Raw genomic sequence first — 46,493 nt, forward strand, 5'->3', positions numbered from 1 at the left:
CCGGACGTTTAGTTTGCCGTCGCCATGATCGGTCGGCATAACGAATCTGGAACATGTTCTCCCAGCGGATCGCCTGCTGTCGGTGGTCTTACGACTGGCAACGCGGTGTTCCCACAGCGGTGGCAAACGACACACTAGTACCGCGAACACTCCCTGACATACCCGACTGGATCGAGCCGGACCGCCAGGGCGCCGGACCCTTTCGACCACTCGAAGACTCCGACAACCCGCCCATACCTGCCTCCGGAGCAGACGACATCTCCGACGCCGAAGACGGTCATCGAAAGCAATTGGACGTCCCGCTCTCTGCATCCGACTGCACGATGGGGCAGCTTCCCGTTCCCCATCGGCTCGCCGTGCGGGCGTACTGCGGGAGCGATCGTCGTACGACGCTAGGTGGGAACAGTTCACCTCGGAATGAGGAGGCCCAATGCCCACCTATCTGTCGCCTGGCGTGTATGTCGAGGAGGTGGAGGCCGGGTCGCGACCGATCGAGGGTGTCGGTACGGCGGTGGCGGCCTTCGTCGGGTTCGCCGAGCGTGGGCCGTTCAACGAGCCGACGTTCATCACCAATTGGAGCCAGTTCAGTCAGCAGTTCGGTGATTTCATCGATGGGAGCTATCTGGCGCATGCGGTGTACGGGTTTTTCGGCAATGGCGGCGGCGCCTGCTATGTGATCCGAGTCGGCGTGGATGGCAACGGGAATAGCAAGGGGGACAAGGAAATTCCCGCCGGTACGCGTCAGGCGGTGCTGGGCGGGTATCGGGTTGCGGCGCTGGATCCGGGCAATGTGAAGCCCGATATCACCGTCGAGGTTGCCGCGGCGGGTGACGGTGCGCCGGAGGATCAGTTCACGATCATCGTCAAGCGGGGCCCGAAGTTAGAGGAAACGATCGGTCCGGTCACCACCAAACGCGGTAAGGACAATGTGGTGACGGCCGTGCGGGCACAGTCGAAGCTCATCTCTATCGAGGAGCTGAGTTCCGGTGGCGCACTGGCCCGTCCGGACTTCGGCAGCGTGACCCTGGCGGTGCCGCCGGCACCGAAGCCGACTCCGGACCGCGTCTGTGCCGAGGATTATGTGGGTGATGTTGCCGATCGCACCGGCTTCTCGGGGCTGGAGGCGATCGACGAGGTGACGATGGTCGCGGTGCCCGACCTCATGAGCGCCTACGAGCGGGGCGCGATCGATCTCGAATCGGTACAGGCCGTGCAGCTCGCGATGATCGCGCACTGCGAATTGATGGGTGATCGGGTGGCGATCCTGGATCCGCCGCCTGCGCTCGGTCCGCAACAGGTCAAGGAGTGGCGGATCGAAAAGGCCGGGTACGACTCGAAATACGCGGCTCTGTACTACCCGTGGATCAAGGTATTCGACCCTGCCGCGGGCACCGGACGCTTCGTCCCGCCCAGCGGTCATATCGCCGGGATCTGGGCCCGCAACGACGAGTCTCGCGGTGTGCACAAGGCTCCGGCCAACGAGGTCGTCCGCGGTGCGCTCACTCTCGGGGTGCAACTGACCAAGCCCGAACACGATCTGCTGAATCCATTGGGCATCAACTGTATTCGCACTTTCCCGGGACGCGGGATCCGCGTATGGGGTGCACGCACGCTGTCCTCGGATCCGGCCTGGCGGTACCTGAATGTCCGGCGGCTGTTCAACTACATGGAGGAATCCATCCTGAACGGCACCCAGTGGGTGGTGTTCGAACCCAATGACGACGCGCTGTGGGCGCGGATCCGGCGCACGATCAGTGCCTTCCTGGTGAACGAATGGCGTAAGGGCGCCCTGTTCGGCCTCACCCCCGACGAGGCGTTCTACGTCAAATGCGACCGCGAAACCAATCCGGCCGAGGCCATCGATGTCGGCCAGGTCGTCTGCGAAATCGGTGTCGCCCCGGTCAAACCCGCCGAATTCGTGGTCTTCCGCCTCGCCCAGATCTCCGGCGGCACCAGCCTCGTCAACGAATGACCACCCAGAGAAAGTAGGACATCATGGCGCTCCCAGACCTCGACACGTCGGTCGGCCACTCCTTCGGTTTGGAGATCGACGGTGTTGTGATCAAACAGATTTCGGAGGTGTCGGGTCTCAAACTCGAACAGGACGTCATCGAACTCAAGCAGAACACCGCCGACGGCAAGTACGTCATCAAGAAGCTGCCCGGACGGTACAAGGCAGGCGAAGTCACCTTGACGCGCGGCCTCACCGGTGACAACAGCTTCGAAAAGTGGGTCAAGGATTCGCGATTCGGCAAGATGGGTGCCGCGCGCAAGGGCGGGGCCATCATCGTCTACGACTACGAGGGTCAAGCGATGAAGCGCTACAAGCTGACCAATGCCTGGCCGAAGTCGCTGGAAATCGGTTCCTTGAAGGCGGGCGATACCAGCGTGCTCACCGAGAAATTGGTCATCACCTACGAGAATCTCGAGGTCGAGTAATGCGCCGCGTGCACAGTGGGGTCGACCGACTCGGCGCGGTAGCGGTGGATACGCGGGTCGAGTCGGCGCCCGAGCCGGTAATGCGGACGGAGTTTCCGTTCGTGCTGCCGCGCGGCTACCTCGACCCGTCGGGGACTGTGCACCGCAGCGGCACCATGCGATTGGCCACCGCGCGTGACGAATTGGTGCCCCTGCGCGACGATCGGGTCCGGGAGAATCCGGCGTATCTTTCGGTCGTGCTGATCGCGCGGGTGATCACCCGACTGGGCACCCTCACCGATATCCACGCGGGCATCGTCGAGGATCTGTTCGCATCCGACCTGGCCTTTCTGCAGGATCTGTACCAGCGGATCAATGCCGAGGGCCACAGCAGGGCTGGGGTCACCTGCCCGGAGTGCGCACACGAATTCACCATCGACCTCGCGGGCAGCCGCGTGGGGGAATAGCGACGTACGGGGTCGATTCGTTGCTCCAGGAGATCTCGTACGTCGCCTACCACTTCCATTGGCCGCTCGCCGAAATCCTCGACCTGGAGCATCCGGATCGGCGGCGCTTCGCCGATGAGATCGACCGCATCAATACCAGAGCCCGAGGGAGGTGATCAGCGATGGGGTGGTTGGACCAGCTGTTGCCGTGGCGGCGTACCGATTCGGTGCCTGAGTCGGAACATGCTGTGCGGGTTCGTGATTGGCCTGCGATGCCGCCCGTGCAACGGGTTGTTGCGGCGCCATCGCTGATCAGTGGCCCGGCGCGGTTCGCGGATGAGCTGGTCTCGCATCGGGATCCGTCCTTTCGGGGTCCGGTCGTGCATGCGGTCGATGCCGAGGCGCCGTCCGGGTTCGTGGCGGGCCTCGATAGCAATCCGGTTGCCGTGCAACGTCACTCGGCCAGGTCAGGTGTCGCGACTGAGCACCGGCCGGCGGTGATGCAGCGCGAGTTCGCGGCACCGGCGGGGTCCACTGATCCGGTGGGCTCGGCGGGTCCGGCGGACTCGGCACGTCCGGTGGGTTCCGCCGGTCCGGCGGGGTCTGCAGGTCCGGTGGTCCTCGCCCGCCTCGGACAGCCTGGCAACGAGTTCGTATCGGCCGGGCGCGTGTTCGAACCGGAGATTCGTCCGGTTCCGATCGTGCCGACCCCGGCATCGTCGACACCGGAATCAGTAGCGTCACTTTCGCAGGACTCCGCACCGGCAATCGATCTTTCAGTCGCACAATATGATTCGGATCAGTGCGGGCCATTGCCACCGAATGGGAGCGGTGACGCGCCGGAGAGCCGAGCCGACGACCCCGCCGCGACAAAGGACACGCCGCCCGACCCCGTTCCGCCGCATCCCGATTCAACGATGCCGGTGCAGCGCTCGATCTCGTCCCTGCGGCCACGGCGGTTCGGGCTCGGCGCTCCCCTGCCGGAGACCAACGAACCGACGCATTCGACGCCGCCTTTCGTTCAACGATCCCTTGCCGAAGGCGATTCGGGCCGCGCGTACCCCCCGTCTGCGGAGCTGCCCGGCATTCAGCGGAGCTACGTCGAGGGCACACACGACGTGATCCATCGCGCGGTCGAACGATCGGCCGACGCACGAACGGAACCGGTCCTGCCGCCGACGCCTCAGGCGATGAGCACGCCTTTGCCCCTTCAGCGTGCGGAATCGTATGACGATTACTCCGAAGTCGGTTGGGCTCCAGATTCTTCTGGGGAATCAGTGTCGACATCTGAGCACGCGATGCCGACCCTCGAGCGGTCGGTGCCGACCTCCGGGCCGCCGATACCCACCGTCGAGCAGCCCGTGCCGACCTCCGAGTCACCAATACCCACCCCTGAGCAGCCAACGCCGATCTCTGAAGAATTGGTGCCGATCTCCGGCCGAACAGCGCCGACCATCGGAGCAATCGACACAGCGATCTCCGTCGATGGTCCGCTGCCTGCGATATCTCCCGACACCCCGCGCCCCGGAATCGCATCCGAATCCACCCATTGGCCCGCGGCCGCCACAGGCCATGGGGCCATACCCGAATCCGCCAACCGGCCCGGGTTTCCGCGCGAACTCGGCATCGTGCCGGACTCGGTGGCAAACCCGGCCGCACCATCAGAATCGGCTGCGGCCCAATCATTTACGGCCACAGCGCCGCCGTCCTTCGCCGCACCATCACTAGCGACGCGCACCCTGCAACGCCGAACTGGACAGCCGGTTACGCACACCCCGTCAGGTCCGCATTCACTTCGCGCCGAAACATCGGTGCAGCGCACGGCAACCGATCCGGTCGTGCCCGAATACTGCAGCGGCTCTGCGGAGTTCGAGACGAACTCGCCGACCCCAGCGCACCTGCCTCCGATGATCCATTCCGCATCGGAGCCCCCACCCACCGAACCCTCGAGTACGGCACCGGGCGTTGTCACCCGCGTTGTTGGAACAGTCGGCCTGTTCACACCGCCCACGATCGTGCAGCGCTCAGCGGGATGGCAGCCGGCGGGATGGACGAATACCGCCCTCCGGGCACCGGCCACGGCACAGCGCCTGCCCGCGACGAACGGACCCATATCGGAACCGAGCACCGTCATGTCCCGCCCGCGCCCCGGTTCACCGGAACCGTCACGCACCGCGATCCCGGCCAGCCTTCAACGCATCATCGATATCGGCAGTTCGACCGGTTTCTCCCACGCCGCGACCACAACGGCGTCCGCGGCAGATCCCCTCAGTGCACGTACTGCCGACCACGTCCCGGATGCGCCGGTGTGGTCCCCGATGCAACTGCAGCGCGTTGCGGTCCGAGCGGCGCCACCCGCCGCAGACATCGCCGCCGCATTCGCGCAAAACGCCACTCCCGAACCACCGAAAACCACAGAACATGCCGAACCCACTGTGGCCCGCCTCCCCGACACGGCGACCACCACTGATCCGTCCGGCAACGCGTCGACCGACGCCGCGCCCATATCCGCCGACGCGACTGCCGCCCACGGAACTCCCACCGGAACCTCCCCCACCGACATCGACGCACTCGTCGCTCGCCTGTACGACCCGATCGTCCGCAAACTCAAGGCCGAACTGCGCCTCGATCGCGAGCGCGCGGGCACGGCCCTCGACCTCACCCTCTGATCACCCGAGGAGACCATCATGCCAACCGATCTCGACCCCGCGGTCAGCGTCTGCTTCGTCGTGACGATCGACAATATGAGCCTCGGCGCATTCAACAGTTGCGAGGGCCTCGGCTGCGAAGTGGTGATGGAGCAGCGCGAGGAGGGCGGCAATAACGGCTACGTCTGGCAGCTGCCCACTCGAATCAAGTTCTCCACCATCAAACTCAGCCGTCCGGTCACCCCGGATACGGCCAAGGTGGCCGCGTGGTTCGGCAGCGTCGCAACGGGTGTGCGGGCGAAAACCGGCCAGATTCGGGCCATGACCGCCGACGGCACCGTGGTCGCGCAGTGGGGTCTGCTCGGCGTGATTCCGGTGCGCTGGACCGGGCCCTCGCTCAACGCCGAATCACCGAAGGTTGCTGTGGAGACCATCGAGATCACCCACCACGGTTTCGTCGAGCCGGGGAAGGCCTGAGATGCCCGCGCCGATCGCCTTCGCCGCCAGCAGTGCGGGCTCTGCCCAATCCGGTAGCGGCCGACCGAAATTGGAGCATGCGTTCCTCGAGGTGCGCGATCCGCCGGTTGAGAAGGGTTCGCTACAACCCGGCCCGCGCCGCGGGCAGATCGACTTCCAGTTCAACCCCAAGGAGCTGTCGGTTACCAAGTCCGCCAAGTGGAATCGCGATGCGCAGAAAGGCAGTAAGAAGAGTTGCGTGCCCGAGTTCAAGGGCGCCGACCCCGCAAAGCTCACCCTCGAAATGTTCCTCGACGCGGGCCCACAGCAGGACACCAAGGTGGTCGACACCGTCGAGCGGCTGTTCGCCTGCTGCGTGCCCACCGACGAAAGCCATGACAAGAAGAAGTCGAGCCCGCCATGGGTGATCTTCCACTGGGGCGGGCTGACCGGATTCACGGCATATGTGAGTTCGGTGGCGGTGAAGTACACCCTGTTCACCGCGGGCGGTCTGCCGATCCGCGGCACCGCGACGGTCACGATCGAAGAGATCGCCGCCGATCAGCCCAAACAGAATCCGACCTCGGGCAGCCTGACGGCACGCACGATGCACACCGTCATCTCGGGCGACACCCTCGCCTCGATCGCCTGGCGCGAATACGGCGATCCAACCCGCTGGCGCGCCGTCGCAACGGCCAACAATATCGATGATCCGATGCGGTTGCGGCCCGGTACGGAACTGCTCATCCCGGCCGCCGAAGAGCTGGGGTAACCATGCCCGCCCAGGACTTCACCAATCAGCTGCTCGTCCGCATCGCGGGCACACCACTGCCCGCCGATATCGCGGCACTGCTCACCCACGGCATGGTCGACGACAACCGCAGCGCGCCAGACCTTTTCGTACTGCGCTTCCGCGACCCGCAGAACATTGTCCTGGACAAGGCGAATATCAAAATCGGCGCGCCGGTCGAACTCGGCGTCGCGTCCAATGAGGCGAACACCCCGGTGCCGCTGCTGTCGGCCGAGGTCACCGCGATCGAGAAGGAGTTCGACGGCACCGGTACCTTCACCACCGTGCGCGGGCTCGACAAATCGCACCGGTTGCAACGCGGACGGCGGGTGACCGGCTTCGAACACATGTCGGCCGCGGATGTCGCGCGCCGGATCGCGAGCGACGCGGGTGTCGATATCGGCAAGATCGCCGCGGATGGTCCTGTGCTGGAACAGATTTCGCAGGGCAATGTCAGCGACTGGGAGCTGTTGCGCCAGCTCGCGGCCGATAGCGGCGTCGAGGTGGCGGTCACCGACGGCAAACTCGACTTCGGCAAACCCACCACGGCGGGCACCGCGCCGCGCGCCGAGGCCAAGGCGACCGAGGATCCGCTCGTCCTGGAGCTGGGGCGAAATGTGTTGCGGCTGCGCGCCATTGTCACCTCGGCCGACCAGGTACCCGGTGTGCAGGTCCGCGGCTGGGATGTGATGCGCAAGAAGGCCGTCGTCGCCGATGCCCCCGCGAAGACCGTGACAGCCGAGAACGGCGTGCGACCCGACGACCTCGCGAGCCTGTTCAAGGCACCGAAACTCGTTGGCGCGCAGGCACCGTACGGCACCCAGAGTGAGGTCGACGTCGCCTGTAAGGCCCTGGCCGAACAGGTCGCGAGCGGATTCGCGGAATTGGAGGCGGTGCTGCGGGGCAACCCGAAGGTGCGCGCGGGCACGGCCGTTGCACTGGCCAATGCCGGTAAACCGTTCGAGGGCAAGTACACCGTGACGGCGTCGCGGCACACTTTCGATCCGGAGACCGGATATACGACCAGCGTCATCGTCAGCGGACGGCGTGATCGCACACTCGCCGGACTGGTCAGCGGTGCGGCACAGACTCATTCGGCTCGCGCAGGTTTCGCGGGTGTGGTGATCGGACAGGTCAGCGATAACAACGATCCGGCGAATATGGCCAGAGTCCGCATCACCTTCCCGTGGCTGGCCGACGGCTTCGTCAGCGTATGGGCCCGGACCGTGCAGCAGGGAGCGGGCCACGAACGCGGCGCACTATTCCTGCCCGAGGTCGGCGACGAAGTACTCGTCGCGTTCGAACACGGCGACTTCAGACGGCCGTACGTCATCGGCGGCCTGTACAACGGCGTCGACACACCCCCGACCGGGGCGGGCGATCTGTTGGACCGCACCAGCGGCGCGGTGAATCGGCGCTCGATCGTCTCCCGCACCGGCCACCGCGTCGAATTCCGGGAACAGGCGGCGGGCGCTCAGGGCGTCCATGTGGCGACCGGCGACCAGAAACTCACCCTCGACCTGGACCAGCAGCAGACCACGATCACCGTCCACAGCGACGGAACGGTCACCATCTCGGCCCGCAACGGCGTGACGGTCGACGCGGGCACCGGGACCCTGAAGCTCACAGGCAATGACATCTCGCTCGGGGCGAAGTCCGGGATCACCCTCGACGGTGGCGCCGGACCGGTAAAAGTCTCCAGCACCGCGGGTATCGAGGTACGAGGCACAACCGTATCCGTAAACGGCAGCGCCAGTGCGGAATTGACGGCCGGAGCGACCGCGACCGTGCGTGCGGCCATGGTCCGGATCAACTGACGGAAAGGAAGTGGTCGATATGCCACCCGCCGCTCGCGTTGCGGATCCGACCGCGCACCCCGGCGTGATCGGCCCCCCCGGCGTGCCGACGGTGCTGATCGGCGGCATGCCCGCAGCCACCGTCGGCACGCCGCATATCTGCTCGTTTCCGCCGCCGGCCGTCCATCCGCCGTCGGCGATCGCAGGTCCCGGCTGTCCGACGGTGCTGATCGGCGGGATGCCCGCCGCCCGCGTCGGCGATCTGTCGGCCTGTGGCGCACCGATCGTCATGGGCTGCCCGACCGTCCTGATCGGAGGATGACCATGGCCGAACAGTTCATCGGCGCGGGCTGGGCGTTCTTTCCCATGCGAACCGACTACACCGGCGCCATCGCGCTGGTGGGCGCGGACCAGGAAATCAAGGAGAGCATCCGGCTGATCCTGGGCACCGCACCGGGTGAGCGTCCGATGCGACCCGAATTCGGTTGTGCCATCCATGAATTCGCATTCGCACCGGCGGATGCCGCGACCGCCGGACAGATCATCTATGAGGTGCGCGCCGCGCTGGAGCGGTGGGAGCCGCGCATCGACGTCGACACCGTGCAGGTACGTTTCGATGATGTGGACAGCGGAACGCTGTATATCGATGTCCGGTACAGCATTCGGGGCCGCAACGACCCGCGCAATCTGGTGTTCCCGTTCTACGTCATCCCGCAGCACGCGGAGCAGTCGGGTGGTTTGTCATGACGCTGCCCGCACCCAACCTCGACGACCGCAGCTTCCAGGGCCTCGTCGATGACGCGAAACGCTATGTCCAGCAGCATTGTCCGGAATGGAGCGATCACAACGTCTCCGATCCCGGCGTAACCCTGTTGGAGACCTACGCCATGGTGGTCGACCAGCTGCTCTATCGGCTCAACCGGGTGCCGGACCGGCTCTACCTGAAATTCCTCGATCTCCTTGGTATTCGACTGTTTCCACCGGCGGCGGCCACCGTTCCGGTCACCTTCTGGCTCTCCGCGCCGCGCGAGGAGGTCGTGCTGGTGCCCGTCGGCACACAGACCGCCACTGATCGCGATGACACCAGCCGACCCGACCAATGGCGCACCGAGACAATCGAACCCGTCGTCTTCGCGACCACCACCGACCTGCCGATCGTGCCGTGTACATTGACCGCGATCGCGACCGGAGCCGCAGGCGGGCCCGTGATCGACCGCACCGACGAGCTGACCACCGGAGCGCAATTCGCCTGCTTCTCCCCCACTCCCGCACCCGATGACACGATGTACGTCGGGCTGTCGAATCCGGTGCCCTCGTGCGCCGTTGTACTGCGATTCGACTGCCGCGTCGAAGGTGTCGGCGTCGATCCGCGGCAGCCACCACTGGTGTGGGAGGCATGGGACGGACGCCGCTGGGCCGGCTGTGAACTCGAACGCGATGACACCGGCGGACTCAACCGTCCCGGCGATATCGTGCTGCACGTGCCGCCCACGCACCGGGCATCGCCGATCCAACGGCGTACGGCGGGCTGGCTGCGCTGCCGTGTGGTGCCGGTGCGCCCCGGCCAACCGCCGTATACCGCCGCCCCCCGGGTGTTCGCCGCCTCAGCCTTCACCATCGGTGGAACTGTCGACGCCCGCTATGCCGAGATCGTGCGCGACGAGATCGTCGGCATGTCCGAAGGTGTTCCGGCACAGGAGTTTCCGCTCGACCAGCGGCCCGTCATCGCCGAGCCGGACGAGAACATCGTCGTCGAAGTCGCCGCGGGCGATGGCTGGCAGCAGTGGACGCGGGTCGAGCACTTCGGCGACAGCCGACCCGATGACCGGCACTTCACCCTCGACGCCGCCGCGGGTGTCATCGTCTTCGGACCCGCCGTCCGTCAGCCGGACGGCTCGGTCACCCACTACGGTGCGGTGCCGCCGAAGGGTGCGCCGATCCGGGTACCGCTCTACCGAACCGGTGGCGGGCGTCGCGGCAATGTGGCGCGCGGCACCGTCCGTTCGCTGCGCAGCTCGCTGCCCTACGTTTCGCGCATCGAGAACCGGCGGCCCGGTACCGGCGGTGTGGACGGCGAGACGGTCGAGAATGCGAAACTGCGCGCGCCGATGATGCTGCGCACTCGCGAACGTGCCGTCACCACAAGAGATTACGAGTTGCTCGCGGCGGCCTCCTCGCCGCGCGTCGCCCGCGCCCACTGCCTTGCGGGCACGGGCCAGGACGCGGCGGTGGTCCGGGTGCTGATCGTTCCCGAGGTCGACAGCGACGAGACGGCGACCGTCCCGTTCGAACGGCTCCAGCCATCCGACGACTTGCTGCAGCGTGTCGTTGCGTATTTGGACGAGCGGCGGATGATCGGGGCCCGCCTGATCGTCGAACCACCGCGCTATCGCGGGGTGACCGTCGTCGGTGCGGTGCGCGCACGCGCGACCAGCGATCCGGCTCGGGTGCGCGCCAGTGCGATCCGAGCGCTCAACAGCTATCTGCACCCGGTGACCGATGGTCCGAGCGGTCAGGGTTGGCCACTCGGCAGGTCGGTGCAAGCAGGGGAACTGTATGCGGTACTGCAGGGTGTCGACGGCGTCGAGCAGATCGACGACCTGCGGTTGTACCCGGCCGATCCGATCAATGGAACGCGCGGTGAAGCCACCCAGCGAATCACCTTGCCGTCCAACGGTTTGGTGTATTCGTTCGAGCATCAGATCAAGGTCACGTCATGAGGGGTACGGTCGCGGGACTGCCGTCGGCGCATCCGCTCGGCGAGTTCCTGCCGGGCATCTACCTGGACGACCCGTTCGTCCAGCGCTGGACGAACGGGATGGACGAGATCCTCGCCCCGGTCTTCCTCACCCTCGACGCCCTGCACACCTACGTCGATCCCGCGCTCGCCCCCGCCGACTTCCTGACCTGGCTCGCGGGCTGGGTCGATGCCGACACCGACGAGCAGTGGCCGACGGATCGGCTGCGTGCCGTCGTCGCGGCCGCAGTCGGCGTGCACGCGCGGCGCGGCGGTGTCGCGGCATTGAAGGAGCACATCCGCAGGGTGGTCGGCTGCGAGGTGGAGGTGGTGGAAAGCGGCGGCGCACGGTGGTCCCGCACACCCGACACCGTCGCACCCGGCGATACGGTGCCACGCCTGGTCGTGCTGGTACCCGCCGACCACTGGAACACGCCTACCCGGCAGCGGATCGCACGCGCGGTCGAGGCGATGTGCCCGGCGCACGTGCCGTTCGAGCTGGCCCGGCAAGCACGGTAACCGGATTCGCGGATTGAACACCCAGCTCGGCGAGCATCTTCGCGTAGTCGCGCCGGGCTCGCTCCGCGGCGGCCAGATCGCCCGCACGCTGGTAGGCCGATATCAGCAGCCGCCAGGCGCGATCCAGGTACGGATCGATATCCAGGCTGTGCCGCAATGCGTCGATCGCGGCGGCGGCACGACCGCGGCACAACTCGAGTTCGGCGAGGGTGACACCGACGAGTGACGCCTGAGTTCGGAGCCGGTCGCGTTCGGCAACCACCCATTCGACGGCACCATCGGAGGGCAGCAGTTCGCCGCGATATTCGGCCAGCGCCGTCGTCAGCGCGCTGTGCGCCCGGTCCTCGTCGCCGAGCTGCAGCGCGGACCGGCCCGTCTCCAGCGCGGTCTCGAACGCGACCACGTCGGTGGTGCTACGGCCTCGCAGCACAAGGGAATACGTCTCGCCACGGCGCATCAGCAGCGTCGATTTGCCGCGGCCGGTATCGGGTTCGAGGAAGCGCCGTACCGCCGATACGCTCACCTGCAGGCTCTGCCGGGCCTGCGCCTCGGGCAGATCGGGCCACAGCGCTGCCACCAGGTCGTCACGATGCACCCACCGCCCGGCCCGCATCGACAGGTAGCGCAGGGTCGCGGCGGCACGTGGCCGCAGGGTCCGCGGATCCAATTCGATACCGTCGACCTCGACGATGAAGCCGCCGAGGCAGCGCAACCGTAGCACCGCGGCCTCCGGGCTCTGCTGCGCCGCAACGGTATTCGTGGCCGGCTCGGTGCCGCGGCCGACAAGTGCCTGCGGAAATGGCAACCCGATCTCCATGGCGAGCGCGTGCGCGGCGGCGAATGGGGCGGCGGCGACAGTGCCGGTCCGGACGGCATTGGCAAGCAGGGCGATGGCGCGCGCACCGGGTACGCCGGTCGTCCGCGCGAAGGCCTCGGCACGGATCACCCTGGTTTCGGCATCGGCGGCATTTTCGGCCACGGCCGCCAATGCCTCGAACGCCGATGCCCACGCCTTCGGTGTATCCGCGCGCAGCCGGACGCACCGCTCGATGACCGCCCGCCACAATGACATCGACGGTTCGCCCGCCAGCAGCGCCCGATACGCCGCGATCGCCGCCGCCAACGCGGCTCCCCAGTGATCGCCCGCGGCATCGCATTCCGCCGCGACTTCCGAATCCCCGAGCTGTGACAACGCCCGGCACTGCCGCAGCAATGCGGTCGCGCCCGCGCGTTCGGCCTCCCCCGCGAGCAACTCGACTCGCATACCTACGTGCTCACCACAGAGCATCGCCGCGATCGTGCCGACGAACTGTGTCCACAGTTCGAGCATCGGAACCGCCGCATCGTGGGCCGACAGCTGGGCTCGCTGATTGGCCCGCCGCACATGACCGGCCAGCATCAAGGCACAAGTGTGCGCGAAAGCCGTTCCGGCACAACCGGTGTCATCGTCGACATAGTCCAGCGGGCGACGCATCGACGCGGCGCGGATCCGATCGAGCCAATGCAGCTCGACCTGCGGCGCGGCATCGAGCCAGATATCGACGAGCCGCCGTTCCCGCGCGACCGCATCGCGCAGATCGGGCTCGGAGAACAGCCGCTCGGCGTGCCGGTACCGCTGCGATCCCCGCCGCAGATTTCCGGCCGCTACCTCCCGACGGGCCGTCGCCAACGACAGCCAAGGATCCTGTTCGACCACCGATGCGGGCAGGCCCGCGCACCACACCGGACTCCGGGTATCGCCGACCACCCGCGCCCCGTGCGTATTCAGCAGTCTCGCCACCTCGGTCCAATGTTCCGCGCGCGCGAACAACCGCGCCGCCTCCGGGTACGCGTGCTCGTCCTCGAGTTGGGTCGCGGCCGTACGGCACCACCGGGCCGCCTCGGTCGCGCCGAGCTCTTCGCGCAGCGCCGAGGCCAGATGCTGGCGCAGCACCTCGTGGTAGCGGAAACTGTGGCCGTCGTCGTCCGAACTGGTCAGCGCCTGACGCCGCTCCAACTCGGCCAGCAGCGCCGCCGAATCGGTGCGATCGAGCAGCCGATCACAGCGTTCGGCGGTCACCGTCTCGAAAACATGTGTGCGGCGCAGGAATTCACATAATTCGGCGGGCAGCTCACCGAGTACGGTGCGCGCGAGATAGCCCTGTAGATACCGCGCCCTGCCGCTCAGTGCCCGGATAGCCGCCCGCCGCGCCCCCGCACCGAGGGTTTGGGTGCCGAGGTGGAACAGGTGCAGCCCCGCCGCCCAGCCATCGGTGAACCGGGCCAGGGCCGCGGCCTCGTCGGGTGGCAGCCGATGGCCGTAGACGCCCGCGAACAGCTCTTCGACCTCCCAACAACGGAAGCGCAGATCGTCACCGGAGAGTACGGTCACCCGGCCGATTTCCGCGCGCATCAGATTGATGGTGGGGCGCACCCGGGAGCCGAGTATTACGCGCGCAGGCACCGGACCCGACAGTGCGAACCGTTCGAAGGCCGATTCGGCGGGCCCGCCGACCACGAAGTGGAAATCATCCACGATCAACGTGCGCGGTCCGTTCTCCGAGGCCGCTCGCAGCCGCCGCACGAAGCGCTCGGCGTCGATATCGTCCGGATCGGCCCGATACCAGGCCACGCCATCGCCGCTGGCCGCGGCATGCTGCTGCAGCAGGTGCGTCTTCCCCGAACCCGCAGCCGCGATGACAACCGCGACATCGGCATCCGCCATCCGGCGTAGCAACCTGGGCCGCTGTAGTCCCAGCCGCCCGCCGGAGGGTGCCGAGGCACCAGACCCGAGCACGTAAACACCTCCTCCCGACCATCCCCGAGTGTTACTTCCGAGTTTGCGCCGACTCGTGCACGCGGACACGGGTAATGGACTACGCAAATTTCCCAGGTGAATCGCGCGAAACCTACCTACTCCCCGGTCAGCACCATTGTCGGGCTTTCCACCGTCCTCGACATCGACCGAACTGCTCAGCTCCGTACTCAATGTTGGTCAGACGATCACCGTGCGCCCGTGCCGGCCCGATTCGGCTCCATGCTCAGAGGAGATCGTCTCGGACCGGTCATGATGGCGATGCGGGTGCCGGATTCCGGCAAAAATGACGAGAGAATGGGCGCGGCACGCGAAAGTTACTCGCGCACGGCATATTTCGTATCATCGACCGGTGGCCGGAGATACACTCGATGATGGCCGACCGCAGTTGATCGGGGGTTGCCATGGCCAGTCCCAAACCGCCGGAGGATCCGGATCCCAATAGCAAGATCGACATTCCGACGGCGAAAAAGCCGAAACGGCGCACTATAACTGTCACCGTCACCGGCAAATCCAGTACGAGTGGCAACCAGCAGAACGCCAGGCAAAAGCCGACCATGACGACTCGACCCCAAACAGTGGTTGCGCCACTACAGTTCAGTCCGGCCGACCTCGAACACAAAGAGTGGTTGCAGAAGATCCGCTTGCAAGTGGACAAGCCTCCGCTCGCACACCAGTGGTCCCCACACAAGCAGTGGTCGATATCCGCGGCCGAAAAGAAATTCCACCATTTCACCGCACTGGACTTCGAAACCGACCACCAATACATCTGGCGGTTCAGCAGCCTGCCGTCATCGGAACTGGTGTCGATCCAGGCCGGTACCGCGATAGCGACGATCATCGAGCTGATCGGGGAGCACAGCGGTGGAAACAAGAAGGACGACCCGCGGGTGCGCACGTCGTCGTTCTGCCGCAATATCGGTGCGCTCATCGGTGTCGCCGCATCTACCGGTGGCGATAAGAAGGTACTCAATATCGTCAACCGGACCCCCTACCTCTGCCGAATCGACATCTCGACCCTGTCCGGCAAGGGGGTGTCGGCCGTGCCCGCGCTGTCGCGGGCGATCAGCCTTTTCGAGACCGAATACGTTTTGGTGCCCACCCCGGGCAAGACGCATTTCCTCGCGAATACCGGTCAGAATGTTATCGGTGGCGCGGGTTGTCTCGATGCCGCCATCTTCAGCAACCCGTTCTTCGGATGTATCGGCGACAGCGGGACTTTCACCGGATGCGTAATCAACCAGAATGTCACCATCGGCGCAAAGGAGGAGCTACCGGTGACCACCCCGGCAGCGTTCACCAGCGCCGGGGCGGAACTGGGGCCGGTCACCCCGGAACTCATCGGTGCCATAGATATGGACGAGGGCGACGTCGTCCGGATCCTGTGTTATGCGGCGGCGGTGTCCGAGGCCGCCGACAAGCACACGGATGTGATCAAGGACAAGGATCCCACGTCAGTAGATGCGATCGCGGACAAAGTTGCCGAGTACGCATCCGCCGTCGAAAAGCTGTACCGGGAATACCTGCCATCCCGGTATTGACACCGATCGGCGCATTGCTCACCCAGCGGACCGGGCGAATCGGAGCGTAACGAGCTGGAAAGGCCGCAGCCGCAGGCGAACTCCCGCACCCTCCGGGGTTGCGGACGTATCTCCCTGCAACGGTCGTTCCAGCAGATCGCAGATCTGAAATCCGGTGATACCGAACCCTGCGGTCACCAGCGCCGAGGCTCGGCCGCCATGTGCCTCGTAGACGCGAAGTACGACGTCGCCGCTGCCGTCGTCCGCGAGTTTGACGGCGCTGGTCACCACGGCGTCATTGTCGATAATGAACAGTGGCGCAACGGGTTCGGCGACACCCGAGCGCGTGTTGCCGAGGTTGATGCGGTAGCCCGCACGCACCGCGTCCCCGATCGAAGCGCCGGGGACCAGGGCGTGCCGGAAGTGGTGGATACCGTGGTCGGTCTCCGGATCGGGAAATCGGGGTGCCCGCAACAGCGAAAACCGCAGTGTCGTCGTCGTTCCGCCATCGGCCCGAACGGTGCGGGTGACGTCGTGGCCGTAGGTGGAGTCGTTGACGAGCGCTACACCCCATCCGGGCTCGGCGAAGTGGACGAACCGGTGATTGCAGGCCTCGAACTTCGCGTACTCCCAACTGGTATTGGTGTGGGTAGGCCGGAACATGTGCCCGAACTGGGTCTCGGACGCATATCGGTCGGCGTGGATGTCCAGGGGGAAGGCGAGTTTGAGCAACTTCTCGGTCTCGTACCAGTCGACGGTGGTGTCGATATCGAGACAGCGCGCGCCCGCCGGCAGTGTCAGGGTCTGTTCCACCCTTGAAGCCCCGAACGAGCGGCCGACGCGCACCACGGCTGCTTCCTTCGAATCATCCTCTGCCGCAACGAGGTCCGCTTCGACGAGATCGGTAACTCGGTTTCGGTAGAAGAGATCGACATCCCATGCGTCCCAGGAGTTCGGGAAATCCGGGTGCAGCTGTAGGAGATTCGCGGCCGAACCCGGCGGCAGGGTCTCACGCTGATGCGCGTGGTCGAACAGCGATACGACGAGCCCGCGCGCATCCACTTCGACCCGCACCAGACCGTTGTCGAGAACGAACCCGCCACCCGCACGCTCGGTCGCCGAGCACGGACTACCCGAATCCACCGCAGCCGCCGCACCGGCCGGAACGGATCGCCAAGTGTGCGGCGTCGGGTTGAATACATTCGGTCCCACCCGCGCACCGCCGAGCACCCATTGCGCCCGCTCGATAATCGCCGTCAACTCCTCGGCCACCGCCGCATAGGTCTGCTCCGCCTCACGGTGCACCCATGCGATCGACGAGCCGGGCAGAATGTCGTGAAACTGGTTCAGCAGCACCATCTTCCAGATTCGGTCCAACGCCGCGTACGGATATTCGAAGTTCTTCCGCACCGCCGCGGTTGCGGCCCACAACTCGGCCTCCCGCAGCAAGTGCTCGCTGCGCCGGTTGCCCTGTTTGGTCTTCGCCTGACTGGTCAACGTGCCACGGTGCAACTCCAGATACAACTCCCCCACCCACACCGGCGGGTTGTCGTACTCGGCCTCGGCCTTGGCGAAGAAGCCGGATGGGGAGTCCCACACCACTTTGGGTGAACCCTCGAGATCGGCCATCCGAGCGGCCTTCGCGATCATCTCCCGCGTCGTGCCGCCACCACCGTCACCCCAGCCGGTCGGCGCGAGCGATATCGACGCATGGCCCTTTTCCTTGAAATTCCGTGCGGCATGGGCGATCTCACGGCCGTGCATCGTGCAGTTATAGGTATCGACCGGCGGAAAATGGGTGAAGATCCGGGTTCCGTCGATCCCCTCCCACAAGAAGGTATGGTGTGGGAACTGGTTGGTCTGACTCCACGAAATCTTTTGTGTCAGTAGCCATTTCGATCCGGCCGCCTTGACGATCTGCGGCAGTCCGGCGGCGAACCCGAAGGTGTCGGGCAGCCACACCTCTTCGTTCTCGACACCGAATTCCGCCAGAAAGAACCGCTTACCGTGCACGAACTGCCGCGCCATCGCTTCCGAACCCGGCATATTCGTATCCGCCTCGACCCACATACCGCCGGTCGGCACGAACCGTCCCTCCGATACCGCCCGCTTCACCCGCTCGTAGACCTCGGGACGGTGCTGCTTGATGAAGTCGAACTGCGCGGCTTGCGACATCGCATAGATGAACTCGGGCTTGTCGGCCAACAACGCGGTCATATTCGCGGTCGTACGCGCGACCTTGCGCACCGTCTCGCGCAGCGGCCACAGCCACGCCGTATCGATATGCGCGTGCCCCACCGCGGAAATCGTGTGCGCGGACGGTACCGCGGGCTCGGCCAGCACATCGACCAGGCATTCGCGCGCCGCCGTCGCGGTAGCGTTCACATCCTGTAGATCGACGGCATCGAGTGCACGCTCGATCGCACGCACGATGTCGTAGCGGCGGGCAGGTTCCTCGGGCATCTCGTGCATCAGCTCGCCGAGAACCTCCAGATCCTGCACCAGCTGCCAGACCTCGTCGTCGAAAACCGCGAGATCCATTCGGCCCAGCCGGTATTGCGGCTCGTCACCAGCAGTGAGCTTGTCACCGAGAGCGTTCGGCGCGAAGAAGGGGATGATCGGGTTCGAAGCCGCCTCGACGTGCAACAGCACCTGCTCGCCACCGACCGCCTGGGACGCCACCCGCACCCACTGGTTACGCGGGTGCAGCCCCTTCACCGGCGATCCGTCCGACCGATAGACCAGACCTTCGCACTGGAAGCCCGTCATATTCCGGTCGAAACCGAGATCGATGATCGCCTCGACGGTTTCGCCCGCCCACCCGGCAGGCACCGTGCCCTCGACCGTGAACCAGCTGGTCCCCCATGGCGCGCCCCACCTGGCACCGGATTCGATGGGCGTCCGGGGCGCAGCCAATCCCTCGGCAACCGGCACCGGTTCATCCGGCGCGACCCAGATCGATGCCCGCAGCGGCACCGACTCCGGATAGATCGCCGGAACGATCCGCTCTGTGAGGACCCGCCCGAGGCGGTTCTCGATCAACCGACGGTCATCGTGCACCACGCTGGCTCCCATCGGACCGGAGGAATGATCACCAACCGCCCCATTGTCCGACAGCACAGTGAATTCCGGGTGATACCAGCCCCTTTCATCATTCCATCATTTGATGTACCGTTATTTAACGGCTCAATAGATGCGGTTAATTTGATCGGCAGACCGGGCTTCGGTGACGCCGACGAACATGCAGCTGTGCGCGCTCGGGAGGCGAAATGCTCAGTCTGGAAGGTCGACTGGCCCAGCTCATCAAGGAAGCAAGAAACCTGGGCACAGGGACGACCGTTGAGACGGTAGGTGACTTGCAATCCGCCCTCGGCTCCTTGGACCAGGAACTCGAGAGCGCGGCCGATTCTGTCCAGCGATGTCGTGAACTCGGCAGACTGCGCCGAGAAGCGGGTCTGCTCTTGGCCGACGCTCGCGCCCGAGCTGTTCTTGCGCGCGATTTCGGGTGAAGTCCTAGCACGGCCGACCCGATCGGTCCGCGACTCGTAGCACTGTGTGTCGATCACGCCCCGAGATGGGGAAGACTCGACCCCATGGCCACCATCCGCACCGAAATCGGCATCGACGCTTCCCCACAACACATTTGGGATGTGGTACGTGATGTCGGGGCCGTGCACACACGCCTGCTCCCCGGCCGAGTCGCCGACACACGCATCCAGGGCGTCGACCGCTTCCTCACATTTCCCGACGGCCACATAATCCGGGAACTGATCATCTCCATCGACGACGAAACCCGCCGAATGGCCTACTCCGTCGTGAATGGCGCCAGGCCATCCTTGGACTACCACCACGCATCCTTCGAGGTCCGAGACGAAGGTGAGCGCGGCCGCCTGATCTGGATAACCGACATCCTCCCCGACACCCTCGCCCCCGAAATCCGAATCCGCACCGAGTACGGCATCAAGGAAATGAAACAGGCGATCGAAGCATCGGCACCGAACCGACTGCCTTGACGCCGGGAGAGTCGTCGACCGGAGGCTGGACCGCACCGCCGGCCACCCGAATTCGTATGACACGAGCGGATTTCGAGCGCTGGTTGGACACACCGGCACCCGACCCGAGCGCGAGCGCCAATCCGGAGGCGATGTACGACAGTGCATCGCTCCGGACTCAACGGTGCAGCGAGGTTTCGCGTTGCATATGCGACAGCTTCTGGGGATTGCGCACGGAGTAGATGCCGCTGATGAGGCCATTGTCGATGCGCACCGCAGTGACGGTGTCGAGTTCGCCGTTGAGCCGGATGATCAACGCTGGGTAGCCGTTGACCTGTGTGGGATGCAGTGTCGCCGCGTCACCGATTGTGTGCCAGTAGGCGGCGAACAGCCGAGCCACTCGCTCGGCCCCGACGATGGGGCGCGGGAGGGCCTGTTTGATTCCGCCGCCGTCGTTGAGGGCGACGACATCGGGCGCGAGGATTTCGAGCAGGCCCTGTAGATCGCCGGTTTCCACCGCGCGTTGAAAGGCGGCGAGCGCGTCGCGGGTCTGGGCCGAGGAGATGACTCCGCGGGGTCGGCGCGCGGCGACGTGTGCTCGTGCGCGGTGGGCGATCTGGCGGACCGCGGCAGGGGTTTTGTCGACGGCTTCGGCGATTTCGTCGTAGGCCAGGTCGAATACCTCGCGCAGTACGAACACCGCACGCTCGGTCGGGGCGAGTGTCTCGAGCACGAGCAGCATTGCCATCGAGACACTGTCGGCCAGTTCGACATCGTCGGCCACGTCGGGGGCGGTGAGCAACGGCTCGGGCAGCCAGGGACCCACATAGGACTCCTTGCGCCGGTCGAGGGTGCGCAGCCGGTCGAGTGCCTTGCGGGTGGTGATCCGGACCAGGTAGGCGCGCTGGTCCTGCACCGTGGTCAGGTCGACATCGGCCCACCGCAGCCAGGTTTCCTGCAGGACGTCTTCGGCGTCGGCGGCCGAACCGAGCATTTCGTAGGCGACAGTGAACAGCAGCTTGCGGTGGGCGAGGAACGCTTCGGTGGCGGGGTCCAGGCGGTCGGCTTCGCCCGCGTCACTCATTGCTCTCGACTGTGCCATACACACGAGACGCCGGTCCGGCCCACTCTGTGACACCCAACATCGGTGACGCACGTCACGTAGGCGCGAGAGTCACAGGACCGCGGTCACGAGCGTCTTGTGTTCGTCCAGTTACCAAGACAGGAGGCTGACATGCAGGTCGTCGTAGTGGGCAGCAGCTATTCGGGCACGCTCGTGGCGAACCGAGTGGCCAGGAAGGTCAAGGATGCCGAGATCACGGTGATCAACCCGCGCCCAGACTTCGTGGAGCGGGTCCGGCTGCACCAGCAGATCGCGGGAACGTACTCGGCGGCAACACCTCTCGCGGAGGTACTGCGGGAAGGGATCACGGCACGGGTAGGCACCGTCGACAAGATCGGCGACGGCACCGTCGCCCTCGACGACGGCGAGCGGATCGACTTCGATTACGCCTTCCTTGCCATGGGCAGCACGGTGTCGCCCATCCCCGGAACCGTGCCGGTGGGCACATGGGAAGGCGCGCAGCAAGCTCGCGCGGCGCTGGCGGCACTCACCTCGGGTGACCATGTCACCGTTATCGGGGGTGGTCCGACCGGCATCGAGACCGCCGCCGAAATCGCCGAGGCCAGACCCGATCTGCGAGTGCGGCTGATCGGTTCCTCGGTGGGCAGCGGCCTTTCGGGTGGGGCCTATCGGCGGGTACGCGCCGGGCTGGAGCGACTGACCGTTGAGATCATCGATGCGGTAGCCCAGTTCACCCGCACCGACGACACGGTCCGGCGCGCCTACTTCGCCGGACGCACCGCGGTCGCACTCAAGGAATTGACCACCCATAGCGCGTTCTCATCCGCTCGCGCGGGCGTTTCCAGTTTCTGATCAGCAGGAGAATCGAATATGAAGATCGGCATCATCGTCGGCAGCACCCGTCCCGGCCGCATCGGCGACCGCGTGGCCCGATGGGTCCAGCAACAGGCAGCCGAACACGCAAGCGACACCGCGGATTTCGAGCTCGTGGACCTACAGGACTACCAGCTGCCACTACTCGACGAGCCCGTCCCGGCGGGCCAGGCGCCGGCTCAACAGCCGCACACCCGGCGATGGGCCGAGTGCATCGGCTCCTGCGATGCCCTCATCTTCGTGACGCCCGAGTACAACACCGCCCCGCCCGCCTCCCTGACCAACGCCATCAATTTTCTGCACAAGGAATGGGGCGGCAAGCCGGTCGCCTACGTCGGCTACGGCATCTATGGCGCGGTCATGGCGGTGCAGAAGCTGCGCGCGCAGGCGGGGGTGCTGCGGATGGCCGATATCGGGCCGCAGGTGGCGCTGACGCTGCGCGAGGACTTCGTGAATTTCGCCGACTTCCAGCCGCGTGAGTTGCACGTTGCGGCGGTACACGGGCTGGTCGATGAGTTGCTCGCCTGGGCGCAGGCACTCGCCCCGCTGCGCACGGCTTTGGTGTCGTAAGGGCGAATCATCATGCGTATCACAGTCTTCGGAGCAAACGGTCCCACCGGCCGCCTGCTCACCGGCCAGGCACTCGCCGCCGGATATGAGGTCGCCGCGGTCACCCGGCAGCCGGATTCGTTTCCGCTGCACCATGATCGGCTCGAGATAGTTGGTGCAGATGTGCTCGATCCGGGTGCCGTCGACGCCGCCGTGGCGGGGCGCAATGCGGTGCTGTCGACGCTCGGGGTGCCCGCCGGTAAGGATCCGATCAGCACCTATTCGCGCGGTGTGGCCAATATTGTCGCCGCGATGGAACGGCATCGGGTGCGTCGGATCGCCGTCGTCAGCTCGAGCGGAGTCGACCCCCATCCATACTCCGACGGCGGGTTCCTGTTCAACCGCGTACTACTGCCGTATGTGACGCGGGTGGCGGGTAAGTCCCTGTACGACGACATGCGGCGAATGGAAACGCTGATCAGCGCCACCGATCTGGACTGGACAATCGTGCGCCCGAGCGGGCTCTACCACCTGCCGTCGGTCACCGACTACACCGTCGTCGAGGGCCACGCCGACGGCAGATTCACCGCCCGCGCGGACCTGGCCGCGAGCATGCTCGCCCTGCTGGACGACGACCGTTACGTCCGCACCACCATCGGCGTCATCACCACGGCCGACAACCCCACCTTGCTCGAGTGGATTCGTCGCGAAGCACTCGCCAAAAGCTGAACCGACCAGGGTTCGGCGTCGACACCATCTACTGCGACGCCGAACCCGATACGCTCGAAACGCCTCGGCGACCGGAACGCAAACATCGGCTGACCAGGGACTACGATCGCAGGACAGTCATCACACGCGGACAACGCCCAGGCAGGAGTCCCATGTGTCGCTTGTTCGGTTTGTCGGCCGCACCGCGGCGCGTGCGGGCCACGTTCTGGTTACTGGATGCGCCGGACAGTCTGTCGATACAGAGCAGACGTGAACCCGACGGCGTCGGCCTCGGCACCTTCACCGCCGACGGGGCCCCGCTGGTGGAGAAACAACCGATCGCCGCGTACCAGGACGTCCAATTCGCTCGGGAGGCGCGCGAACGAGAATCGATGACGTTCGTCGCGCACATCCGCTACGCCACCACAGGCGGCTTGCAACCCATCAACACCCACCCGTTCGAACAACGTGGCCGCCTGTTCGCCCACAACGGTGTGCTGCACGGTCTCGACGAACTGGACTCCGAACTCGGCGACTACCTCGACCTGGTACACGGCGACACCGATTCCGAACGATTCTTCGCCCTGATCACCAAGCGCACCGATCAGCACGACGGCGACGTCACCGCCGGTATCACCGACGCGGTCAGGTGGATCGCGGACCGACTCCCCGTCTACGCCCTCAACCTGGTACTCACCACGGCAACAAACCTGTGGGCACTCCGATACCCCGATACACACAGCCTGTTCGTCCTCGAACGCGAACCAGGCGGCCCACAGGGCGATCGGCACCTGGACCAAGCCGGACGAGCCGGAATCCGAACCCGCAGCGGCCACCTGCGCGAATTCCCCGCGGTCGTGGTGGCCAGCGAACGCACCGACGAGGACCCGTGCTGGCGAGCAATCGCACCCGGTGAACTACTCCACGTCGACGACCATCTGCGCGTCCGATCGACCACCGTCCTGGATTCCGCACCGCGCCACCCACTCTCGCTGGCACAACTCGACAGCCGCGCGGCGGCAGCGCAGTCGGGTCGGTGACCAACCTGCCGTGCCGAGCCCGCTACCGCGGAAGATGTCCCACCCCAGTGCAAGACTCGGGAAGTGAGATGGGCGGTGGCGGAAGCGGGCGACGGAGGTGCGACTCTGTGTCCGCTCGATCAGGATGGTCGGCCCGCCGGACCAGTGGTGCGTGAGCGTTCGCTCGCCGAGGCGGTGCGCGCACGGCCCGAGGTCGAGCGGTGGGTTTGGCGGTCCACGGCCGAGATCTACCGACCGTTGCTGGCGGCGGGCGTGCGGGTCGAGCGGTGCTACGACGTGCAGGCCGCGGAGGCGCTGCTCATCGGCCATGAGGAGGGTCAATCGGGTCAGCCCCGCTCGCTGGCGGCGGCCTGGGCGCGACTACACAACCTGCCCATCCCACCGGACGCGCCCGCGCGTGCCGCCGAGACCCAGCCGTCGCTGTTCGAATCCGGCCCGGTACCTCTGCCACCCGGCACGGATGAGTTCGAGGCCCTATTGGAGGTCTACGCGGGTCAGCTGTCTCGTACGGCGAAGACCGAACATCCAGAACGTATGCGGCTGCTCGTTGCTGCCGAATCGGCGGCCATGTTGGTTGCCACGGAGATGTCCCGATCCGGGATCCCCTGGCGGGCCGACGTCCACCGCGAGCTGCTGGACAAGCTGCTGGGTGAGCGCTTTCCCGGCGGCCTGGAGCCGCGCCGGATGGCGGAGCTGGCCGACGAAGTGTCGCGGGCCTTCGGGGAAGGTGTGCGGGTCCGGCCAGACCTGCCCAACGACATCATCAGAGCCTTCGCCCGCGTCGGGATCTCGTTGTCCTCCACCCGAAAATGGGAACTCCAGCAGCTCGACCATCCCGCCGTGGCTCCATTACTCGCCTACAAATCGCTGTACCGCTTGTACACCGCCCACGGCTGGTCCTGGCTCGAGCAGTGGGTGCACGGCGGCCGCTTCCGTCCCGAATACCTGCCCGGCGGTACGGTTTCCGGCCGCTGGACCACCAACGGCGGCGGCGCTCTGCAGATCCCCAAAGTGATCCGTCAAGCGATACGCGCGGACCCGGGCTGGCGCCTGGTGGTCGCCGACGCCGACCAAATGGAGCCGCGAGTCCTTGCCGCGATCTCCCGCGACCCGGGATTGATGGAGGTGGCCGGTCGCGGCGAAGATCTATACGCCGGTGTGTTCGGCGGCGACCGCGCCCAGGCCAAAATCGCCCTACTGGGCGCCATCTACGGCCAGACCTCCGGCGATGCCCTCACCCACATGGCCGAACTCCGCCGACGTTATCCGGCCGCGGTGGCGTATGTCGACGACGCGGCTCGCGCCGGTGAAGAAGGCCGCCTGGTACGCACTTGGCTCGGGCGCACCTGTCCGCCGGCCTCCGTCGCATCGCCCGAGGCGGACGGGTATGGCAGCACCTCCGCGACACGCGCTCGCGGCCGCTTCACCCGTAACTTCGTGGTGCAGGGCAGCGCCGCCGATTGGGCCCTGCTGGTACTGGCGGGCGTGCGTCATGCGATGACGCACGCCGGGCTCCGAGCCGAGCTTGTCTTCTTCCAGCACGACGAGGTAATCGTGCACTGTCCGGCCGAGGAAGCCACGGCGGTCGCCGAAGTGATCGCGACCGCGGCCGAGACCGCAGGCCGGATCGCCTTCGGGCCGACACCGGTGCGGTTCCCGTTCACGACCGCGGTGGTGGACTGCTACTGGGACGCCAAGTGAGGTTCCCACGCGAACCCGTCCGGATCGGTGAAGGCTCCAGCACTGCCCCCGATGACGATCCGATGCGACCCGGTTCCCTCCTGCGGCACACCAGCATCCTTGGCGGCGGCACGGCGCCCGTAGAGCGCCAGCTTGATCGAGGACGCCGGGGTTTCGAACTCGACGTACTTGCTACCGAAGCTCTTCGCAACGGCCAGGCCGTGATCGACGTAGAACTGCTTGGTCGCCTTGACGTCGTCGACCCCGAGCAGGAGCACGAAATCGTCGATCTCGCGGGTGGCCGGACCGGTGTCCTTCTTCGACGACGTCGCGATCTTCCAGATCGCCCCGTCCGGCGCCTGGACGACGCCGCCGTAACCCCAGAAGCTCTTCTTGGCGGGCTTCAGTATCGTCGCGCCTGCGTCGACAGCGGTGCCGATAAGACTGTCGACGGTACTCGGCTGCGACACCACGAGCGACAGGATGAAGCCACGGAAGCCGGACGTCGGCGCATCCGAAGTGCGAAGGCGCACTTTGTCGCCGAGACCGAACGCGGCGGTGTAGAAGGCCGCTGCGGCCGCAGCGTCGGGCACCTCGAGGATGACGGATTCGATGGCGGCTTGGTTAATGGTGATGTTCATGGCACTAACGCTATTTTCTAACCGGCGACCAGCGCTTCTCGATTCCTGATCGCTTCGGCCGCGGTTGGAATCAGCCCGTCGAGTCGAGCCACCCGCGGCCTCAGTCGATATCGAAGACGAACGAATACCAATCTCCGGACAGCCTTTCGAACCGGCGTGCGCCACTCCCCACCGGCTCGGTGCCGGGCGAGTAGACCCAGCCGCGGACAGTGGAACCCACGAAGCCGTCGGCGTCATAGAAGTAGACGCGCCCGTCGGACTCGCGATGAACCGAACTGATATCGAGCCCACCGAGACTCAGCCCTCGACGGGTATTCGGCCCATCCGCGCGCAGCATCCCGACCGCGACTTCCTCCATTTCCGGACGTGCGGCACCGAAGCTCGCAGGCCGAAAGATCAACCCGGCCACCAACCCCGCCATCACAACCACCGGCACCGCGGCGACTTTCCAGGACCACCGGCGCTCTCGACCGAGCAGATACAGCGTCTTGATCGACCACCCCAGCAGGGAAGCCCCCAGCAGAATCCCGCCGATCACCAGGACGACAAGTCGATCGGGACCGGTCATGTTCCCAACGAACGGAGCCCGGTCGAGGTGGACGCACAAGAGAAACGCGACACCAACGACTGTCCCCGTCAGGACCGTGAAACCCGGCGCCGTGGCGGTGTCCTGTCCGCCCTCGGCCTGCCCCGCACTGGCGAGCGATGTTTCGATCGGAGCCCCCCATCTCGACTTCTGCCCCAACGCCTGATCCGCGCTCGACGATGCCCTCAACCGGACTCTACGCGGAATCACTTCCTCGTCGGCCGCGCCGACGAAACGCGAGATCGACGCCGCGCTGTCTGCACCCGGCGCGCTGATGACGAGCGCATGATCGGGCGAATCAGGTTGACTGCCAGTAAGATTGACCACTGCGCGATCGTCTCGACACTGCCCGCTGGTAAGGCCGCCGAGGCCCGTGATGCCATGACGCACCATGTAGACCGCCTGCAACCGGTCTAGGGTCTGAGCGTATGAGCAGCCGCCTGTCTGAACTGGTCGTCCAATGCACCGACCCCGTTGCCCTTTCCCGATTCTGGTGCGCCGTGCTGGACTACGTCGAGTTGGGCAGGGAGGAGCCGGATGACGGCATCGAGATCGGGCCGCCGTCCGGATTCGGCGGGGCCGCTCCGACGCTGGTGTTCAGCCGGGTCGACGAGCCGAAGACCGCGAAGCTCCGGCTGCACTTCGACGTGAACCCGGTCGACCGCGACCAGGACGCCGAACTGGAGCGGCTCCTGTCGCTCGGTGCGCGGCCGGCCGACGTCCAGCAGACCGGTGAGGAGCCCTGGCACGTGCTGCAGGATCCGGAGGGCAACGAGTTCTGCCTGCTGCGTCAGCGGTTGCCGGAGCTGTAGGTCGGCTCTGCGCCGCGGTGAGGTGCACCGCCGTCACAGATCATGAACCTTGGACTGTCAGCTGATCGCGCAGGGTGTTGACAGACGTCAACGCCGGGAAAGTGTGCCCACCCGTGCCACCACCATCGATGATGCTGAAATGGCCTGCGCGCGAAGCACTTCGATCGTCACCCACATCAAGCGCGAAGCCGATTGGCCGTTTTCGGCGCTGGGACTGATCGGGACAGACGCTGATACGAATGTGGGATCGCCAAAGCACCGCTGGGCTGCGCCAGATCTGCCCAGCATTCTTGATTCGTCCATCGCCAGCGGCGATCGAGTTACCCTGAATCGATGCGATCCCGGTTCCGTCGGTACGTCCTGGCCGCGCTCGCCGCCGCCGCGTCGACAATGCTGCTGTGCACGAACTCCTCGGCCGTCCCGCCGATCCGGTCGAACGCGCTACCGGTACTGGATTCGGATTTCCTCTGGGGTGTCGCGGCCTCCGGATTCCAGTCCGAAGGCCATGCGCCCGATAGCAATTGGACGCGTTATATCGCGAACTCCGGTGCCGACGAACTGCGCGATTCGGTCGACTTCTACGACCGATACGCCTCCGACATCGATTTGGCGGCCGAGCTGGGCGTGAAGGTGTTCCGGATCGGGATCGAATGGGCTCGCGTACAGCCCGCTCCGGGCAGTTGGGATGCCGGCGCGTTCGGTTTCTACGACGCGGTGATCGCGAAGATCGTGGCTGCCGGGATGCGACCGATGATCACCCTTGACCACTGGGTCTATCCCGGCTGGGCGGCCGACCGTGGCGGCTGGCGCAATCCGGGCATGGTCGAGGATTGGCTGGCCAATATGCGCACGGTCGTCGACCGCTACGCATCCCGAAATCCATTGTGGGTCACCGTGAACGAGCCGGTCGCCTACATCGTGCACGAGACCGGCCGGGGCGCGGCGAGCGGGCCCGAAATGCTCGACCGCCTCGCGCAGGCCCACAACGCCATATACGACTACATCCACCAGGTCCAGCCCGGCGCCCAGGTGACCAGCAATGTCGGCTATGTGGCCGGCTCGGAGGCGCAGGTCAACGGCGAGTTCGTCGATCGCGTAGCCAACCGGCTCGACTACGTGGGCGTCGATTACTACTTCGCCTACGATCCGGTGCAGTCGCTGCTGAGTTCGATCACCAGGGCCATCGGGTCGGCGATGCCGCAGCTGCCCGGCCAGCGCATCTGGGAACTGCCGGTGCGCACCGAGGGCATCTACTATGCGCTGCAATACTATTCGCGCCGTCTTCCGGGCAAGCCGCTGTACATCGTCGAGAACGGCATGCCCACCGAAAACGGCATTCCCCGCGGTGACGGCTACACCCGCAGCGATCACCTTCGCGACACCGTCTACTGGATCCAGCGCGCCAAGGCCGACGGCATGAACGTCATCGGCTACAACTACTGGAGCCTCACCGACAATTACGAATGGGGCAGCTACACACCACGATTCGGCCTCTACACCGTCGACGTGCGCACCGACCCGACCCTCACCCGCCGCCCCACCGATGGCGTCGGCACCTACACCCAGATCATTGCCGCGGGCGGTCTCCCCGCCGACTACCGCCCCACCCGCGGCCCGTCGATCTGCGTGCTCGTCGACCCACCGGCCAGCTGCCTGAGCCCGGTCGCAAACCCGTAGCAGACAGCCGTGCCGCCGACTGCAGATCGAAACCGCCGCACGCGGTCACGGCCCCCGCATTCGAATTCGCCTGCCGCCTGACCTACGACCAGCACGGCCTGATCCTCGACTATCCGGGCATTGCCACGCGAGTCCAATGAGGCCGGTGTGTCAGCACCCAACAGTCACTGGTTCAACCGCGGAAAGCCGACCCATGGGTGGGGATCGCACCACCCACGGCATCGACCGCATATGACTTCGCAATGGGGCGGGTTTACCGGCCGAGCGCGTCGAAGACAACCTCTGCGCGATCCCGCGTCTCGTACATGCGCCATCCGGTGTCGGCGATTCGGTCCGGGTCGAGCGTATGTCCTTCTGCAGCACCGTATTTCGCTGGGTCAGCGGTGACCATGGCGTGGATGTCGCCGCGTTCGACCAAGCCGCCGATGGTGAGCGTTCCGGCGTAGATACCCCGGTCGGCCAGTGCAGCGTTGAGGGTGAGCGCGTAGTTGCGTAGCGCTGCGGCGGCCAAAGCCAGTTGGCCCAGCATCGGCATGGGACGCACACTGGACAACCCGCCCGCGAAAACCAGCCCGCCGGTACGGCGTTCGAGCATGCCGGGCAGCACGGCGCCGACGACGTGCACCGCGGGCCACACCCAGTCGAATGCCGATCGCGCGATCGCGACGTCGATCTCCGCGATCGGAACCGGCAGCTGCGTCGGGCCGGGACCGTAATAGACGAACTCGACATTTCCGCTGGCGCTGATCGCATCCAGAACCTCGGTCAGTCGATCCGGATCGGTGACATCGGCTGTGTGGGCGGTGGCGTCGATGCCCTGTGCGGCGAGATCAGCCAGATAAGCACCGTGCCGGGCGTCGCTGCGAGAGACCAGCGCGACCCGGAATCCTTCCCGCCCCCACCGACTGGCCATCGACATGCCCAATCCCGGCCCGACACCGACGATCACGGCTGTGCGTGCGCTGTTCGTCATCTCTACCTCCAATATTGAGGGGTGCCTCACTTTCAACGAGGCTAACACTAGAGTGAGGGGGTCCTCAAGTTTGTATGATGGTCGTCGTGACTCGACCGATGCGCCGCGACGCGGCCCGCAACCGCGACCGGTTGCTGCAGGAAGCCGCCGGCGTGTTCACCGAACAAGGACTGTCCGGGTCGCTGGAGGAGATCGCACGGCGGGCCGGAGTCAGTATCGGCACGCTCTACAACCACTTCCCGACCCGCGACGCCCTCATCGACGCACTGCTGCCACCCCGCCTTGCCGCCGTGGACGAACTCGCCGAACAGGCTGCGACTGAACAGGATTCCTGGGCCGCACTCACCGGTTTCGTCGAAAACCTGCTGACCCGACTCGCCGCCGACCGCGGACTGCTCGAAGCATTCACCGGCGATCACCCCGCCGCCGCACAACTTGCCCAGGCATGCGCGCGGGGAATGACACATCTGTCGACGGTGCTCAACCGCGCTCGCCGCGACGGGACACTACGCGCCGACGTCACCGACGACGACGTGGTGAAGCTTGTCTGGGCGCTGTCGCTTCTCGGCGACAACGCCGGCGAATCGGCATGGCGGCGATCCCTGCGGTTCGTGCTCGACGGTCTCCGCGCTTCCTGAACTGCATCACTTCATCGGCCGCGGTCAGGAGTCGGCGGGTGTTTGCACCGCGATTTCGCCACCCAGTTCATAGCCGCCACTCAACTGCAGCCCGTCGCCGCTCCAAAACCGCCCGGGGTCATACCAATTCGGGCTTCGGTCCTGCGACAACAGCCCCATCGACTGATAGGTCGCGGCCACGATCTCCGCGCAATACGCGGTCTCCAACTCCTGGACGACCGTTCGGCGCGTCCGGCGTCGTGGGAGGCGTGCTCGGCCGCGCAGCCAGCGTCCGGCGAGACCGGCAGTGGAAGGAAAGGGGGTTCCATCGAATCGGGCGATGGTGCGCAGCAAGCTGTCTTCCATCTCTTTGGTTGCCGGACGGTTCAATTGGCGCAACCAGGCCTGCTGACCGTAGCGGTGTGCCCACACCGATACGGCGTCGCGCAGATTGTGTAACTGGACGCCGCGGCGCGCGACACCCGACCACATGTCGGGCAGTGATCGGCCCAGTTCCGCATGCCAGATCAACGCGGGCAGATCATCGAGCACGACCGACATTCCCACATGGTTCACCGGACTGTTCGTCGTCATCCGAATCGCACGATCGGCCGCCGAATGCCCACGGAACAACCAGATATCGCCAGTTCTGGTGAGCTCGAGCGCCCGATCGAGACTGATGCTCGTCCCCGTCATGGAAGTAGCCTATGCGGTATGAGGTGGTGGAAGGCAGTGGGATTGGCAGGTGCGGCCGGCGTGGTCGCAACCGGTGTTGTGGTCGTACGCGCTGAGCGCCGCCGCCGCGCCTACACTCCGGACCAGGTCCGCGAACAACTGCACGTGCGATTCGCGCAGGCGACCGCAGTTGAGGCGGCCACCGAATCCGCTACTCCCCTACCTCGGGACACCCCCGGTAGCCGCATCCGACGCCTGTTTCACCGCTGACGGCAGGCAGAATCACGTCATGCCGCACCGTTCGATGCCCGCTCGGGACCAGGCCGGTTATTCGGTCCGCACGGCGGCCGAGCGGCTCGGGATCCCGACTGCGACGCTGCGTAGCTGGAATCGCCGGTACGGAATCGGGCCACAGCCGGAGCGTCCCGGGCGGCACAGGTTGTACACCGAAGCCGATATCGGAGTGCTGACCCGGATGCTCGATCTCATTCGTGCGGGCGCGACACCGGCCGGCGCGGCCGCCACGGCGCGCGGACCCGCGCTGGCCTTCGGCGACCGGCAAGCCCTGCTGTCCGCCGCGTTCGCCCTCGACACGCCGATGGTGTGCGAACTGCTGGACAAGCATGTGCGCACCTACGGGGTCGTCGACACGTGGGATCACCTGTGCCGCCCCGCTTTTGCCGAAATCGTCGCCCGCCAGCTCGACGGCGAGGGGTGCGTGGATGTCGAGCATCTGCTGTCCTGGTGCATCATCGCGACTTTGCACCGGACCGTACCGCCGACCCGCACCCGTGATCCGGTGCCGACGATCCTCGCCTGCACCAGCGGCGAGTCCCATTCCCTGCCATTGGAGGTGGCGCGCGCAGCGCTGGCAGAGCGTGGCACGGGTGCGCAGCTGCTCGGCCCGGACGTACCCACCGCCGCGCTGCACGACACGCTCACCAGAATCACCGTCCCCGCAGCCGTCATGCTCTGGTCCCAGCAAGCGGCGACGGCTCTGACCTCGGCGGTACTCGCGTGCATCAACGCCGGTGCCCGGATATACCTCGGGGGACCCGGCTGGGACCATGCGATCCTGCCCGATACGGTCATTCGGATCGGCAGCCTGGCCGAGACTGTCGAACGGCTGGGCCGGACTCCGGTCTAGCCGGGCGCGCAGCACGCGGTGCGTCCGGGTCCGAGCGCCCCAGGTAATAGCGCGCTGAAACATGCTCACATTCCGTTGAATTCGACGATCGGCGGCGGGTAGTCGGCAGCACGGATACCCGCCCGCCACGGTCGATGGATCTCCACGCCGGGCAACATCGCCAGCTCGGGCAGCCAGCGGCGCACATAGTCACCGTCGGGATCGAACCGCTCAGCTTGGCGCAGCGGGTTGAGCACACGACTGGAGCGGGTGTCGGTGCCCGTACCCGCCATCCACTGCCAATTCAGCCGGTTGTTCGCGATATCGGCATCGACCAGCCATTGTTCGAAATGTTCGGCCCCGGCCCGCCAATCCACACGCAACGTCTTGACCAGGAAACTCGCGGCGATCAACCGGGCACGTCCCGGCATCCACCCCTGGGTGAGCAGCTGTCGCATCCCGGCGTCGACCATCGGGTATCCGGTGCGCCCGGTCTGCCAGGCCGCCTCGGCCGGGGGATCCGAACGCCAAGGTTCGAGCGGTGCCCTGTAGTCGGACACGGCCACATCGCACCGGTCGGCAAGCACCTGGTGATAGAAGTCGCGCCAGGCCAGTTGCCGCACAAAAGCATATCCGCCCGGATCAGCCGTATCGGTGCATGTCACCACCTCGGCCGCGGACAAACAGCCGAAATGCAAGAAGGGTGATAGTCCCGAAGTGCCATCGGCGGCGGGCACATCCTTGTCCTCGGCGTAGCGGCGCACCGGCCCGGACAGCCAGTGCTCCAACACTTTCCGGCCTGTCGTCTCGCCGCCCACCACTAGTTCGGGTGAGCCGGCACCGATGTCGGCGGAGTCCGGTATCGGCTCACCGGCTATTCGCGGCACCGTGACCGTGCCGGGCGCAGCGAGCGGTCGCCGTATCGGCGTATCGAGCCACCGGCGGAAGTACGGCGTGAAAATCGCGTAATGACCGCGCCCGGTATCGGGCCGAATCGCACCCGGATCCACGGCGGTGATCGAGGCCGCGTGACTCTGCACGCCGCAACCGATGCGCGAAAGCCGCTCCCGCAGCGCGTGCTCCCGACCACGGCTGTAGCGGGTGACGTCCGTGGCGAGATGCAGACTCCGCGCATCGACATCGATCGCAACCCGCTCGACCTCATCGACTACCCGGCCGCGGCGGATGATCAGCCTGCCACCCCGTGCCCGCAACTGCTCGTCGAGCTCACGCAGCGCCGCGGCCAGGAACCGCATCCGATTAGGCGCGTTGCGCACCCTGGCCAGGATGTCGACATCCAATACGAACAGCGGCACCACCGAATCGGCTTCGCGGCATGCGGCGGTCAGTGCCGGGTTGTCGTGGATACGCAGATCCCGGGTGAACAACACGATGGAAGCGGCCATGCCCTCACTGTAGATTCATATTGATGCATAAACGATGCAACCGCATCCGCGTGCCGCTACGGGTGTCGGCCACCGACCGGTTGGCGCTGTTGTCCGAGAACGGACCTACCGTTGAATTCTGGTCCTGGGAAGATTTTTTCGGCGGCGCGTCGATCTTCGACATTCCCCGTTCGACTCGAGAGTGAGAGGGTCCGAGAGGGACCCGGATACTCGAGGAGACAGAACCATGAAGTACATGCTGATCTGGCGCGCCACCGACGAGGCCTACGCGGGGATGGAGAATTTCGACTTCGACAAGATGCTCGAGACCGTCGGTCGGTACAACGAGGAGATGATCCGGGCGGGTGTGCTGGTTGCCGCAGAGGGGCTCGACGATGCCGCCGATGGCGTGGTCGTCGATTATTCGTCCGAGACGCCCGTGGTCACCGACGGACCGTACGGCGAGACCAAGGAGCTGTTCGGCGGGTTCTACATTCTCAACGTGGCATCGAAGGAGGAGGCCGTGGAGTGGGCCAAGCGGTCGCCGATCACCGGTCCCGGCTTCAAGACCGAGATCCGTCGGGTCACCACGATCGATGAGTTCCCGCAGGACAACGAGTGGATCCAGAAGGAGCGGAAGTGGCGGGAAGCGACCGGTCAGCTCTGAGCGGATCGAATGGCTGAGCACGCCGACCGCGCGGCCGTCGCCGCCATCTGGCGGATCGAGTCGGCACGGATCGTCGGTGCACTCGCGCGGTATACGGGCGATTTCGCGCTGGCCGAGGACCTCGCCCAGGAGGCGCTGGCCGAGGCCCTGGTGACGTGGCCGCGGGACGGCGCGCCCCGCAATCCGGCGGGGTGGTTGCTCACCGTCGGTCGGCGTCGCGCGATCGACGCGTTCCGTCGGCGCTCCGCCCTCGATGAGAGATATGCCGCCCTCGCCCGTGATCTGGGCGAGGGCGGTGTGGCCTCCGGGCGCGAACCCACTCGCGAGGCCGAGGACATGCTCTGGGATCCGGATCGGATCGATGACGACGTGCTCGCGTTGATGTTCATCTCCTGCCACCCTGTGCTGTCACGGGAGGCGAGGCTGGCGCTGACCCTTCGGGTGATCGGCGGTCTGACCAGCGATGAGATCGCCAAGGCATGCCTCGTGCCGACCGCCACCGTGCAGGCCAGGATCACCCGAGCGAAAAAGACCTTGGCGGCGGCGCGGGTGCCGTTCGACGTGCCGTCGACCCAAGAGCGGGCCGAGCGCCTCGGCTCGGTGCTCAGCGTGATCTATCTGATCTTCACCGAAGGGTCCACGGCCAGCTCCGGTGACGAGCTGATCCGATCCGAGCTGGCGGGCGAAGCACAGCGTCTCGCGCGGGTGCTCGCCCGGTTGGTGCCGAACGAGCCCGAGGTCTACGGCCTGCTCGCGCTGCTCGAACTGACCGCCGCGCGCTTTCCGGCCCGTACCGGACCGGACGGCGAGCCGGTCCTATTGGAGCAGCAGGACCGTCGCCGCTGGGACCGTGCCGCGATCCGCCGGGGCCGGGCCGCCCTGGCCCGCGCGGAGCAGGTCGGCCGTGGCCTCGGGGCCTACGGCTTGCAAGCGGCGATCGCCGAATGTCATGCCGTCGCAGCCTCGGTCGAGACGACGAACTGGGAGCGCATCGTGCTCATCTACGAGGCGCTCGGCAGACTGGCACCGTCGCCGGTGGTCGATCTCAACCGGGCGGTGGCAGTCTCCATGGCCCAGGGACCGGCTGCGGCGCTGCCGATCGTGGACAGGTTGGCGGCGGCTGGGGCGCTGTCGAATTCGCATCTGCTGTCGAGCGTTCGCGGTGAGCTGCTCACCCGCCTGGGACGCACCGATGAGGCGCGGACCGAACTGGAGCGCGCGGCAGAGCTGTGCGGTAACAAACGCGAGCGAACGGTGCTGCGGCGCAAGCTCGCTGAGCTCGGCTGATGGTGGGCAGTACCCGGTGTTTCTGCATTTTTGCAGACCGTACCTGCAACTTTCCCTCTTGCCTGGACACAAACGGGGCATCGATACTCGCCAAGCGAGCCTTGTGTGGTGCGTCACATGCATCGGGCAGCCTTGTGCGGAGAGAAAGATGAGGAACGACGGGATGACGTCCGCAAATACAGAAGCCAGCCCCGACAAGGTTGAAGCAACCAGCTCTGAGAAGGGTCTTGCGCGGGTTGCGCAGTCGCTCGCCAGGTGGACGGAGAAGTGGTTCCCGGACGCTTACGTCGTCGCGCTGGCGGGCGTATTCATCGTGGCCGTCGCCGCACTGGCCAACGGCTCGTCACCGCGAACAGTCGCGAACGCGTTCGGCGACGGTTTTTGGGATCTGACCGCTTTCACCCTGCAGATGGCGATGGTGGTGCTCACCGGATACGTCATCGCCACCTCCCCACCCGTCGCCCGGCTCATCGACCGGCTGGCCACCTTGCCGCAAACCGCCAGCAGCGCAGTGAGTTTCGTTGCGTTCCTCTCGATGTCGATATCGTTTCTGAACTGGGGACTCAGCCTGGTTTTCGGCGGTCTGCTGGCCCGCGCGATCGCCCGTCGGGCCGATCTACGCGTGGACTATCGGGCGCTGGGCGCCGCGGCGTTCATGGGGTTGGGCGCGGTGTGGGCACTGGGAATATCCTCCTCGGCCGCGCAACTGCAGGCCACGGCCACCTCGTTGCCTCCGGCCCTGTTGAAGATCACCGGTGTCCTCGACTTCGGGCACACGATCTTCACGTGGCAGTCCCTGCTCATGTGCGCCATCATCATGGCGCTCACTGTGCTGATCGCGCACTTCTCCGCACCGAAGGACGCAGCGATCAAGACCGCCCAGGAACTGGACGTCGATTTGGATGACCACCCCGCGGAAGTGGCTCCACGCTCCCGTCCCGGGGAATGGCTCGAGTACAGCCGCGTCCTGCCGATCCTGGCCGCGGTGTTGACGGTGGGCTGGTTGATCTCCCAGCTCACCAGCAAACCGGTGCTTACCGTGGTCAGCAGCCTGAATGGCTATCTGCTCGTCTTCCTCATGCTGGGCTTGGTGCTGCACGGGACCCCGCGCAAGTTCTTGCAGGCCATCTCCCTCGCCGTACCCGCCACGGCCGGAATTCTCGTCCAGTTCCCGCTGTACGCCGCCATGGCCGCGATCCTCACCAAAGCCAAGGGCAGGGGCGGCCTCACCATCTCCGAACACCTCGCGCACTTCTTCACGAGTATCGGCGGCGGCGGAAGCTTTGCCATCGTCATCGCCCTCTACACCGTGGTACTCGGCGTCTTCGTCCCGTCCGGCGGTGGAAAATGGCTGGTCGAAGCACCCTACGTCATGCAGGCATCGACCGATGTGCATATGAACCTCGGCTGGACGGTCCAGATCTACAACGTGGCCGAGGCACTGCCGAACCTCATCAACCCGTTCTTCATGCTGCCGCTGCTGGCAGTCCTCAAACTGCGGGCGCGCGACCTCGTCGGATTCACCTTCCTGCAGTTCCTGTTCCACCTGCCGGTGGTTCTGCTTCTCGTATGGTTGCTCGGAATGACATTCGAATACCTGCCCCCGATCCTGCCCGCCACCCCGTGACCTCGGCCGGTCCGGCGGACCCGCGCAGCTTTCCCGGACATCGGCGTATTCGATTGCCTCCTGGGCGATCTCACGACCGCGGACCTCGACGAGCACCTCCCGCTACCGGACGAGAAAGTGCCAGCCGAGCCATGCCCACGCGAGCACAGCGACAATCCTCACCAACCGATTGCGCGTGAGGTACGCAATCGTTTCCCCCACGGGCGCCACCAGATCCCGGCGCACATGCGTAACCACGACCACGCCGAGCGCGACCACCAGCACCACCACGAACCCGACGATGACGATCATCCGATCGCTCATCTCGAAACCAGCCACCAGCCTGCACCCAGCCATACCAGCCATCCGGCGAACCGCAGCGGCAACTGCTCGAGTGCCGGATCCAGCAGCGTCGACAAAGTCGGGTGTAGATCGTTGGGCCTCGTCCAATCCGGTTGCTGCACAAAGGCATACACTTCCCACGCCGATGCGCCGACCAGCAGCGTCGACCAAACGACCACCCCGCGCCGCAGCCGGGCGGTGCATGGAATCTGCTCGGGTCTGGTGCGGAATGCCAGCACCGACACCACGACCACCGGCACCACCACCAGCACGGTTGCCGGCCAACTGAACGGCTGGGTGGCGGCCCCACCCGCCGCCAGTACAACACCGACGACCAGCGGCAGCATCCGCCGCCGGAATGGTCGTGCCAGCTCCCCTGTCACCTGGGCAGAATAAGCCCCTGAGCACCGAATTCGGGCATGTTCAGTGGCACCGACACCGCGGCCTGGCCGCTGGCCACGCACGATGAACAGTTCCTCGGCTATCTCGATATTGGTCCGACCGGCGCCGATCAGCGCGAGAATCTCGGACTCACGACCGCTCTGATCCGGGCCGCCACCAACCGGCCCGCCGACTGAGCATCGATGAAACCATTCAGTTCGTAGTCCACTCACCCATGAGGAGAACCATGCTCGCAGTAACCGCCGATGTGACCGTCAAGGATGGGTCCGGCCCCGAGTTCGAAGCCGTCGTCGCCGACCTGGTCACCCAGGTCCGGGCCAACGAACCCGGCAATCATGCCTACCAACTGGTCCGGTCCCAGGCCGATCCCAACAATTACCGCTTCTTCGAAATCTATTCCGACAAGGAAGCTTTGGACGCCCACGGCCGCTCCGACCACTTCCGCGCCGCCGGCAAGCTCATGGCGCCACTTCTGGCCGCGCCCCCGAAGCTCGAGTTCTTCGACACCCTCTGACCCCCACCCTCTGCGGACCCCAAAGCGTCCGCAGAGGGTAATCCCGCTCGCGCACGTGCATCCGCCGAATGAATGCTTCGGCCGCCGTCTGGAGGCCGGGATGGACGCAGCGACTCAGCAGGAGTCGATACTCGGGGTCTCTCCGAATCAGTGCCCGCGAGGGGGCCGGTAGCAGTGAACGGCAAGCGTCTTCCTACTCGCGAACCTCGACTTGGAGTTTCGCGACGCTGCCGTGCGCCGACACGGACGTACGTATGGCGCCTGGCCCTCGAATCACTGAGCCGGCTGATCGGGCAGGATCTCGCCGGGCGGCTGCTCGGGCTGGTTCTGCTGCTCTGGGTTCTGCCGCTCTGGGTGAGGCTGCTCGAGCAGAGGCTCATCGGGTGAAGGCACGTGCGGCGGAGGCGGCTCGGGCAGTGCGTAACCGGACTGAGTCACTGTGGCCGACGTGGCGGCGACGTTCGCGATCGCAGTTCCCCCGAGCACGAGCGCAAGTGGAACCGCTCCCGCCACGACAATCGAGACCATCTTCTGTCGACGCGGGGCGGGAGCCCTGTGTTTGCTTGTGCCCATTGACATATCCCTTTCATACGAAAAGAGATTTTGGACTTGCATATTTCTGTCCGACAGCCATATCGAAGACTTCGGAGTATCTCCGAGCATAGGTGACAGTTTGCAGCATGTCTATGGCACCTGTTCCATCCGCATGAATATTCCGGTCGATGAATTAGGTAACCTGCGACGCTGAATAAGACGGGCGATTACGACGGCCTCAGATGCTCGCGTCTCGGACTTCGCGAGCAGGTGAGCGGCGACGTTGCGCTCGTTCACACAGGTCAACGGCGGCATACCCGGTCAACCGAGAGCCAGATCGCGCCGACCGCCGAGACTTGACTTTTCGGTCTACCGCATCGCTGATCCGGCATCCGAAATTTCCATTCGCATCGGGCTGTCCGTTAATTGTTCGGACTTATTTTCGGCTCGCCGCCGGGCTGCCCCTCGCCGGTAAGCAAGGGGACCGATCGGGCGAGCCTCAAATCGGCTCGATGACGTTCTTCCGCAGGTGCCCGTAAACCACCGAGGTGCGTACGTCCGCGAGCTCCTGCCGCACGGTCAGCTTGTCCAGGACCACCGCGTGCAGATGGTCGGTGTCGCGAACCGCCACATGGAGCAGGAAGTCCTCCGTGCCCGTGAGCACGAAGACTCCGATCACCTCGGGCATCCGCGCCACGAAGGCTTGGAACTGCTCGATGATCGCACGCGTCGGCGGCCGTACCCGCACCGCGATGATCGCCTGCAACCCCCGGCCGAGCGAGGGGAGGTCCACCTCGGCGTGAAATCCGAGCAGCACACCGCGCTCACGGAGGGAGCGCACCCGTTCCAGGCACGTGGAGGGGGCAATGCCCAACTCCTGTGCCAGGTCCCGGTTGGTGCGCCGACCATCTTGCTGCAGAAGCCGCAGCAGCGCCGAATCTAGTTCGTCCATGTTCCGTCTCACTCACCAGTATCTGAATTTAGTTCGGCCATAGTGTCATGTTCCCGGACTAATTGCTAGCTTTCTCGCGGCAGTTCCGTTCATGATGCGCTTCTCCACGATGCGGTCGGGCGGCGAGGAGAAGTTCGGATGGGAAGGGGTATCAGGGGTGGACGAGCGGAGGACCAGGATCTTGGCGATCTGTTCCGTCGTGGCGGCCGCGCTGTTCTGGAGCAGTTCGTACGCGGTGACCAAGCAGGTGCTGGCAGACGTCGGGCCGTTGACCATCGGGGCCATCCGCTTCACGCTCGCCGCGGTGCTGCTCGGGATCATGGTGCGGATGCGCCGCAACCCGGGCGCACGGCCGGATGCCCGTCACCGGCGGATGATCTACCTGAGCGGCGTGCTCGGCATCACGGTCTACTTCGTGCTGGAGAACATCGGCGTCGAACTGTCGACCGCCTCCGACGCCTCTTTGATCGTGGCCACCTATCCGCTGATGACCATGCTCGTGGAGCTAGTGGTCTTCCGGGACGGGATGCCGCTACTACGGGTCGGCGGCGTGCTGCTCGCCACGGCCGGAGCCTTCCTGGTAGTGCGCAACGGGGCGGAAGTCGGAGGCAGCGGGCGCTGGTTCGGCGATGTCCTGCTGCTGCTCGGCGGGCTGGTGTGGGCCGGGTACAACGTGCTGGGCAAGTTCGCAGGACGCGGGCAGGACGCGGTGAATCTCACCTACTACCAGACCGTGCCGGGTGCCGCCGGGTTCCTGCTCGCCTCGCTCCTCGAGCTCGGGGACTGGCGGGTACCGGACGCCACGGCCTCAGTGCTGCTCGCCTATCTCGCCGTGGCATGTTCCGTCGGCGGCTTCCTTCTCTACAACTACGGTCTGCGCCGGATGACCTCCAGCGTCGCGGTCAACATCCTCAACCTGGTACCGGTGTTCGGTGTGCTCGGTGCCGTGGGCATCAACGGCGAGACGGTCCGGCTCGGGCAGGTCTTCGGCGGCGTGATCATCGTCGCCGGTGTGACAGTCGGATTGATCGAGCGCCGAACGGCGGTCGAGAAAGCCACGGTTTCCGAGCCGATCCCGGTCGGCGAGTGCGCATGAAAGAGTCCGGCCCCGAACAGGACAACACGCCTCCGAGGGCGCCCCACCAAGATCAACCCGCCGCGCGTGCCCGAGCAGAAGTAGCGGCTTCCGCCGCCTCCTGGAAGTCGACGATGGCCCCGCCGTAGTCCCTCGCCCAGTTCGTCAGGACCTCGATCGGCTCGACGAGGGTTCGGCCGAGGTCGGTGAGGCTGTACTCGACTCGCCGTGGCGCTTCGGCATGACGTTCGACCAGACCGTACCGCTGGAGTCGGCGCAGCGTCTGGGTGAGGACCTTGCGCGAGATGCCGCCGATGAGGTCGACGAGCTCACCGTGCCTGCGAGGCTGATGGCTGAGCCCGAAGAGCACGAGCACGGCCCATTTGTCGGAGATGATCTCGACCGCCAGGCGCGTGGGGCAGTCGGCGAGGAAGGCAGGTCCGGCCGCGTTCTGCATGAAAATCAAAGGTACCAGGAGGTAACCCACGACTTCGTAACGTCTTGTGCGAGTAACGAAACCAGCACCAGAAGCGGAGGAGTCACCATGCCACGAGTGGTCGTGTTCAACGAGTTCGGCGGGCCGGATGTCATGCACATCGTCGAGGAACCAGTCGTCGAGCCCGCTGCCGGCGAGGTACGGGTCAGGATCGAAGCGTTCGCCGTCAACCCGCTCGACCAGATGATGCGGTCGGGCACCTCGCCCGCAACCATTCCTCTGCCACACGCTCGCCTCGGCGTCGAAGGAACCGGCGTCGTTGATGCGCTGGGCCCCGAGGTCACCGGGCTGATGGTCGGCGATCCGGTCATCCTCACGGCCATTCCGGACGCGAGCGTCAGGGGCAGCTACGCCGAATACACCACAGTCCCCGCGAGCCGGATCCTCGCCCGGCCGGCTGGGTTCACAATCACGGAGGCGGCGGCGATCTGGGTCGCGTACTCCACCGCCTACGGCGCGCTCGTCGAGAAGGCGAGGATGCGGCCCGGCGACCATGTCCTCATCACCGCCGCGTCCGGCGGCGTCGGCCGCGCGGCAATGCAGATCGCCAATCAGATCGGCGCCGTGCCCATCGCTATCACTCGGCATACTGCGAATAAGGATGATCTGATCGCCGCCGGCGCCGCCGCGGTCATCGCCACCGATCATGTAGACGTCGTCGAAGCCGTACGCCACTACACCGGCGGGACCGGAGCCGACATCGTCCTCGACGTTGTCATGGGCCCCGGCCAACAGGACCTCCTGAAGGCGGCCCGTCCCGGTGGAACACTGGTCGCCGCAGGCTTCCTGGACCCTCGGCCCACCCCCTTCCCGGCAAGCACGTCGCTCACGATCTTCAGCTACCGAAGCTTCGAGCACACCCTCGACACCGTCGTGGTGAATCGCATGGCGGCCTTCCTGAACGCCGGTGTACGCCTCGGTGCACTGCGGCCCGTTATCGACAAGGTGTTCGCCCTCGACGACGTTGTCGAGGCACACCGCCACCTCGAGAAGGGGCTCCACGCCGGCAAGATCGTCGTTGAGGTCTAGCAACGGACCAGAAGGAGCTGGCCAACAGGTGGCTGGTGCAAGGAAGGACCGGCCACGACTTTTGGGAGACTTTCTGGCGAGTTTCCGGGTCTGGATACGACTACGGCCCCTAACCGTCCGCGTTGATGCGCTGGTCAGAGGCCGTTTTCGGCTCCCCCATCTGGACTCGAACCAGAAACCTGCCGTTTCTGAGTAGGCGATGTTTCTGACTTCTCGACAGTTCCCAATAGTGCCCGCGAGCTGCACTGATAGCGAAAATTGGGATCCCAACAAATCCCGTTGAATCCGATCGATTCCCGCCGAAAGCGTGTCGTTTGCGTGTCGTTGGTCGAGTTGGCCCGAGAATAGTCCACAAAACAGCCTCCAGCGTGTCGTTAAACAACACGCCGGACACTTGAGGCTAATGGCAATTTGTCAGCAAACTTGACGAGCCTTCGCGAACCCACCAGTGGCGTCATGCATTTGTTGGACAGTGAGCGTCTCTACTGCCACTCGGGCGTGTGCCCAGGGAGCGAGATCATTGCGGGATGTGGACAGCGCGACCGCGGCCTTGTAGAGGACGGCGAGCTGGTTGCCTAGCAGTTGCGGGTCCGTGGCGCCGGGCCTGTCAGGCCACCTCGGTGAGTCCACCCGGCGCCCCTGGCCGTCAACCAGGCGAGCCCGATCGTGGCCGCGCGCGGTGTCGCTGCACCCGCGGGCGGTCCAACCAACGCAGACTCGCCGAATCTGACACTACCTTCGAGGAGGTTCTCGACGACGTCCGCCGCGACATGGCATGGCAGCTCTCCGCGTACGGCGAATCGCCGAGTCAGCTGCGCGCGGCGCTGGCGATGAAAGGCATTGCCTCCCAGCCGTTATAGCGCCCGTTTAGCTGCCAAGCACACCGAGGGACCGGCTCCCAGGCCGGGCAACCGTGAGGTAGCCAACCAATCGAATGTCGCACCGGAGTGAAGATACGGTCCTACCAGCGTCCGAACAGACACATCCCCGCGGCGGGCTTTCGAGCATCCGGAAATTGGGCCAAGAACGCACGCCGGAATGCTATTGGTAGCGGAGTGCCTCGGGCGTGTGCTTCATAGACGGCAGCGAGAAGTGCGCCCGAACTCCGATCATCGAGATCCCAGAGTCCGCCCACTACTAGGGATGCGCCAGCGAGGATGCATGCCAAAGACGCGACGACCGAGTGCGAAGCTTCGGGCGATCGAGCCGACCAGCAGCAGCCGAGACTGACCGCATTCGGCAGAGGCAGCGTCAGAAAGTCTGCGAGAGGAAGCTTTTCGGTTCCGAGATCGATCTCGAACTCGAAACCTTCGGAACGAGTTCCGTGAGCACTGACAACGAGCAAATCGTAGGTGTCCGACCGCAGAGCCGTGCCGAGATCCGCGAAGTTGCGAGCCTGGCGAAAGCTGATGCGGCCGTCGTCACTCAAGCGACGGAGTGCCTCGATTTCGCATTGCGAACCGTTCAGGTTCTCGTTGAACAGGCCGATGATCCTCGGATGTGGCGCGGCAGTGATCGGAGTCAGTCGCATGACCGAGGCGACCGAGGGAGCGACACAGAACTGGGAAACGAATTCGGGAAGAAGCCGTGGCCAACACAGTTCCCATGAAGGCTGATCGGGAATGATGTAAACACCGGCGCCCATACTTTCGGGTTCGAGATGTCCGAACAGCCGTTCCGACAGCCACGTCAGCTGCTCGTCTGCGAGGTCCTCAGAGGAAACACCGATCGCTGCTTCGATCAGATCGATCCGCTCAGAGGAAAGGGTGATTTCTTCAACCTCACACTCTGTCGAGGTAGCCGCCAACGTGGTGACGTGTAGATAGCTTCCGTAGGGCTGGCTATCGGGATCGTCCACGATGTCGTGCGACAGGGTCACCCAGACTATCGACGCGTCCGGAAGGAAGGATTTCAGATCGGCGATGTCCAGTACCTCAGGATCGCGCTGCAGGGCGTCGACTGCTGCCAGATCAGTTAGTGCCCGAGTCGCCGTAGACAGGTTCGCGTAGCGGTGATCCAACGCGACCCCGAGACGGACATCTCCGGCGAAGTCCGCGGCCTGTGCCGCAATATTGGAGCCGCGATGACTACGGTCTATCCGCCGGGCCGCCGAACAATAGTCGACCAAAAGGCTGTCGACCGGCAGCATCGACTTAGCCGTGGTCACATGGTCGTTGGCCAGTCTGAGCATACTGAGCCGAAACTCGTTCGGACTGTACAGCTGTCCCGAATGCAGCAATGCCATCTCGGAAATCAAACGGCACGTGGCGGCCTGGTCAGGAGTATTTGCTTGCTCGACGAGACGGGCGTATAGCTGCGCGACGGCATGAAGGTCGCCAGCATCGGCTGCCCGAGCCGCCCGACTGGGTAATGTCTGGTCACCGGAGAAAGCCGAGCCAGGCGATGCGTCGTGGTTTTGCACCCACCGGGCCATACGCTCGACATGTCGAGCTGCGGGGTCGGAACGTTCGACACCCGCGAACTCCGAAAGGTACTGAGCGCGCAGCGGTCCATAGACGTCGGCGTCGCGCCTGGTCAACGGCATCTGACCACGGTAGAAGTTGAACAGTGCGCGGTATCCCAAGCTGTGCGGACGGTCTTTGGCTGCGACGAGCACTCGCTTCAGCAGAGGAAAGATCCCGTTATCGTGAGCAGCAGCGGCAGCCGAGCGAAGCGCTTCAGACTGGCGTTCGCTTGTCGCCAGATTCTCGATCTGCACAAGGATCGCCTCTACGACCGCCGAGACAGCAGTGCTGTCCGCATGATGGATCCGGTTCGAGTCGAGAGCCCGGGATAGGCATTCCAGATTCGCGTCGGAGATAGCTTGTCCCGAAGCGTGGAAATCCTGAGCAACGCCAGCAGCCAGATCCTCGTATCCGCGGATCGTGTAAAGCTGCTGAATCCGCGCGGCCACAGTGGCCGTGACCACCCCGGACAGATGGCTGGCCGGTCCACCCTCGGCCGTCTCGATCAGGACATCACGCGCGTAGGCGATGTCCTGCTGGAATATCGGACTACGACTGAGTAGATCGAATAAACGCGCAGCA

At 65.5% G+C, this 46,493-nt stretch carries 44 protein-coding genes and 1 pseudogene; 31 read left to right on the forward strand and 14 right to left on the reverse strand.

Features of this window, described 5'->3' with window-relative positions:
- Window positions 1–430: 430 nt before the first annotated feature.
- The 12 genes from ON44_RS37955 to ON44_RS38010 all read left to right on the forward strand — a co-directional run bounded on the left by ON44_RS37955 (window position 431) and on the right by ON44_RS38010 (window position 11,810).
- Window positions 431–1,972 (forward strand): phage tail sheath family protein, encoded by a 1,542-nt coding sequence (locus tag ON44_RS37955; protein WP_040699498.1) that lies wholly within the window; start codon window positions 431–433, stop codon window positions 1,970–1,972.
- Window positions 1,973–1,995: 23 nt separating this feature from the next.
- Window positions 1,996–2,439 (forward strand): phage tail protein, encoded by a 444-nt coding sequence (locus ON44_RS37960; protein WP_040699500.1) that lies wholly within the window; start codon window positions 1,996–1,998, stop codon window positions 2,437–2,439.
- Window positions 2,439–2,885, forward strand: coding sequence for a hypothetical protein (locus ON44_RS37965; protein WP_040699503.1), 447 nt, complete (start codon window positions 2,439–2,441; stop codon window positions 2,883–2,885). The genes ON44_RS37960 and ON44_RS37965 overlap by 1 nt, the downstream gene beginning before the upstream one ends.
- Complete coding sequence (locus ON44_RS53595; protein ID WP_040699504.1) at window positions 2,834–3,040, forward strand: DUF6760 family protein; 207 nt, start codon at window positions 2,834–2,836, stop codon at window positions 3,038–3,040. Before ON44_RS37965 ends, ON44_RS53595 begins: the two co-directional genes overlap by 52 nt.
- A 1,956-nt stretch (window positions 3,041–4,996) precedes the next feature.
- Window positions 4,997–5,533 carry a hypothetical protein gene (locus ON44_RS50995; RefSeq protein WP_157187510.1) on the forward strand — a complete coding sequence of 179 codons (537 nt, stop codon included), beginning with the start codon at window positions 4,997–4,999 and terminating at the stop codon, window positions 5,531–5,533.
- An 18-nt stretch (window positions 5,534–5,551) separates the two neighbouring features.
- A complete protein-coding gene (locus ON44_RS37980; protein ID WP_040699509.1) occupies window positions 5,552–5,989 on the forward strand; it encodes a phage tail protein in 438 nt (145 codons plus the stop codon).
- A gap of 1 nt (window position 5,990) precedes the next feature.
- On the forward strand, window positions 5,991–6,740 hold the full coding sequence (locus ON44_RS37985; RefSeq protein ID WP_040699511.1) for a CIS tube protein: 750 nt from the start codon (window positions 5,991–5,993) through the stop codon (window positions 6,738–6,740).
- 2 nt (window positions 6,741–6,742) lie between these two features.
- The gene (locus tag ON44_RS37990) at window positions 6,743–8,575 is read left to right on the forward strand and encodes a VgrG-related protein (RefSeq protein ID WP_051182943.1); all 1,833 of its coding nucleotides are present in this window, start codon (window positions 6,743–6,745) and stop codon (window positions 8,573–8,575) included.
- A gap of 19 nt (window positions 8,576–8,594) precedes the next feature.
- On the forward strand, window positions 8,595–8,876 hold the full coding sequence (locus ON44_RS37995; protein WP_040699555.1) for a PAAR domain-containing protein: 282 nt from the start codon (window positions 8,595–8,597) through the stop codon (window positions 8,874–8,876).
- A gap of 2 nt (window positions 8,877–8,878) precedes the next feature.
- Window positions 8,879–9,301 carry a GPW/gp25 family protein gene (locus ON44_RS38000; RefSeq protein WP_040699556.1) on the forward strand — a complete coding sequence of 141 codons (423 nt, stop codon included), beginning with the start codon at window positions 8,879–8,881 and terminating at the stop codon, window positions 9,299–9,301.
- Complete coding sequence (locus ON44_RS38005) at window positions 9,298–11,274, forward strand: putative baseplate assembly protein (RefSeq protein WP_040699513.1); 1,977 nt, start codon at window positions 9,298–9,300, stop codon at window positions 11,272–11,274. The genes ON44_RS38000 and ON44_RS38005 overlap by 4 nt, the downstream gene beginning before the upstream one ends.
- Window positions 11,271–11,810 (forward strand): phage tail protein I, encoded by a 540-nt coding sequence (locus tag ON44_RS38010; RefSeq protein WP_040699514.1) that lies wholly within the window; start codon window positions 11,271–11,273, stop codon window positions 11,808–11,810. Before ON44_RS38005 ends, ON44_RS38010 begins: the two co-directional genes overlap by 4 nt.
- Here ON44_RS38010 and ON44_RS47460 read toward each other — a convergent pair.
- A complete protein-coding gene (locus ON44_RS47460) occupies window positions 11,728–14,586 on the reverse strand; it encodes an AfsR/SARP family transcriptional regulator (RefSeq protein ID WP_157187511.1) in 2,859 nt (952 codons plus the stop codon). The genes ON44_RS38010 and ON44_RS47460 overlap by 83 nt on opposite strands.
- Before the next feature lie 422 nt (window positions 14,587–15,008).
- On the opposite strand from ON44_RS47460, the gene ON44_RS38020 reads away from it, so the two are divergent.
- Complete coding sequence (locus ON44_RS38020) at window positions 15,009–16,145, forward strand: hypothetical protein (protein ID WP_040699516.1); 1,137 nt, start codon at window positions 15,009–15,011, stop codon at window positions 16,143–16,145.
- 18 nt (window positions 16,146–16,163) lie between these two features.
- Here the strand turns inward: ON44_RS38020 and ON44_RS38025 are convergent, their stop codons facing one another.
- Window positions 16,164–19,184 (reverse strand): alpha-mannosidase, encoded by a 3,021-nt coding sequence (locus ON44_RS38025; RefSeq protein WP_040699558.1) that lies wholly within the window; start codon window positions 19,182–19,184, stop codon window positions 16,164–16,166.
- Between the two features lie 533 nt (window positions 19,185–19,717).
- Here ON44_RS38025 and ON44_RS38035 point away from each other — a divergent pair.
- Window positions 19,718–20,137: an SRPBCC family protein gene (locus ON44_RS38035; RefSeq protein WP_040699520.1), complete on the forward strand. Its 420-nt coding sequence runs from the start codon at window positions 19,718–19,720 to the stop codon at window positions 20,135–20,137.
- A gap of 157 nt (window positions 20,138–20,294) precedes the next feature.
- Here ON44_RS38035 and ON44_RS38040 read toward each other — a convergent pair whose 3' ends face one another.
- Entirely contained in the window at window positions 20,295–21,200 is a 906-nt protein-coding gene (locus ON44_RS38040; RefSeq protein ID WP_040699521.1) for an RNA polymerase sigma-70 factor, read from the reverse strand.
- A gap of 150 nt (window positions 21,201–21,350) precedes the next feature.
- On the opposite strand from ON44_RS38040, the gene ON44_RS38045 reads away from it, so the two are divergent.
- The 5 genes from ON44_RS38045 (at window position 21,351) to ON44_RS38065 (ending at window position 26,071) form a co-directional block, all read left to right on the forward strand.
- On the forward strand, window positions 21,351–22,052 hold the full coding sequence (locus ON44_RS38045) for an FAD-dependent oxidoreductase (RefSeq protein WP_051182949.1): 702 nt from the start codon (window positions 21,351–21,353) through the stop codon (window positions 22,050–22,052).
- 18 nt (window positions 22,053–22,070) lie between these two features.
- A complete protein-coding gene (locus ON44_RS38050; protein WP_040699522.1) occupies window positions 22,071–22,643 on the forward strand; it encodes an NADPH-dependent FMN reductase in 573 nt (190 codons plus the stop codon).
- A gap of 12 nt (window positions 22,644–22,655) precedes the next feature.
- Entirely contained in the window at window positions 22,656–23,351 is a 696-nt protein-coding gene (locus tag ON44_RS38055) for an NAD(P)-dependent oxidoreductase (RefSeq protein ID WP_040699524.1), read from the forward strand.
- Window positions 23,352–23,503: 152 nt separating this feature from the next.
- Entirely contained in the window at window positions 23,504–24,370 is an 867-nt protein-coding gene (locus tag ON44_RS38060) for a class II glutamine amidotransferase (protein WP_040699526.1), read from the forward strand.
- Between the two features lie 75 nt (window positions 24,371–24,445).
- Window positions 24,446–26,071, forward strand: coding sequence for a bifunctional 3'-5' exonuclease/DNA polymerase (locus ON44_RS38065; protein ID WP_245567504.1), 1,626 nt, complete (start codon window positions 24,446–24,448; stop codon window positions 26,069–26,071).
- Here the strand turns inward: ON44_RS38065 and ON44_RS38070 are convergent.
- Together ON44_RS38070 and ON44_RS51000 are read right to left on the reverse strand one after the other, a co-directional pair.
- Entirely contained in the window at window positions 26,053–26,691 is a 639-nt protein-coding gene (locus ON44_RS38070; protein ID WP_040699528.1) for a VOC family protein, read from the reverse strand. The two genes, ON44_RS38065 and ON44_RS38070, sit on opposite strands and share 19 nt — an antisense overlap.
- Window positions 26,692–26,791: 100 nt before the next feature.
- The gene (locus ON44_RS51000) at window positions 26,792–27,259 is read right to left on the reverse strand and encodes a hypothetical protein (protein ID WP_157187512.1); all 468 of its coding nucleotides are present in this window, start codon (window positions 27,257–27,259) and stop codon (window positions 26,792–26,794) included.
- Window positions 27,260–27,705: 446 nt separating this feature from the next.
- On the opposite strand from ON44_RS51000, the gene ON44_RS38080 reads away from it, so the two are divergent.
- Window positions 27,706–28,089 carry a VOC family protein gene (locus ON44_RS38080; protein WP_040699529.1) on the forward strand — a complete coding sequence of 128 codons (384 nt, stop codon included), beginning with the start codon at window positions 27,706–27,708 and terminating at the stop codon, window positions 28,087–28,089.
- A gap of 333 nt (window positions 28,090–28,422) precedes the next feature.
- Window positions 28,423–29,766, forward strand: a complete 1,344-nt coding sequence (locus ON44_RS38085; RefSeq protein ID WP_040699530.1) for a family 1 glycosylhydrolase — start codon at window positions 28,423–28,425, stop codon at window positions 29,764–29,766.
- A 253-nt stretch (window positions 29,767–30,019) separates the two neighbouring features.
- On the opposite strand, the gene ON44_RS38090 is transcribed toward ON44_RS38085, so the two are convergent.
- On the reverse strand, window positions 30,020–30,739 hold the full coding sequence (locus ON44_RS38090) for an SDR family NAD(P)-dependent oxidoreductase (RefSeq protein WP_040699531.1): 720 nt from the start codon (window positions 30,737–30,739) through the stop codon (window positions 30,020–30,022).
- Window positions 30,740–30,825: 86 nt separating this feature from the next.
- On the opposite strand from ON44_RS38090, the gene ON44_RS38095 reads away from it, so the two are divergent.
- Entirely contained in the window at window positions 30,826–31,377 is a 552-nt protein-coding gene (locus tag ON44_RS38095) for a TetR/AcrR family transcriptional regulator (protein ID WP_051182954.1), read from the forward strand.
- Window positions 31,378–31,401: 24 nt separating this feature from the next.
- On the opposite strand, the gene ON44_RS38100 is transcribed toward ON44_RS38095, so the two are convergent.
- On the reverse strand, window positions 31,402–32,052 hold the full coding sequence (locus ON44_RS38100) for a hypothetical protein (RefSeq protein WP_040699532.1): 651 nt from the start codon (window positions 32,050–32,052) through the stop codon (window positions 31,402–31,404).
- 18 nt (window positions 32,053–32,070) lie between these two features.
- Between ON44_RS38100 and ON44_RS49055 the strand changes: the two genes are divergently transcribed.
- Entirely contained in the window at window positions 32,071–32,301 is a 231-nt protein-coding gene (locus tag ON44_RS49055) for a hypothetical protein (protein WP_083898404.1), read from the forward strand.
- 19 nt (window positions 32,302–32,320) lie between these two features.
- Window positions 32,321–33,178, forward strand: a complete 858-nt coding sequence (locus ON44_RS38105; protein WP_040699533.1) for a MerR family transcriptional regulator — start codon at window positions 32,321–32,323, stop codon at window positions 33,176–33,178.
- A gap of 65 nt (window positions 33,179–33,243) precedes the next feature.
- Here the strand turns inward: ON44_RS38105 and ON44_RS38110 are convergent, their stop codons facing one another.
- Window positions 33,244–34,563, reverse strand: coding sequence for a cryptochrome/photolyase family protein (locus tag ON44_RS38110; protein ID WP_040699534.1), 1,320 nt, complete (start codon window positions 34,561–34,563; stop codon window positions 33,244–33,246).
- Window positions 34,564–34,789: 226 nt separating this feature from the next.
- Between ON44_RS38110 and ON44_RS38115 the strand changes: the two genes are divergently transcribed.
- The 3 genes from ON44_RS38115 (at window position 34,790) to ON44_RS38125 (ending at window position 38,123) form a co-directional block, all read left to right on the forward strand.
- Window positions 34,790–35,209, forward strand: coding sequence for a YciI family protein (locus ON44_RS38115; RefSeq protein ID WP_040699535.1), 420 nt, complete (start codon window positions 34,790–34,792; stop codon window positions 35,207–35,209).
- A 9-nt stretch (window positions 35,210–35,218) separates the two neighbouring features.
- On the forward strand, window positions 35,219–36,496 hold the full coding sequence (locus ON44_RS38120) for an RNA polymerase sigma factor (RefSeq protein WP_040699536.1): 1,278 nt from the start codon (window positions 35,219–35,221) through the stop codon (window positions 36,494–36,496).
- A gap of 163 nt (window positions 36,497–36,659) precedes the next feature.
- Complete coding sequence (locus ON44_RS38125) at window positions 36,660–38,123, forward strand: short-chain fatty acid transporter (RefSeq protein WP_040699538.1); 1,464 nt, start codon at window positions 36,660–36,662, stop codon at window positions 38,121–38,123.
- A 102-nt stretch (window positions 38,124–38,225) separates the two neighbouring features.
- Here ON44_RS38125 and ON44_RS38130 read toward each other — a convergent pair whose 3' ends face one another.
- Both ON44_RS38130 and ON44_RS38135 read right to left on the reverse strand, forming a co-directional pair.
- On the reverse strand, window positions 38,226–38,414 hold the full coding sequence (locus ON44_RS38130) for a DUF6186 family protein (RefSeq protein ID WP_157187513.1): 189 nt from the start codon (window positions 38,412–38,414) through the stop codon (window positions 38,226–38,228).
- A gap of 8 nt (window positions 38,415–38,422) precedes the next feature.
- Window positions 38,423–38,827, reverse strand: coding sequence for a hypothetical protein (locus ON44_RS38135; RefSeq protein ID WP_157187514.1), 405 nt, complete (start codon window positions 38,825–38,827; stop codon window positions 38,423–38,425).
- A gap of 36 nt (window positions 38,828–38,863) precedes the next feature.
- On the opposite strand from ON44_RS38135, the gene ON44_RS51005 reads away from it, so the two are divergent.
- Entirely contained in the window at window positions 38,864–39,022 is a 159-nt protein-coding gene (locus tag ON44_RS51005; RefSeq protein WP_157187515.1) for a hypothetical protein, read from the forward strand.
- Between the two features lie 50 nt (window positions 39,023–39,072).
- A complete protein-coding gene (locus ON44_RS38140) occupies window positions 39,073–39,360 on the forward strand; it encodes a putative quinol monooxygenase (RefSeq protein ID WP_040699562.1) in 288 nt (95 codons plus the stop codon).
- A 1,033-nt stretch (window positions 39,361–40,393) separates the two neighbouring features.
- On the opposite strand, the gene ON44_RS38150 is transcribed toward ON44_RS38140, so the two are convergent.
- The gene (locus ON44_RS38150) at window positions 40,394–40,846 is read right to left on the reverse strand and encodes an Lrp/AsnC family transcriptional regulator (RefSeq protein WP_040699548.1); all 453 of its coding nucleotides are present in this window, start codon (window positions 40,844–40,846) and stop codon (window positions 40,394–40,396) included.
- Between the two features lie 181 nt (window positions 40,847–41,027).
- Between ON44_RS38150 and ON44_RS38155 the strand changes: the two genes are divergently transcribed.
- Window positions 41,028–41,942, forward strand: a complete 915-nt coding sequence (locus ON44_RS38155; RefSeq protein ID WP_218007740.1) for a DMT family transporter — start codon at window positions 41,028–41,030, stop codon at window positions 41,940–41,942.
- A 52-nt stretch (window positions 41,943–41,994) separates the two neighbouring features.
- On the opposite strand, the gene ON44_RS38160 is transcribed toward ON44_RS38155, so the two are convergent.
- Window positions 41,995–42,378, reverse strand: coding sequence for a winged helix-turn-helix transcriptional regulator (locus tag ON44_RS38160; protein WP_040699563.1), 384 nt, complete (start codon window positions 42,376–42,378; stop codon window positions 41,995–41,997).
- A gap of 87 nt (window positions 42,379–42,465) precedes the next feature.
- On the opposite strand from ON44_RS38160, the gene ON44_RS38165 reads away from it, so the two are divergent.
- Window positions 42,466–43,446 (forward strand): zinc-dependent alcohol dehydrogenase family protein, encoded by a 981-nt coding sequence (locus tag ON44_RS38165; protein ID WP_040699552.1) that lies wholly within the window; start codon window positions 42,466–42,468, stop codon window positions 43,444–43,446.
- A gap of 414 nt (window positions 43,447–43,860) precedes the next feature.
- Here ON44_RS38165 and ON44_RS53100 read toward each other — a convergent pair.
- Window positions 43,861–44,046, reverse strand: a pseudogene (locus tag ON44_RS53100) (hypothetical protein); the annotation flags it as partial.
- Window positions 44,047–44,407: 361 nt separating this feature from the next.
- Window positions 44,408–46,493: CHAT domain-containing protein (locus ON44_RS38170; RefSeq protein WP_040699553.1), on the reverse strand; the 2,086-nt coding region annotated here is incomplete at its 5' end.

It is taken from the genome of Nocardia vinacea NBRC 16497 (assembly GCF_000308835.1).
GTDB lineage: Bacteria > Actinomycetota > Actinomycetes > Mycobacteriales > Mycobacteriaceae > Nocardia > Nocardia vinacea.

Bases quoted from the DNA above. Each gene is read 5' to 3' on its own strand.
- ON44_RS37955 (WP_040699498.1), top strand. From the start codon at position 431: ATGCCCACCTATCTGTCGCCTGGCGTGTATGTCGAGGAGGTGGAGGCC.
- ON44_RS38080 (WP_040699529.1), top strand. From the start codon at position 27,706: ATGAGCAGCCGCCTGTCTGAACTGGTCGTCCAATGCACCGACCCCGTT.
- ON44_RS38005 (WP_040699513.1), top strand. From the start codon at position 9,298: ATGACGCTGCCCGCACCCAACCTCGACGACCGCAGCTTCCAGGGCCTC.
- ON44_RS37980 (WP_040699509.1), top strand. From the start codon at position 5,552: ATGCCAACCGATCTCGACCCCGCGGTCAGCGTCTGCTTCGTCGTGACG.
- ON44_RS37985 (WP_040699511.1), top strand. From the start codon at position 5,991: ATGCCCGCGCCGATCGCCTTCGCCGCCAGCAGTGCGGGCTCTGCCCAA.
- ON44_RS38110 (WP_040699534.1), bottom strand. From the start codon at position 34,563: ATGGCCGCTTCCATCGTGTTGTTCACCCGGGATCTGCGTATCCACGAC.
- ON44_RS38100 (WP_040699532.1), bottom strand. From the start codon at position 32,052: ATGACGGGGACGAGCATCAGTCTCGATCGGGCGCTCGAGCTCACCAGA.
- ON44_RS38165 (WP_040699552.1), top strand. From the start codon at position 42,466: ATGCCACGAGTGGTCGTGTTCAACGAGTTCGGCGGGCCGGATGTCATG.
- ON44_RS38105 (WP_040699533.1), top strand. From the start codon at position 32,321: ATGCCGCACCGTTCGATGCCCGCTCGGGACCAGGCCGGTTATTCGGTC.
- ON44_RS38060 (WP_040699526.1), top strand. From the start codon at position 23,504: ATGTGTCGCTTGTTCGGTTTGTCGGCCGCACCGCGGCGCGTGCGGGCC.
- ON44_RS37990 (WP_051182943.1), top strand. From the start codon at position 6,743: ATGCCCGCCCAGGACTTCACCAATCAGCTGCTCGTCCGCATCGCGGGC.
- ON44_RS38130 (WP_157187513.1), bottom strand. From the start codon at position 38,414: ATGATCGTCATCGTCGGGTTCGTGGTGGTGCTGGTGGTCGCGCTCGGC.
- ON44_RS38090 (WP_040699531.1), bottom strand. From the start codon at position 30,739: ATGACGAACAGCGCACGCACAGCCGTGATCGTCGGTGTCGGGCCGGGA.
- ON44_RS38040 (WP_040699521.1), bottom strand. From the start codon at position 21,200: ATGAGTGACGCGGGCGAAGCCGACCGCCTGGACCCCGCCACCGAAGCG.
- ON44_RS38035 (WP_040699520.1), top strand. From the start codon at position 19,718: ATGGCCACCATCCGCACCGAAATCGGCATCGACGCTTCCCCACAACAC.
- ON44_RS38050 (WP_040699522.1), top strand. From the start codon at position 22,071: ATGAAGATCGGCATCATCGTCGGCAGCACCCGTCCCGGCCGCATCGGC.
- ON44_RS51005 (WP_157187515.1), top strand. From the start codon at position 38,864: ATGTTCAGTGGCACCGACACCGCGGCCTGGCCGCTGGCCACGCACGAT.
- ON44_RS37995 (WP_040699555.1), top strand. From the start codon at position 8,595: ATGCCACCCGCCGCTCGCGTTGCGGATCCGACCGCGCACCCCGGCGTG.
- ON44_RS38160 (WP_040699563.1), bottom strand. From the start codon at position 42,378: ATGCAGAACGCGGCCGGACCTGCCTTCCTCGCCGACTGCCCCACGCGC.
- ON44_RS38010 (WP_040699514.1), top strand. From the start codon at position 11,271: ATGAGGGGTACGGTCGCGGGACTGCCGTCGGCGCATCCGCTCGGCGAG.
- ON44_RS50995 (WP_157187510.1), top strand. From the start codon at position 4,997: ATGTCCCGCCCGCGCCCCGGTTCACCGGAACCGTCACGCACCGCGATC.
- ON44_RS38070 (WP_040699528.1), bottom strand. From the start codon at position 26,691: ATGAACATCACCATTAACCAAGCCGCCATCGAATCCGTCATCCTCGAG.
- ON44_RS38055 (WP_040699524.1), top strand. From the start codon at position 22,656: ATGCGTATCACAGTCTTCGGAGCAAACGGTCCCACCGGCCGCCTGCTC.
- ON44_RS38150 (WP_040699548.1), bottom strand. From the start codon at position 40,846: ATGGACGAACTAGATTCGGCGCTGCTGCGGCTTCTGCAGCAAGATGGT.
- ON44_RS38120 (WP_040699536.1), top strand. From the start codon at position 35,219: ATGGCTGAGCACGCCGACCGCGCGGCCGTCGCCGCCATCTGGCGGATC.
- ON44_RS38020 (WP_040699516.1), top strand. From the start codon at position 15,009: ATGGCCAGTCCCAAACCGCCGGAGGATCCGGATCCCAATAGCAAGATC.
- ON44_RS38085 (WP_040699530.1), top strand. From the start codon at position 28,423: ATGCGATCCCGGTTCCGTCGGTACGTCCTGGCCGCGCTCGCCGCCGCC.
- ON44_RS49055 (WP_083898404.1), top strand. From the start codon at position 32,071: ATGAGGTGGTGGAAGGCAGTGGGATTGGCAGGTGCGGCCGGCGTGGTC.
- ON44_RS38140 (WP_040699562.1), top strand. From the start codon at position 39,073: ATGCTCGCAGTAACCGCCGATGTGACCGTCAAGGATGGGTCCGGCCCC.
- ON44_RS38000 (WP_040699556.1), top strand. From the start codon at position 8,879: ATGGCCGAACAGTTCATCGGCGCGGGCTGGGCGTTCTTTCCCATGCGA.
- ON44_RS38045 (WP_051182949.1), top strand. From the start codon at position 21,351: ATGCAGGTCGTCGTAGTGGGCAGCAGCTATTCGGGCACGCTCGTGGCG.
- ON44_RS37965 (WP_040699503.1), top strand. From the start codon at position 2,439: ATGCGCCGCGTGCACAGTGGGGTCGACCGACTCGGCGCGGTAGCGGTG.
- ON44_RS38125 (WP_040699538.1), top strand. From the start codon at position 36,660: ATGACGTCCGCAAATACAGAAGCCAGCCCCGACAAGGTTGAAGCAACC.
- ON44_RS51000 (WP_157187512.1), bottom strand. From the start codon at position 27,259: ATGACCGGTCCCGATCGACTTGTCGTCCTGGTGATCGGCGGGATTCTG.
- ON44_RS37960 (WP_040699500.1), top strand. From the start codon at position 1,996: ATGGCGCTCCCAGACCTCGACACGTCGGTCGGCCACTCCTTCGGTTTG.
- ON44_RS38115 (WP_040699535.1), top strand. From the start codon at position 34,790: ATGAAGTACATGCTGATCTGGCGCGCCACCGACGAGGCCTACGCGGGG.